General features: G+C 61.8%; 51 protein-coding genes (2 of these 51 running past the window's edge). 33 read left to right on the top strand and 18 right to left on the bottom strand.

The features are described 5' to 3' along the window. The 8 genes from E0473_RS09705 to E0473_RS09670 all read left to right on the top strand — a co-directional run. A protein-coding gene (locus E0473_RS09705; protein ID WP_137680649.1) for an LPS export ABC transporter periplasmic protein LptC crosses the window boundary here: on the top strand, positions 1-545 show its 3' portion. The gene continues 112 nt to the left of window position 1, outside the view; only the last 545 of its 657 coding nucleotides appear in the window; its start codon lies beyond the left edge, outside the window; its stop codon occupies positions 543-545. Between the two features lie 40 nt (positions 546-585). Then, entirely contained in the window at positions 586-1134 is a 549-nt protein-coding gene (locus E0473_RS09700) for an LptA/OstA family protein (protein ID WP_137680648.1), read from the top strand. Between the two features lie 164 nt (positions 1135-1298). Next, complete coding sequence (locus E0473_RS09695; protein ID WP_137680647.1) at positions 1299-2519, top strand: glycosyltransferase family 4 protein; 1221 nt, start codon at positions 1299-1301, stop codon at positions 2517-2519. A 154-nt stretch (positions 2520-2673) separates the two neighbouring features. Then, positions 2674-5772, top strand: coding sequence for an FkbM family methyltransferase (locus E0473_RS09690; protein WP_137680646.1), 3099 nt, complete (start codon positions 2674-2676; stop codon positions 5770-5772). Continuing rightward, the gene (locus E0473_RS09685) at positions 5769-6959 is read left to right on the top strand and encodes a glycosyltransferase family 4 protein (protein ID WP_137680645.1); all 1191 of its coding nucleotides are present in this window, start codon (positions 5769-5771) and stop codon (positions 6957-6959) included. The genes E0473_RS09690 and E0473_RS09685 overlap by 4 nt, the downstream gene beginning before the upstream one ends. 20 nt (positions 6960-6979) lie before the next feature. Then, positions 6980-8164 carry a glycosyltransferase gene (locus tag E0473_RS09680; protein ID WP_241657430.1) on the top strand — a complete coding sequence of 395 codons (1185 nt, stop codon included), beginning with the start codon at positions 6980-6982 and terminating at the stop codon, positions 8162-8164. Positions 8165-8356: 192 nt separating this feature from the next. Then, positions 8357-9391, top strand: coding sequence for a GDP-mannose 4,6-dehydratase (gmd, locus tag E0473_RS09675; protein WP_137680643.1), 1035 nt, complete (start codon positions 8357-8359; stop codon positions 9389-9391). A 20-nt stretch (positions 9392-9411) separates the two neighbouring features. Continuing rightward, complete coding sequence (locus E0473_RS09670) at positions 9412-10320, top strand: NAD-dependent epimerase/dehydratase family protein (protein WP_137680642.1); 909 nt, start codon at positions 9412-9414, stop codon at positions 10318-10320. 47 nt (positions 10321-10367) lie between these two features. Here E0473_RS09670 and E0473_RS09665 read toward each other — a convergent pair whose 3' ends face one another. Then, complete coding sequence (locus tag E0473_RS09665; RefSeq protein ID WP_241657429.1) at positions 10368-11624, bottom strand: polysaccharide biosynthesis/export family protein; 1257 nt, start codon at positions 11622-11624, stop codon at positions 10368-10370. Between the two features lie 215 nt (positions 11625-11839). Between E0473_RS09665 and E0473_RS09660 the strand changes: the two genes are divergently transcribed. From E0473_RS09660 to E0473_RS09645, 4 genes are read left to right on the top strand one after another with little or no spacing between them, the layout of a single operon-like run. Continuing rightward, positions 11840-13048 (top strand): KpsE/RkpR family capsule polysaccharide export protein, encoded by a 1209-nt coding sequence (locus E0473_RS09660; RefSeq protein WP_241657428.1) that lies wholly within the window; start codon positions 11840-11842, stop codon positions 13046-13048. 2 nt (positions 13049-13050) lie between these two features. Continuing rightward, positions 13051-13845 carry an ABC transporter permease gene (locus tag E0473_RS09655; RefSeq protein ID WP_137680641.1) on the top strand — a complete coding sequence of 265 codons (795 nt, stop codon included), beginning with the start codon at positions 13051-13053 and terminating at the stop codon, positions 13843-13845. Next, positions 13842-14498: an ABC transporter ATP-binding protein gene (locus E0473_RS09650; protein ID WP_137680640.1), complete on the top strand. Its 657-nt coding sequence runs from the start codon at positions 13842-13844 to the stop codon at positions 14496-14498. Before E0473_RS09655 ends, E0473_RS09650 begins: the two co-directional genes overlap by 4 nt. A gap of 52 nt (positions 14499-14550) precedes the next feature. Then, positions 14551-14862: a hypothetical protein gene (locus E0473_RS09645; protein WP_137680639.1), complete on the top strand. Its 312-nt coding sequence runs from the start codon at positions 14551-14553 to the stop codon at positions 14860-14862. Here E0473_RS09645 and E0473_RS09640 read toward each other — a convergent pair. After that, complete coding sequence (locus E0473_RS09640) at positions 14849-15880, bottom strand: phytanoyl-CoA dioxygenase family protein (RefSeq protein WP_137680638.1); 1032 nt, start codon at positions 15878-15880, stop codon at positions 14849-14851. The genes E0473_RS09645 and E0473_RS09640 overlap by 14 nt on opposite strands. Before the next feature lie 2 nt (positions 15881-15882). After that, the gene (gene kdsA, locus E0473_RS09635; protein WP_137680637.1) at positions 15883-16713 is read right to left on the bottom strand and encodes a 3-deoxy-8-phosphooctulonate synthase; all 831 of its coding nucleotides are present in this window, start codon (positions 16711-16713) and stop codon (positions 15883-15885) included. A 216-nt stretch (positions 16714-16929) separates the two neighbouring features. Here kdsA and E0473_RS09630 point away from each other — a divergent pair, with 216 nt between their 5' ends. From E0473_RS09630 to E0473_RS09610, 5 genes are all read left to right on the top strand, one after another. After that, a complete protein-coding gene (locus E0473_RS09630) occupies positions 16930-17916 on the top strand; it encodes a KpsF/GutQ family sugar-phosphate isomerase (protein ID WP_137680636.1) in 987 nt (328 codons plus the stop codon). 15 nt (positions 17917-17931) lie between these two features. Beyond that, entirely contained in the window at positions 17932-18741 is an 810-nt protein-coding gene (locus E0473_RS09625) for a 3-deoxy-manno-octulosonate cytidylyltransferase family protein (RefSeq protein WP_137680635.1), read from the top strand. A gap of 48 nt (positions 18742-18789) precedes the next feature. After that, positions 18790-19401, top strand: a complete 612-nt coding sequence (locus E0473_RS09620; protein ID WP_137680634.1) for a histidine phosphatase family protein — start codon at positions 18790-18792, stop codon at positions 19399-19401. 185 nt (positions 19402-19586) lie between these two features. Then, a complete protein-coding gene (locus E0473_RS09615) occupies positions 19587-21044 on the top strand; it encodes a capsular polysaccharide export protein, LipB/KpsS family (protein WP_338325094.1) in 1458 nt (485 codons plus the stop codon). Further along, positions 21041-22240 (top strand): glycosyltransferase family 4 protein, encoded by a 1200-nt coding sequence (locus tag E0473_RS09610; RefSeq protein ID WP_137680633.1) that lies wholly within the window; start codon positions 21041-21043, stop codon positions 22238-22240. The genes E0473_RS09615 and E0473_RS09610 overlap by 4 nt, the downstream gene beginning before the upstream one ends. A gap of 1 nt (position 22241) precedes the next feature. Here the strand turns inward: E0473_RS09610 and E0473_RS09605 are convergent, their stop codons facing one another. Beyond that, positions 22242-22904 carry a sterol desaturase family protein gene (locus tag E0473_RS09605; protein ID WP_137680632.1) on the bottom strand — a complete coding sequence of 221 codons (663 nt, stop codon included), beginning with the start codon at positions 22902-22904 and terminating at the stop codon, positions 22242-22244. Between the two features lie 73 nt (positions 22905-22977). Between E0473_RS09605 and E0473_RS09600 the strand changes: the two genes are divergently transcribed. Next, complete coding sequence (locus tag E0473_RS09600; protein WP_137680631.1) at positions 22978-23763, top strand: SDR family NAD(P)-dependent oxidoreductase; 786 nt, start codon at positions 22978-22980, stop codon at positions 23761-23763. Here the strand turns inward: E0473_RS09600 and E0473_RS09595 are convergent. Continuing rightward, positions 23753-25219 (bottom strand): LTA synthase family protein, encoded by a 1467-nt coding sequence (locus tag E0473_RS09595; RefSeq protein WP_137680630.1) that lies wholly within the window; start codon positions 25217-25219, stop codon positions 23753-23755. The genes E0473_RS09600 and E0473_RS09595 overlap by 11 nt on opposite strands. A 191-nt stretch (positions 25220-25410) precedes the next feature. Between E0473_RS09595 and E0473_RS09590 the strand changes: the two genes are divergently transcribed. Further along, on the top strand, positions 25411-26721 hold the full coding sequence (locus E0473_RS09590) for a capsule biosynthesis protein (protein ID WP_421721783.1): 1311 nt from the start codon (positions 25411-25413) through the stop codon (positions 26719-26721). Positions 26722-26731: 10 nt separating this feature from the next. On the opposite strand, the gene holA is transcribed toward E0473_RS09590, so the two are convergent. Genes holA through E0473_RS09570 form a run of 4 tightly spaced genes read right to left on the bottom strand, consistent with a single transcriptional unit; the run spans position 26732 to position 31254 of the window. Beyond that, positions 26732-27766 (bottom strand): DNA polymerase III subunit delta, encoded by a 1035-nt coding sequence (gene holA, locus E0473_RS09585; RefSeq protein ID WP_137680629.1) that lies wholly within the window; start codon positions 27764-27766, stop codon positions 26732-26734. Continuing rightward, positions 27763-28254, bottom strand: coding sequence for an LPS assembly lipoprotein LptE (lptE, locus tag E0473_RS09580; RefSeq protein ID WP_137680628.1), 492 nt, complete (start codon positions 28252-28254; stop codon positions 27763-27765). Before lptE ends, holA begins: the two co-directional genes overlap by 4 nt. Further along, a complete protein-coding gene (leuS, locus tag E0473_RS09575; RefSeq protein WP_137680627.1) occupies positions 28251-30779 on the bottom strand; it encodes a leucine--tRNA ligase in 2529 nt (842 codons plus the stop codon). Before leuS ends, lptE begins: the two co-directional genes overlap by 4 nt. Before the next feature lie 19 nt (positions 30780-30798). Further along, positions 30799-31254, bottom strand: a complete 456-nt coding sequence (locus E0473_RS09570) for a DUF3576 domain-containing protein (protein WP_137680626.1) — start codon at positions 31252-31254, stop codon at positions 30799-30801. 338 nt (positions 31255-31592) lie between these two features. Here E0473_RS09570 and E0473_RS09565 point away from each other — a divergent pair, with 338 nt between their 5' ends. Continuing rightward, on the top strand, positions 31593-32333 hold the full coding sequence (locus tag E0473_RS09565) for a hypothetical protein (RefSeq protein WP_137680625.1): 741 nt from the start codon (positions 31593-31595) through the stop codon (positions 32331-32333). Positions 32334-32417: 84 nt separating this feature from the next. Beyond that, the gene (gene phbB, locus E0473_RS09560; protein WP_137680624.1) at positions 32418-33140 is read left to right on the top strand and encodes an acetoacetyl-CoA reductase; all 723 of its coding nucleotides are present in this window, start codon (positions 32418-32420) and stop codon (positions 33138-33140) included. 39 nt (positions 33141-33179) lie between these two features. On the opposite strand, the gene E0473_RS09555 is transcribed toward phbB, so the two are convergent. Further along, positions 33180-33929 (bottom strand): helix-turn-helix domain-containing protein, encoded by a 750-nt coding sequence (locus tag E0473_RS09555; RefSeq protein WP_137680623.1) that lies wholly within the window; start codon positions 33927-33929, stop codon positions 33180-33182. Between the two features lie 111 nt (positions 33930-34040). On the opposite strand from E0473_RS09555, the gene E0473_RS09550 reads away from it, so the two are divergent. After that, positions 34041-34286, top strand: a complete 246-nt coding sequence (locus E0473_RS09550) for a ribbon-helix-helix domain-containing protein (RefSeq protein ID WP_137680622.1) — start codon at positions 34041-34043, stop codon at positions 34284-34286. On the opposite strand, the gene E0473_RS09545 is transcribed toward E0473_RS09550, so the two are convergent. Next, positions 34280-34522, bottom strand: a complete 243-nt coding sequence (locus E0473_RS09545) for a hypothetical protein (RefSeq protein ID WP_137680621.1) — start codon at positions 34520-34522, stop codon at positions 34280-34282. The genes E0473_RS09550 and E0473_RS09545 overlap by 7 nt on opposite strands. A 134-nt stretch (positions 34523-34656) precedes the next feature. On the opposite strand from E0473_RS09545, the gene galU reads away from it, so the two are divergent. Beyond that, positions 34657-35532 (top strand): UTP--glucose-1-phosphate uridylyltransferase GalU, encoded by an 876-nt coding sequence (gene galU, locus E0473_RS09540; protein WP_137680620.1) that lies wholly within the window; start codon positions 34657-34659, stop codon positions 35530-35532. Positions 35533-35621: 89 nt separating this feature from the next. Here galU and E0473_RS09535 read toward each other — a convergent pair whose 3' ends face one another. From E0473_RS09535 to E0473_RS09520, 4 genes are all read right to left on the bottom strand, one after another. Further along, a complete protein-coding gene (locus E0473_RS09535; protein WP_137680619.1) occupies positions 35622-36290 on the bottom strand; it encodes a M23 family metallopeptidase in 669 nt (222 codons plus the stop codon). A gap of 114 nt (positions 36291-36404) precedes the next feature. Then, the gene (locus E0473_RS09530; protein ID WP_137680618.1) at positions 36405-37202 is read right to left on the bottom strand and encodes a ferritin-like domain-containing protein; all 798 of its coding nucleotides are present in this window, start codon (positions 37200-37202) and stop codon (positions 36405-36407) included. Between the two features lie 2 nt (positions 37203-37204). Beyond that, positions 37205-37678, bottom strand: a complete 474-nt coding sequence (locus E0473_RS09525) for a peroxiredoxin (protein WP_137680617.1) — start codon at positions 37676-37678, stop codon at positions 37205-37207. Next, positions 37678-40338: a [protein-PII] uridylyltransferase family protein gene (locus tag E0473_RS09520; RefSeq protein ID WP_137680616.1), complete on the bottom strand. Its 2661-nt coding sequence runs from the start codon at positions 40336-40338 to the stop codon at positions 37678-37680. Before E0473_RS09520 ends, E0473_RS09525 begins: the two co-directional genes overlap by 1 nt. A gap of 82 nt (positions 40339-40420) precedes the next feature. Here E0473_RS09520 and E0473_RS09515 point away from each other — a divergent pair, with 82 nt between their 5' ends. From E0473_RS09515 to E0473_RS15735, 3 genes are read left to right on the top strand one after another with little or no spacing between them, the layout of a single operon-like run. Then, entirely contained in the window at positions 40421-42079 is a 1659-nt protein-coding gene (locus E0473_RS09515) for a M28 family metallopeptidase (protein WP_241657426.1), read from the top strand. Between the two features lie 4 nt (positions 42080-42083). Next, complete coding sequence (locus E0473_RS09510; RefSeq protein WP_241657425.1) at positions 42084-43061, top strand: agmatine deiminase family protein; 978 nt, start codon at positions 42084-42086, stop codon at positions 43059-43061. Between the two features lie 49 nt (positions 43062-43110). Further along, the gene (locus E0473_RS15735; protein ID WP_277751514.1) at positions 43111-43233 is read left to right on the top strand and encodes a hypothetical protein; all 123 of its coding nucleotides are present in this window, start codon (positions 43111-43113) and stop codon (positions 43231-43233) included. Between the two features lie 11 nt (positions 43234-43244). Here the strand turns inward: E0473_RS15735 and E0473_RS09505 are convergent, their stop codons facing one another. Both E0473_RS09505 and thrS read right to left on the bottom strand, forming a co-directional pair. Next, positions 43245-43994 carry a sulfite exporter TauE/SafE family protein gene (locus tag E0473_RS09505; protein ID WP_137680614.1) on the bottom strand — a complete coding sequence of 250 codons (750 nt, stop codon included), beginning with the start codon at positions 43992-43994 and terminating at the stop codon, positions 43245-43247. A gap of 42 nt (positions 43995-44036) precedes the next feature. Beyond that, positions 44037-46019 (bottom strand): threonine--tRNA ligase, encoded by a 1983-nt coding sequence (gene thrS, locus E0473_RS09500; RefSeq protein WP_137680613.1) that lies wholly within the window; start codon positions 46017-46019, stop codon positions 44037-44039. Between the two features lie 104 nt (positions 46020-46123). Between thrS and E0473_RS09495 the strand changes: the two genes are divergently transcribed. The 4 genes from E0473_RS09495 to E0473_RS09480 are packed head-to-tail and all read left to right on the top strand — an operon-like array spanning position 46124 to position 53892. Beyond that, positions 46124-46864, top strand: a complete 741-nt coding sequence (locus E0473_RS09495) for an alpha/beta fold hydrolase (protein WP_137680612.1) — start codon at positions 46124-46126, stop codon at positions 46862-46864. Beyond that, complete coding sequence (locus E0473_RS09490) at positions 46861-47844, top strand: LLM class flavin-dependent oxidoreductase (protein WP_137680611.1); 984 nt, start codon at positions 46861-46863, stop codon at positions 47842-47844. Before E0473_RS09495 ends, E0473_RS09490 begins: the two co-directional genes overlap by 4 nt. 46 nt (positions 47845-47890) lie before the next feature. Further along, on the top strand, positions 47891-52633 hold the full coding sequence (locus tag E0473_RS09485; RefSeq protein ID WP_137680610.1) for an NAD-glutamate dehydrogenase: 4743 nt from the start codon (positions 47891-47893) through the stop codon (positions 52631-52633). 32 nt (positions 52634-52665) lie between these two features. Then, a complete protein-coding gene (locus tag E0473_RS09480) occupies positions 52666-53892 on the top strand; it encodes an NAD(P)/FAD-dependent oxidoreductase (protein WP_137680609.1) in 1227 nt (408 codons plus the stop codon). On the opposite strand, the gene queG is transcribed toward E0473_RS09480, so the two are convergent. Next, positions 53876-54934 (bottom strand): tRNA epoxyqueuosine(34) reductase QueG, encoded by a 1059-nt coding sequence (gene queG / locus E0473_RS09475; RefSeq protein WP_137680608.1) that lies wholly within the window; start codon positions 54932-54934, stop codon positions 53876-53878. The two genes, E0473_RS09480 and queG, sit on opposite strands and share 17 nt — an antisense overlap. A gap of 44 nt (positions 54935-54978) precedes the next feature. Between queG and E0473_RS09470 the strand changes: the two genes are divergently transcribed. The 3 genes in view from E0473_RS09470 to msrB are tightly spaced (at most 9 nt apart) and all read left to right on the top strand, a layout consistent with a single transcriptional unit that may run on beyond the window. Further along, a complete protein-coding gene (locus E0473_RS09470) occupies positions 54979-55959 on the top strand; it encodes an ABC transporter ATP-binding protein (RefSeq protein ID WP_137680607.1) in 981 nt (326 codons plus the stop codon). Then, positions 55956-57233, top strand: coding sequence for an ABC transporter permease (locus E0473_RS09465; RefSeq protein WP_137680606.1), 1278 nt, complete (start codon positions 55956-55958; stop codon positions 57231-57233). The genes E0473_RS09470 and E0473_RS09465 overlap by 4 nt, the downstream gene beginning before the upstream one ends. A 9-nt stretch (positions 57234-57242) precedes the next feature. Beyond that, positions 57243-57269, top strand: the beginning of a protein-coding gene (gene msrB, locus E0473_RS09460; protein WP_137680605.1) for a peptide-methionine (R)-S-oxide reductase MsrB. Its footprint extends 477 nt past the window's final position; 27 of the gene's 504 nt are visible here — the first part of the coding sequence; it begins with the start codon at positions 57243-57245; the stop codon falls past the right edge of the window.

Genomic DNA, 57269 nt, shown 5'->3' with positions numbered 1-57269 from the left:
GCATGATCGCGGCGATGATGCTGATCACCCCGCTTTCCCCCCGCGGCGAGGTGAGCTTCCTGCTCGACCGCAACAAGGTGGCGGTGGCTGAAGACCGGCTGCGCGTGAACGATGCGATGTACCGCGGCGAAGACGATCAGGGCCGTCCGTTCTCGCTGATGGCGGGCAGCGCGGTGCAGCAAAGCAATTCGCTGCCGCTGGTGCAGTTGCAGGACCTGACCGCGCGGATCGTGCTGCCCGAAGGCCCTGCCGTGCTAAGCGCGCCGGGTGCCCGCTACGATATCGATGACGAGGTCGTGGCGGTTCCCGGCATCGTCCGCTTCACCGCCGCCGACGGCTATGAAATGAGCGCACGCAATGTCGCGATTGACCTGTCCGACCGGGTGATGACCGGCTCCGGCCGGGTGAGCGGCGTTGTCCCGGCGGGCAACTTCAGCGCCGATCGTATCCGGGCAGATCTTGCCGCGCGCACGCTGTTACTCTCGGGCAATGCGCGGATGCGCATGATACCGGGCCAGCTGCGCCTTCCCAATGCCGTACGATGAGGAGTTGCCAATGGTGCAGGATGGCTTATCGAGCTCGGCCATGACCAAAATGCGTCCATCCTTGCGCAAGCTCGCGCTTCAAGGCCTTGCCGCCGGCGCGATTGCTGGCGCGGCCGGGGCCCTGGCCTTTTCCTCGATTGCGGGGGCTCAGTCGCTCGGCTCGTTCGATTCGAACCAGCCGGTGAACTTCGGTGCCGACCGGATCGAACTGCAGGACCGGCAGAACCGCGTGGTTCTGTCGGGCTCGGTCGACATTCGCCAGGGCGACCTGCGGCTGACCGCGCAGCGCACCACCATTGCTTATAGCGATACGAATCAGCTCACGATCCAGCGGCTCGATGCAAGCGGCAACGTGGTGGTGACGCGCGGCAACGAACGCGCCCGCGGCGATGCCGGGGTCTACGATTTCAACCGCAAGACGATCGTGCTGTCGGGCAATGTGTCCCTCAACCGCAGCGCCGACCGGCTCAACGGCGGACGGCTGACGATCGATCTCAACTCGGGCCTATCGAGTGTGGACGGTAGCGGCGCGGCGACCAGCGATCGGCCCGGCGGGCGAGTATCGGGAACGTTTTCGGTTCCGGACTGAGCGTGTCGAAGTTCTTTGTGTTGGGCAGCGCGAATCCGTGAACCTTTTCTGAAGCATCGCTATGCCGGCAATTCTTGAGAACGCCCATGAAACATGGTCGGCCAAAAAGCTCGAACAGTCTACGGTTTCTCAAAGACTTAAGTGGATGAGAAGGCAGCCCGCTAATGAAGCCCATCAATCGCCTAAAATGGCAGACTATTGATTTTTTTGATAGACTACTTTCATTTAAAGAGGTGGCGCGCGTTCGCCGTCTGCGGACCAGCCGCCCCCCGCTTAGCGCCCGTGAACGAAATCATCTGCTGGTTGACGTTTCAGTTATATCGCGTTCTGATGCCGGAACAGGGATTCAGCGCGTCGTCCGCTCGATCCGTGATCAAATTCCTTATATTCTCCCTGCTGAAGTAAGCGCGGATTTTCTCACCGTAGCATCTCGAAAATCGGGCTACGTCACTAAGCTCGGCGAATGCCCCAGCGCGAGCGAAAATAATATTTTTGTCGGGTTGGATTTTGCAACTGATAGTATCCCTCTATTCCATTCTCAGCTCGCGCAATTGAGAATGGAAGGCACGGCGATGTGGTTCGTCGTGTATGATATTCTACCGTACAGCAACCCCGAGTGGTTTACGCCCCTATCCAGGCTGCGTTATAGAAAATGGTTGCATACTTGCATAGCTCTGGCCGACGGATTGATCTGCATATCCTCCGATACAGCAGAGAAAGTTGATGATATTATTACGTCACGCTTTCTTCTTGAAAATAAGCCTGAGATAGTAACCGTAGAATTGGGTTCCGACATCTGTCTTACAGAGTACAAGGATGAAAGCAGCGCGCTCGCGCAGTGGCCATCGCTCAATGCACAGACCCTTTCGCGAGCGGTCCTGATGGTTGGCACACTCGAGCCGCGCAAGGGCCACCTCCAAGCTCTGGATGCGTTCGAGGAAATTTGGGCAATGGGATGCGATATCCCCCTTGTCATTGTCGGTCGACGTGGTTGGAATACAGAGCAGCTGCAGAAGCGAATCCAAGACCACGCCCAATGGGGCAAGTTACTATTCTGGCACGACAATGCTACTGACGATACGCTCCATTTCGCCTATCAAACCTGTCGCTTGACGCTTGTAGCCTCGCTTGCCGAAGGTTACGGCCTACCACTCGACGAAGCTTTAGCGCTCGGGTCGCCAGTACTCGCCCGCGATATACCAGTGTTCCGACGACATGAGGGGCACCAGTTACAGTTCTTTCCCGAGGTGATCAGTTCGCATGATCTGGCCATTTCCATAGTGGCCGCTTATGAAAAAAGCCGCCGCAGCGCTTCAGAGATATCGCTAAGATCGTGGAGGGACTGCGCCCAAGAACTGGTTTCGGCTATCACGGATCTATCCTAACTTGTCGTCGGGACGGCTAACAGCATACTGGCTGAACGCAAGAATCCTTCTTGCGCATAAATAGCCGCAATACCTGCGCATGCTAAAAGTATTGTCCCAAAGCAATGCTTATGTTTAGGAACCTTAAGGCGGCAATGTTTAATAGGTTTCTGAGATGATCTCCTACGCACAGAACTTTGAAGACGTACTCTTGTGGCGCGCGTTAGGTGACGTGGAAAACGGCTGTTACCTCGATATTGGAGCGCAGCACCCAGTCGTCGATTCGGTGAGCAAGATCTTTTTCGACGCCGGATGGCGCGGTGTGCACGTCGAGCCTGTTTCACACTACGCCCAGTTGTTGCGCGAGCAGCGCCCAGGTGAGATCGTGATCGAAGCGGTGGTAAGCGACGGGGCCGATCCGGTCACTTTCTTCCAGTTTCCGGATACTGGACTTTCAACCGGCATCGCTGACATCGCCCAATCACATATCGAAAACGGCTTTCAGTGTGAAGAGCGCGAGGTGCCAACCGTCACGCTGGCTCTATTGCTGGCGAGCATGGGGCGGCAGGATGTGCATTGGCTCAAGGTTGATGTTGAAGGCATGGAAGACGCCGTCTTTCGCAGTTGGGGCGATTGCCCGATTACACCTTGGATCCTTGTCATCGAAAGCACGAAGCCCAACTCTCCGGAGCCCGTCCCTCTAAAGTCTCTCGCCGAGCTTCACGCGCGTGGCTATAGAGAAGTCTGCTTTGACGGTCTAAATCGTTATTTCGTTGCTGCCGAGCACGCGGAATTAGCCGCCGCCTTCGATACGCCCCCGAACATTTTCGACAAATTTTCTGTTTCTGAACATCACTTTTCGGTGCAGTCGTTGCGCACCGGGTACGTCAGTGACATTCAGCGACTCGAAGATTGCCTCGAACAGGCGCGAAAGACGGAGCATAGCCTACATCTAGACCTGTCCAACAAAAGTGCCGAGGCACGTGCTGCCGAGGCGGAGGTCCTGCGCGCAAGTCAAGCACACGAGAATGCACTCAGCGAACTTGCACGTTGCGAAGGTGATTATGAGGCACAACTTCAGCGAATCTCGGAATTGTCGCGCGAAACGCGAGATATCCTAGCAGCTCAAAACGCTTCGCTGCTCAGAGAAACCGGGCAAATCCTCCGTACTCAGTTAGGCGATCTTCAAACTCTGCGAGAGGAGATAGCGTCCACTTCCGACGCGCTCAGGATCGAGCAAGCACGTGCGCAAAAGTTGGGTGATCAGGTCCAGCAGCTCTCTACCGCGCAAGCCGTTGACAAGGCGCGGTTGAAACGTGCAGCGGCTTTGCTTTCACAATCCAGTGCTTCGCGATATGCTTCCCGCCGATTGTTTGGAATGTTAGCTAGCTTCATTAATAACAAACGTGCAAAGAGGGCTGCGACCCATGCTGCGGAGGTTGCGGAGTGGTTGGCTGATTACCCCCAGCAGCATCCGCGCGGCAATGACACTCGACCAACCGTTGAAGTTACGGAAACCTGTGATCACCATGAAAGATCTGAGCCAATGACTACGGCGCCGATAACCTCGGTGGAGCAATTGCTGAATTGGCATGACGAGCAGTTCGTCGACCTCGCTTTTCAAAGCGTCCTTGGGCGCGCGCCGGATCCAGAAGGCAGAGCATATTACGTCTCCCGCTTACGGAAGGGAGTACACAAGCTCCAAATCCTTAAGCAACTACGCCGATCAGATGAGGGTCGCAACTTCATTCCGGGCGTTGCAGGCCTAGATCGAGCTATTAAGCATCACCACTTGGCCAGTTTGCCAGTTATTGGACCAGTGCTTGCATCAGCTTTGAAGCTGGAGGGTGATCGGCCAATTGAGCGCCAAATACGAGCTCTGGCCAACGAAACCGCCAGACTTTCTCAGCAAATTGCGCATCAACCTATGCCTCATGAGAACCAGCATAGGGCAAATTCTGATAGTCAGCCGCTTGTCTTAGACCGTCTGGGCCGGGTTTCTACTGATATAGCGAAACTCGAATACGCCGTAAAAAACAGCTTCTCCTCACCTGAGAGAGAATTTTTGAACGAAGGCAAATGCCGCTATGTTTTCAATCTGACCACAAGCTACCGGTGGAGAAGTCACGCTGTCGGCATCGTGCGTGTGGAGCGAGAGCTTGCACGGTATTTATCGAATTTCGCAAATGTCGAATTTATTATTTGGCCCGCCCCCCCAGCTAACCCAAAAATACTAGCACGTTTCCAAGTAGAACAGATCTTGGCAGAGGAATGGTGTGAAGGCGGCAGCGGCGATCCTTATATTGACCTCAGGTCGCTCCCGGATGCCGAACTGAGCCGCAATGACACCTATATTTCCATAGGTCTAGATTGGGACCATTCCCCTCCCACACATGTTTTACCATTCATGAGATCGCGCGGCGTAGAAATTATTCTCGCGTGCTACGACTTAGTTCCAATAAACTTTCCCGAATTCTTAGTCCGCGAAGATTTGCGTGAGGATTTTGAATTACATATTCTTGAAATGGCACACGCCGCAGAAAAAGTGTTTACCATATCCGAACGATCAAAAATAGATCTGATGGAATATTGGCTTAAACAAGACATGTGCGTGGAATTTCCAAGTGTTGTTGTCAATCCATTGGCAAGTTATGTGGATTCAGCAACACTCCCTCCGCTTAACGATGCTGAACAAGAAATAATGCGTAGCGTCTTTCAGAAAGGTGGATACGTACTCTACGTCAGTTCATTTGAGCCTCGCAAAAATCACAAGTTAATGTTCGATATCTGGCGCGACCTTTGGAGTGAGAGAGGGCTAGATTGCCCGCAGTTTGTTTACGTTGGTATGCCTGGATGGGGCACGAATGATTTGCTCGATCAGATTCCTCGCATGGCTGCGTATCTAGGTGGGAAGATCAATTGGCTGCAACGCGTGAGCGATAACCTTCTCGCCCACTTGTATGCAAACTGTTCATTTGCTGTCTTCCCCAGTCTTTACGAGGGATGGGGGCTGGCCGCTACCGAAGCATTGTCGTTTGGTAAGGTCTGCATTGTGTCAAATAACAGCTCCTTATGCGAAGCTACACAAAATTTAATGCCCTCTTATCATCCTCTGGATTTCCTTGGATGGAAGACAGAAATTTTACGCCTGCTCAACGATGAGGAATATAAGGCATCGCTTGAAAACAAAATACGCGATAATTTCAAGAATCGCACTTGGACGCATTTTGGCGATGACTTTGTTGACGGCATTTTGTTGAGATCCGAAAAATGAAAAAGCGAATTGTTTTAAACGTCACTACTTCAGCCGACTGGCGCCGCAGGCCGGTTGGCATTGTGCGAGTTGAACGGGAAATAATCAAAGCGGTTCGCGCCCGGTTCGACAGCAGTGTTGTCCCAGTTTACTTTGATAGGTATGAAAGCCGATTCAAGAGCATAAAGAGCAAATTTTTTGCCGACATTGTTTCCGATGCGTGGGTGCTTAGCGACGACCCCGACAATGATGCGGGGAATGTGCGCGGACAGTTATGCAGGTTCAATGCTCAAGATAACGACACTTTCGTTACTGTCGGCAGCGATTGGTCCTTTCGCGTTCCTGATGCTGTCGAAAAACTCTATGGTCCAAAACGTGTGATGGTGTCGGCACTATACGACCTTATTCCGCTTATCTATCCGGAATTTACACCAACTAGAGAGTTTTACGATCAGTTCGATTATCATTACAGAAAGCTAGCTATTCAAGCGAAGTCGATTTTCGCAATTTCAGAAACATCAGCTGAAACTCTTCGCGAGTTTTGGCGCGAGCGGCAGCTTATCGATGTTCCGCAAATTAACGTGATACCTTTGGCCAGCTTTGTGCGAACCGATGCTGACGAGCCGTTGACGGAAAGCGACAAGAAAGATCTCGCTTCTATGCATAATGGTGAGCCTTATATCTTATATGTCAGCACAATTGAGCCACGCAAGAATCATCAAATACTAATCGACATCTGGCGCGACCTTCACGCAGAACGCGGCCCAAACTGCCCCAAGCTCATTATGGTCGGAATGAAAGGATGGGGAAGCGATGATCTCGTAAGGTCAGCGACACGGATGAACGCATTTGCAGCAGGAAAAATTATATTTAAAGAGGGCCTAAGTGATCGATTGTTAAAAGAGCTTTATCGACGCTGTTTTTTTTCGGTTTTCCCAAGCTATTTTGAGGGCTGGGGCCTGGCGGCTACGGAGGCCGCCTCTTTCGGCAAGGTGTGCGTCGTGGCCAACAATAGCGCTCTAAATGAAGCCACCAATGGCGTGATGCCCAGCTATCATCCGCTTGATTTCCCGGGGTGGAAGGTCGAAATAGACAGGTTGCTTGACGATAGAAGCTACAGAGAAACCCTGGAGACTAAAATAGCTAGCCAGAATTTCTCACGAAATTGGCGCGACTTCGGTCGGGACTTTTGCGAGACAATGCTGTGAAATCGATGAAAATACTGCAAATGTCTAACTATCCAACTTCTAATGCCGTTCATGGCGGGCAAATTAGGAGTGCGAGCATTGCCAACGAGCTTCGTCGTCACGGGCATGACGTGGCCACGATTGCAGTTTATGTACCCGATCATTATTCACCTGATTCACCGGATGACGTTTCTTTCGATAGAGATTCTATTTATTGGAGCGACGAACTTCTATATCTTTCTGACTATCTTGGCGGGCTCCATGCGAGACATAGTAAAGATGCTTTTCAATTACTGAATGACAAAGTCGTTAGGTTTGAGCCCGATGCAATCGTAGTTGAGCAACCTTGGTTGATGCCAGCCGCTAAGTTATTGAAGGACATGCATGGAATTTCTCTAGTATATTCTTCGCAAAACGTTGAATACCGCCTCAAAGAAGATGTCCTTCGCAGAGCGTCGGTCGATGCAGCAGAGAGTGAAGCCCTTATTCGCGATATTCGGGCTCTTGAGTATGCTGCTGTAGCAGACTCGGATCTCGTTATTGCATGTACACCGGCTGATGCGGCAACTTATAGACAGCTTGGTTTTGCGACTCCCATCGTCGTTGGGGGGAATGGGGTAGGTCCTTTCTCCTGCAGTTCTGCCCGCGTTGCACAATGGAAGGGCTATATGGGGCAGCCCTATCCGATCTTTGTCAGCAGTGCACATCTCCCTAATGCCCATGGATTCTGGGATATGATGTCACCCGGGTTGACTTTCCTTGGGCCCGAGGAGCACATTGTTATCGCTGGAAGTGTATGTGACATTATCCTGCGCATGGCCGCTGAAAATCCTCTCCAACGTTTTAATAGATCGAGAATCAAGCTCCTTGGAAGGATGGAGAAGGTCGAACTGCAGGCTGCAGTTCGAGCAAGTCGTGTTGTTCTCCTGCCTATCACCTCGGGCGAAGGATCTAATCTCAAGACTGCGGAAGCGCTTGAATCTGGATGTGAGATTGTGGGGACGAGTAAGGCGTTTCGCGGCTTTGAGGGAGCTATGGCATTAGATAATGTGCATATCGCGGATACATCAGGTGACTTCAGGCGAAAGGTTCGAAACATTCTCGATGCTCCTTGGAACGATGAGGGCACCCCCCTGTCTATAAGGTCGCAGTTCTATTGGCCGACTCTCTTGAAGGATGCTGTTGAAGCGATTAGCAACCTCAGTTGTTCTGGAGCTACGCATTGAACGTCAGCGACATCTAACCTCGCCCCCTTCTATTGACGTAGCTGTCGACGCTGCCACGGATGGATAGGGCCGTAATAAAACGTTGATATCATGTAGAAATATCGGCTTTTCCGAAAATTATTTTTCTCTTACGATTTTCTTGACATCTCTGAGTGTCCATCTCACCACTAATTTTGCGTTAATCGAGGTTCTATGAAAACAGCAATTGTTACCGGCGTTACCGGACAGGACGGCGCGTACCTCAGCGAGTTGCTGCTCGCAAAAGGCTATAAGGTCTATGGTACATATCGTCGGACCAGCTCGGTCAATTTCTGGCGGATGGAGGAGCTGGGCATTGCCAATCATGCCAATCTGCACCTCGTCGAATTTGACCTGACCGACCTATCCACGTCAATCCGCCTGCTGCAGGAAACAGGTGCTACCGAGGTATACAATCTGGCTGCCCAGAGCTTCGTAGGTGTCTCTTTTGAACAGCCAATTACGACGGCAGAAATCACCGGATTGGGTGCGGTCAATTTGCTAGAGGCGATCAGGATCGTAAATCCGAATGTGCGTTTCTATCAGGCCAGCACCTCTGAAATGTTCGGCAAGGTGCAAGCCGTTCCCCAGAACGAAAGCACGTTCTTTTGGCCCCGCAGCCCCTATGGCGTGGCAAAACTTTACGCCCACTGGATGACCGTGAACTATCGTGAAAGCTACGATATTTTCGCCAGCAGCGGCATTCTCTTCAATCACGAGAGCCCACTGCGTGGCCGAGAGTTCGTCACGCGTAAGATCACTGACAGCGTCGCGAAGATCAAGCTTGGTAAACTCGATTGCCTCAAGCTGGGCAATATCGACGCAAAGCGCGACTGGGGTTTCGCCAAGGAGTACGTCGAAGGCATGTGGCGCATGCTGCAGGCCGAGCACTCCGATACTTATGTGCTAGCGACCAATCGCACCGAAACCGTTCGGGATTTCGTAGCGCTGGCGTTCAAAGCCGCGGGGCTCACCCTGGAGTTCCACGGAAAAGAGGAAAACGAGACGGCCATCGATGTCGCATCTGGCAAAACCGTAATGTCGATTGACCCCCGCTTTTATCGACCCGCAGAAGTGGATCTTCTGATTGGCGACGCCACTAAGGCGAAGAACGAACTTGGCTGGGAACCGAAGACTTCGCTTGAGGAGCTTTGCGCCATGATGGTCGAAGCCGATCTTCGCCGCAACGAGAACGACAGGTCTTTCTAAAAGACGAGGGAGTGAAGCCGTTGGCACGCGTTTTGGTTACCGGGGCAACTGGTTTTACGGGGCGCTATCTAGGGCCGCGCCTGGCTCAGGATGGGCACGAAGTGATCGGCCTCTCGCATACCCGACCCGATACCGAAATTGCGGGATATGTCGCACTGGAGGAGTGTGATCTTACTTGTCCAGATGCGCTGAATGCAGTCATCCGTAAATGGCAACCGTCAAAGGTGGTGCATCTGGCGGCTGTCGCATTCGTAGCGCATAGCGATGTTGCCGAAATGTACCGGGCAAATGTGCTCGGTACACGCAACCTTCTCGGTGCGCTTGCACAGGTGGATCAGAAGCCTGACGCGGTATTGATTTCCAGCAGTGCAAATGTCTATGGCAATACCGCCTCCGGCGTTATATCGGAAAAGGCGCCTGTTTCTCCGGCGAATGACTACGGTGTGACAAAAGCTAGCGTCGAATTGATCTGCGATATTTTCCTCGACAAGTTGCCTATTATAGTAACAAGGCCGTTCAATTATACCGGAGTCGGGCAGTCAAAAAGTTTTCTTATTCCCAAAATTATCGACCATCTTGCGCGAAAAGCTCCGCTGATCGAATTGGGCAACATTGATGTTGCACGCGATTTTTCCGATGTAAGATACTTGGTCGATACCTATGCGAAGCTGCTGCTAGCCAAGAAAGCCGTCGGGAAGAAGGTGAACGTATGCTCAGGTCGAGCTGTGTCGCTTTCAGAAGTACTCGCATTAGCGAGTCGTATTGCGGAGCACTCCCTCGAAGTGCGCGTCAATCCAGCCTTCGTCCGCTCGGATGAGGTAAAGTCGCTTTGTGGAAGTCGCGATCTTCTGGAAACCCTGATTGGTAACACCGGGGGCCCTGCACTAGAAGATACGCTGCGTTGGATGCTTGAAGGGGCCGCAGCCTAGAAGACCGAGAACGTTAGCCACCCTCACATCATTTAATAATCGTGGTCCTATTTCACGATTGCGTATCCGCTGGCCACCGGCAGAATGGTCGAGGAAACCATGCCCACAAATCGTTGCAATTCGGCGAGCGGCGAATTGGTAACGTAAAGCAGGTCATCGTCGCGTACGGCAAAGCGTTGTAGAATGAAAAATGCTCTCGGATCCGACAGATCGAAACTGTAAACAACTGGCTGCCGCTCGGAGCCAGGCTGCTCAGGCTCTTCCCAGCGGAACACAAAGACGCCGCGCGGGTCTGCCCGGCCATCCTGCAACCCGCCCACACGGGCGAGAGCTTGGGCCATCGTAATGCCCATGGCCTCGAACCGAACTTCCTCGCTACGCCCTGCAGCACCGAGCACTGTAAAGCTGTAGGGCTGATAGAGCACAGTGACCACATCATCTTTTGCCAAGACAATATTGTTGTCAGGGCGCGCCAGGATGTCCGACAAGAGCATCCGATAAGCTTGCCCGTTGCGGGTGACCTGAACCGTGGCGAGGTCGACAGGGGGCTTCACACCACCCGATTCGGCTATAACATCGAGCACCCTTTCACCGCGTGGCGTTAACGGCAACCGACCAGCCTTGTTGACTTCACCAACCACCGTCACATTGGCGGCGGCGTTTTCCTGAAGGCGCACAAGAACTTGTGGAGCATTGGCTCGGCCAACCAATCGCGCCCTTATGTTATCCTCGATTGAGCGGAGAGTGCGGCCTGCGGCCACAATGCGCCCCGCGAAGGGAACGGTGATTTCCCCTTCGGGACCAACCAATGCTTCCGGCAAGACATTAGCTCGCGATGTGGCGATCTCAGCGCCGATACGCGTACCTGCCATCGGAGCTCCGCCAAACAGCGTCGCGGGAGGCGCCTCCCAGATCGAAATCTCCAGGGTATCGCCTACGCCAACTATTGTTCCCACGGGAGCGACGCCGGCCAAAGCTGTGCCGAAATTCGCCGGTGGGGCAACCGGCGTCATACGCGGGAGCGGATCCGTGCCGACATGCACGACCTGAATCGAGGATCGCAAGCTGTCGTTACCTGCCGATGGCTCGCCCAAGGCGACAATATCGGACCTGCTAGGGCCAAAAGGCTGGCAAGCACTTACCGCACAAGCCGCGATGACGAGAACAGAAGAACGCATAAGACGATAATCGAAGAAACGGAATAAGGGCATCTCAGAACCTGCACTCTTGCCGGATTGCAATGGGCCGCCACCGACCGCCCGCGCGTCTGCAAAACAGCAGATCAGCGAGGCTATTCGCATCATGGCAGCCCTATGTCAAAGCGTCCTTGCGAAACCATCATGCCGGTTCGTCCGGCTCGTGCAACAGCTTGGAATTTTGCTGCTTCAGAGCTAAGAACTTGGCCTGCCAAATGATGTAGGCTAGGAGGCGCGCTCTTTCCCGGAAATCGCGCTAGGTATTAACAATGCCAGCGGGATGCGCGTAGGCTTGGCCAGCATAGATTTGTCAGAACCAATACATGAATGATCAATCGACTCTCTCCCAGTCCGAACATGCTGAGCACCTTCAGCCAATGATGCTTGAAGACGCCAACGAGCGATCCGTGCGCAGCTTTGGGCCGTTGTCCAGTGCAGTGGCACGTGTGAGGCAGCTTGGCATACTCTTCTGGGTCTGCGTGGTCATACCCAGCTCGTTAGCAATCCTGTATTTTGGTTTTCTCGCTTCCGACATCTACATCTCGGAGAGCCGCTATGTGGTCCGGAGTCCTGAACGGACTACGACTACCGGCCTCGGCGGACTGCTTCAATCGACCGGCATAGGCGGCGGGGGTGAAGAGGTTCGTGCAGCTCAGGGCTATATCGAATCACGCGATGCTTTGCGTTCGCTTGAGACTTCCGGTCTGCCACGTAAAGCTTGGGCCAATGACAGCATCTTCATTTTGAACCGGTTTGATCCTTGGGGGGTCGCCGATTCCTTCGAAGATCTATTCCTTTATTACGAAGACATGGTTGGCGTAACCTACGATTCCGAAAGTGGGATATCGACACTGAGTGTCCGCGCTTTCAACCCAGCCGACGCGGAAGCGATGAATCGCGAGTTACTGAGAGACGCCGAGGAGCTGGTTAACAAGCTAAATGAGCGCGGACAGGAAGACCTCGTTCGATACGCTCAAGTGGAAGTTGATGAAGCGAAAAAAGAGGCACGCGATGCGGCGCTGGCGCTAGCGGGCTATCGCAATTCCGCTGGGGTCGTGGACCCGGAGCGACAGGCTTCAGTTCAACTCCAGATGGTGTCGAAGTTGCAGGACGAACTTATTGGTGCGCGCCTGCAACTGCGGCAATTGCAAGCACTAGCGCCCCAGAACCCACAGATCCCGGTCCTCCGCAACAGGATTGATGGACTGCAAAGTGCGATCGCGCGGGAAATGGAGACAATTGCCGGCAGCGGGCGCTCTCTGTCTGCTGCGGCCGCAGAGTTTCAGAGGCTCGAACTTGAGCGAGAGTATGCAGACAAACAGCTGGCTGCCTCACTTGCCGCCCTGCAGGAAGCACGTAACGAGGCTCGCAGGCAAAGCGCCTATGTCGAGCGTGTGTCGCAGCCGAGCATGCCCGATGCGGCGATGGAGCCACGACGTTTCCGCGGTATCCTGACTACCGTGTTGTTGGGTCTGATAGCTTGGGGTGTTTTGACAATGCTCCTAGCGGGAGTGCGCGAGCATAGGGACTGATTGTGCTCGATAGCTCATCATCACTCATTCGCGCGTCGAAAGTTCAGCTTCGTGTCGTTCGCGCTCTATTCCTGCGCGAAGTTCTAACCCGGTATGGCCGCCATAACATCGGATTTCTTTGGCTTTTTGTCGAGCCGATGATGTTCACGTTGGGGGTGTCCGTACTTTGGACGGTGGCCGGATTACATCAGATTTCTGATTTGCCGATCGTCGCCTTCGCGTTGACGGGGTACTCCACGGTTCTTCTTTGGCGTAACATGCCCTCGCGATGCATCGGCGCGGTCACTCCAAATTCGTCGCTGATGTATCATCGCAACGTCCGGGTGATTGACATCTACCTATCGCGTCTCGCGCTGGAAACGATTGGGGCGACGATGTCCTTGGTAATATTGAGCGTGGCATTTGTTGGTTTCGAATTGATCCGACCGCCCGAAAATGTGCTTTTAGTCGCTTGGGGCTGGTTTTTGACGGCATGGTTCGGTTCCGCCCTTGCGATCTTATTTGGGGCATGGTCGGAAAACACTGAGGTAATCGAAAAGGTTTGGCACCCGATGTCCTATTTCTTATTCCCCCTCAGCGGAGCAGCTTTTCTTGTCGATGCTTTGCCGCCACAGTTCAGGGATGCGATGTTGTGGCTGCCAATGGTCCACTGCACTGAGATTATCCGCGATGGTTTTTTCGGCAGTAAGTTCACCGCCCATTACGACAGCGGATACCTTATTATGGTCAACCTTGCGCTGCTCGCCCTTGCACTCTCTCTGGAGCGCAAGGTGAGCCGCGAATTGGTGCTTGAATGATCAGACTTACCGACGTTCACAAATTTTATCCGATACGAACGGGTAAGGTGGAAGTCCTTAAGGGAATTAACCTTACGGTGAATCGTGGGGAAAAGGTCGGGATCCTTGGCGGCAACGGCGCTGGCAAGTCGACGATGATCCGGGTTATCAGCGGGATTGAACGTCCTTCTTCCGGAACCGTCGAAGAGTCGATGCGCATTTCTTGGCCGCTTGCGTTTGGCGGAGCCTTTCAAGGGTCATTGACGGGCTTAGACAATGTTCGCTTTATCAGCCGAATTTATGGCGTAGACTATAAAGACGTCATCGATTTTGTGGAAGATTTTTCACAACTAGGACGCTACCTCCGAGAGCCGGTAAAAGTCTATTCCTCGGGCATGAAGGCGCGGCTCGCCTTCGCTGTGTCGATGATGATCGAATTCGACTGCTATCTAATCGATGAGATCGTTGCTGTTGGCGATGCTCGCTTCCAGGAACGGTGCGAGGAAGAGTTATTCGGAAAGCGAGCGGACCGTGCAATCGTGATCGTTTCTCATCAGCCGACTTATCTGCGATCACATTGCGAACGCGCAAGCGTGCTCGAACAAGGCCGGCTTACTCACTTCGACGATATCGATGACGCGCTTGCGCACCATCATCACGCAATGAGCGTCTGAGACGGGCCTCTTGCGGGTTACTTGTTTAACCGTAGGCCGCTTGAGTGAACAAATGGAACTGACCGAGCACACAATAATTGCTCTGATAATTCAGATCTCAATCGGTCTCCTAACGCGCAACTGGTGGGCCGGGGCACTGCTTGCCTGCGGCTACTTCATCGGGCGCGAGCTTGCTCAGGCCGAGTATCGCTGGATCGAGCAGTTCGGCGCCGGATTGCGCGCCAATGCGCCATGGTGGGCCGCGTTCGATCCCAAAGTGTGGACCAAAGCCGACCAGGTTGCCGATGTGGTCGGGCCCATTCTTGCGACAGGCCTGCTCGCGCGCATCATGCGGGGCAGGGCCGCCAAGCTTAATCGTCGGTAGGCCGCCGTTTTCCAACCTTCGGCCACGACGGCCCAAGGTACTTTTCGAAGCGGTCGCGAAAGGCCCACAGCCATGCGACTCGTCGCTCGGCCAGACCTGGCAGGCTCAGCAAGTCACCACCCAGCCACGGCAAGAACGGGTTACGCCGGGAATAGGACCACAGCTCCACCCGCTCGCCCGGTCTTGATGCCGCGCCGCGGGCGTGGAAGCCCCCAGTGTCGGCCACCACCAGTGTGTTCTCCGGCAAGGCCAGTCCTTCTGGCTCAGGCAATTCCATTTGCGCAAGGTCATCCGCAGTCGCGCGTGGCGATCCACGTGCAGAAAGCCGGTCGATGCTGTGCGGATCGGCCAGACTGCGGCGCTGCTCCCAGTCGAGCCGCTCCGGCGTGAACCTGTGCGAGCCGCGCACATAGGTGAACGGCCCATCCTCCTGCGCCACCGGCCTCAGGAACAGCCAGGCCTTCATCGAAGCGTGGAAGCTGTCGGCGTGGATCTGCTGCTGGGGATCCGCGCCGCCTTCGCCGCACTTGCTGACAATGGTCTGAATATAGTGCAGCGGTGTGGTGCGGAAGCTCGCCACATAGTGGAACAGCGCGTTCAGATCGGCCCGGTCAAGCAAACGGAGCAGCGCGGGGACCGCGGCAAGCATTTCGGGGTCGACCGCAATCCGCCGGGTGATGGCATCGCCCTGCTGCATCTCGCGCGCGGGCCATTCATGCTCGAGGATCGCCTGGCGCATGGCGGCAAACTCATCGGCAGGCAGCAGGTTTTCGATAACGACGAAACCATCACGGTCGAAAGCTTCGCGCCACTCGGGCCGCACATGGCGCGCCAGGCGGCGGCGGCGCCATCGACACATCTTGTCAGCAATTCGCACCCGTGCGCGGTGAAGACCCATGCGGTTAAGCCGCTGCGACCCGATCAGCGGGTGGTCGAGAAAGCTCTTCGCCGATGTCGCCAGCTGCAAGGCATGAATCGGCGCGAGCGCAATCGCCTTGGCCCGGCTCACGAAAGTCATGTTCAGTTACTCTTCACCAGCTCGTCAATTGCCTTGAGCTGCGCCACCAGCCCGTCGAACCGGTCAAGCGGCAGGGCATTGGGCCCATCCGACAGCGCATTGGCCGGATCGGGGTGCGTTTCCATGAACACGCCGGAGACGCCGGCCGCCACCGCCGCGCGTGCCAGCAACGGCACATATTCGCTTTGCCCGCCCGACTTCGTGCCGAGGCCGCCGGGCTGTTGCACCGAATGAGTCGCATCGAACACCACCGGACAGCCAGTCTCGGCCATGATGGCAAGACCGCGCATGTCCGAAACCAGCGTGTTGTAGCCAAACGATGTGCCCCGCTCGCAAAGCAGGAAGTTGTCGGGCTCGTGCCCCGCCGCGCTTGCCGCGTCACGCGCCTTGGCAACGACATTGGCCATATCGGCAGGCGCCATGAACTGGGCTTTCTTGATGTTGACCGGCTTGCCGGTGGCGGCAACGGCGGCGATGAAATCGGTCTGGCGGGCGAGAAAGGCGGGTGTCTGCAACACATCTACCACCTGCGCCACCGGCTCGGCCTGAGCGGGTTCGTGTACGTCGGTGAGCACCGGAAGGCCGGTCTCCGTCCGAACCTTTTCGAGGATACGCAGACCTTCTTCCATGCCGGGGCCGCGATAGGAAGTGCCGGAGCTGCGATTGGCCTTGTCGAACGAGCTTTTGAAGATCAGCAGCACATTTTGCCGCCGCGCAATATCGGCCAAACGTTCCGCCACAGCCAGGCAGTGGGCCTCGCTCTCGATCACACAGGGGCCTGCGATCAGGAACAGCGGAGAGGCCGGTTCGAGCAGGTGGCCGCACAGTCGCATAAAATAAGAGCCAATCCCAAAAAGTTGTGAGTTTTATACAGTTTGCAAATGGTTGTTGGCCATCGCGCAATCAGAAACAAAGTGCCTTCGCATATGCACAGTGGGCTTGACATACTGCCCCATCACGCCCGATCAAGAGCAGATGTGCTGATGCTGGGGAGATCGGCGCATCCCCTTATGCAGGGGTAATACATAAGCTGTGTGGTGAATAAACTTATGCATACCGAACTCTCCCGTCCGCAGGAAATCAGAGCCGCGCTCAAAACTCTGGATGTTGAGATCGGTGGCCTTCACGAGTTGAAAGCTGCCCTGACGGGTTCCGATCTGGGCGACAACTTCGTCAAGACCGTCAAGCTGTTTGCCGCGAACAAGGGCCGCGTAATCGTCACCGGTATGGGCAAGAGCGGCCACATTGCGCGCAAGATTGCCGCCACCTTCAGCTCGACTGGTACCGCCGCCTTCTATCTTCATCCGGGCGAGGCCAGCCATGGCGATCTCGGTGCCATCTCGTCCGACGATGTCGTTTTCGCCATAACCTGGTCTGGCAAAACGCCGGAACTGAGCGACATTGTCACCTTTTGCGGCCTCAATAGAGTTCCGCTCGTAGTCGCCACCTCCAATCGGGATGCGATGGCGGGCGATGCCGCCGATATCTGCCTGTGCCTCCCGCAGGTTCGCGAGGCCTGCCCGAACGAACTGGCCCCCACCACTTCTACCACCGTGCAGATGGCGCTTGGCGATGCGCTCGCCGTGGCTCTGATCGAAACGCGCGGATTTTCTCCGAGCAATTTTCGGCTGTTCCACCCTGGTGGCCGCCTGGGTGCACAGCTGGCGACGCTGGAAGAGATCATGGGCACCGGCCTGGCCCTGCCTTGTGTGCCGGTTCATGCGACCTTGCGCGAGGCGACCATCGAGATGAGCCGCAAGCGTTATGGCTGCACCGCCGTGGTCGATCGCGACAACAAGCTTGTCGGGGCCTTCACCGATGGCGATCTGCGGCGCGCTATCACGATGTCCGACCTCGACGATCCGATTGACCAGCACATGTCGCCAAGGCCCGTCGCGGCAGAACCGACCATGCTGGCCACCGAAGCGCTGGCGTTAATGAACGACAATGCCGTTTCGGTGCTGTTTGTGACCGAAGGCAACAAGCTGCTCGGCATTGTCCATATGCACGATGTTGTGCGGCTGGGCACGCAGTAGCGCAACCTGGCCCCGATGGCCCCCGATCTCATCGTTATACCCGCCCGCTATGCGTCGACCCGGCTTCCCGGTAAACCGCTTCACCAGATCGCCGGGCGCACCATGCTTGAGCGGGTTCTCGCCAACGGCAACCATGCAGCGCAACTCGCGGGCAACTGCGACCTGGTCGTAGCCACCGACGACGAGCGCATCGCCAACCATGCCCGAACTTTGGGTGCCAAGGTCGCGATGACCGACGCATCGCTCGATTCGGGCAGCGCCAGAGCTCATGCCGCCGCCTGCCAGCAAGAGCACAAGCCTGAGCGGGTGATCTGCCTGCAAGGCGATGCGCCCTTTATCGCGGGCGAGATCGTGGCCGGCCTGCTGGTGCGTCTGCGCGAGGGAATGGCGCAGGTCGCAACGCCGGTTTACCAGCTCGACTGGGATCGGCTCGATCGCCTGCGCGAACACAAGCGCACCGCCCCCTTCAGCGGCACGACCTGCCTGCGCGGCGGCGAAGGCAAGGCGCTGTGGTTTTCGAAGACCATCCTGCCCGCGCTGCGCGATGAGCAGGCGCTGCGCAAACAGCCCTTGTCGCCCGTGTGGCAACACCTCGGGCTCTATGCCTATACGATGGGGGCGCTTGAGTGGTTCGTAAACGCGCCCAAAGGCACCTATGAAACACTGGAAAGCCTTGAGCAGCTGCGCTTCATGGAAAGCGACTGGACCATCGCCACCGTACCGGTGCCCACCCCCGAGCATGCTCTGTCAGGCATAGACACACCCGAGGATCTTGCGCTGGCCGAGCAAGCCATTGCGCGCCTCGGCGATCCATTTCCCGCATAGCAAGCCTGGCCATTGCCGCGCGAAACTCTGGGCCGTAAAGCCGAGCCGATGTTCATCATTGTCCGCCATGGCAACACCTTCGAAGCCGACGAACAACCGCGACGGATCGGCGCCCGCACCGACCTGCCGCTGACGGCGAAGGGCAAGGATCAGGCGCGCGCGCTTGGCGCCTGTTTCGCAGAGCGCGATTGGCTATTCGGGCGTGTGCTCGTGTCGCCCTTGCTGCGCACCCGGCAGACCGCCGAGGAAATTTTGGCGCAGATGCCCTGTGCGCCGCAGGTTGAGCCAGCCGATTTCCTGCGCGAGGTCGATCACGGCCCCGATGAGAATCTGCCCGATGACGAGGTTATCGCCCGGATCGGACAGCAGGCGCTTGATGCGTGGGAGCGCGATGCAAAAGCTCCTTCGGAATGGCACGTGGAGCCCGAAGCCCGCATTGCCGCATGGCACAATCTGTTTGCCGCCCAGCCTGCGGGCGACGCTCCGACGTTGCTTGTAACCAGCAATGGCGCGGCCCGCTTCGCTTTGCTGGCCGATCCGAGCCTGCGCGAAGCCGCGAAGGCGCTGCCATCGCTCAAGCTGCCGACCGGCGGGTTCGGGATAGTCTCGCGCATGGAGCAGCAAGGATTGGTTCTCGAAGCCTGGGGCGAGCGGCCTTGAGCGCACCTCCCTCACTTTTGCGCGCTCCGCCGTTCCCATGGACCAAAGCCGCGTGCGAGCCCACAAGCCCTGCACCCGACCTTGGCGTTAGTGAGAGCAACGACCTTCTCGAAACCTTGCGTGCCGCACGAGTAGGCGGGACCTTCTGGGCAGCGCCGTGCGCTCCCGAACGGCTGACAGAAACCGTGCTCCGTCCTCGTAGCAAGGCAGACCTCCTGGGCCTGCAAGCGACCTATGGGTCGACTGACGTTCTCGACTGTTCGCACGAGGGCGATCCCTGGTCGGCCTTGTCGCAAGCCAAACAGCTCGTGGCGCACGGCGACGACGAATGGATCGCCATCGCTGCTATCCTGGGCATTGCGGTCAATATTCTTTCGCCCGGCGCCTTCGGTACGCCGTCCGATGATGAGGAGGCGCTGAAAGCCAAGGCGCAAGCGGCGCTTGCCCAGCCCATGCCCGATCCCTTTTCCGATGGCTGGCTCACCCCAAGCGAGGCCATTGCGCTGCTGGCAGAGTGGCGCCGCGTAATCGACGGCAATCGCGGCACGAAGGGGAAAACCATCGTTGCCGCTTGCGGCATGAGCTGGTGGAAACGCGCGGAGATACGCCGGTTCCTCTGGGTTCCGAGCAAGTCCCTGCGCATCACCTATAGCGGCCGGGCCGCTCTCGCTCATGCGCGGCGCCACGGCGGCGCTGTGGCAGTCTGGCCTTCGCGAATTTCGCCAAGCCTGATCGCGCGCGCGCAGAAGCTGGGCGTGGACCTCGTGCGGGTGGAAGACGGCTTCGTCCGCTCCGCCGGGCTTGGCAGCAATCTGGTGCCGCCCGCCTCGGTGGTGGTAGACCGGCAGGGCATCCATTTCGATCCCGCCGCGCCGAGCGATCTCGAAACGATCCTTGCCACCACTGAGTTTACTCCGGCGCTTCTCGAACGCGCCCGCCTGCTCCGCGAAAGCATCGTTGTCGCAGGCATCAGCAAATATGCGCGCGGCCATGCCGCGCGCATCAAGCCGAGCGAAAGCCCGAAGCGGGCGCGGCGGGTGGTGCTCGTGCCCGGTCAGGTCGAAGACGATATGTCGGTCTTGGCAGGCGGCGGCGGGATGACCTCGAACCTCGAACTGCTCAAGAGCACCCGCGCGCTGGAGCCCGAGGCCGAAATCTGGTGGCGGCCGCATCCCGATGTCGACGCCGGTCACCGCAACGGCATGGTCGCCGACGCGGACGCGCTGCACTATGCCGACCGCATCGTGCGCGAGGGAAGCATGGCCGACCTGCTCGATCAGGTCGATGCGCTGCATGTGCTCACATCGCTTTCGGGCTTCGAGGCGCTGTTGCGGGGGCGCGAAGTGACCTGCCACGGCACGCCCTTCTTCGCCGGCTGGGGGCTGACCCGCGACCTTGGCACGGTGCCCGACCGGCGCGCACGTCAGCTCACGCTCGACGAACTGGTAGCCGGCGTACTCCTGCTGTACCCGCGCTATCTCGACCCTGTAACCGGGCTGCCCTGCCCGCCAGAAGTACTGATCAGGCGCATGGCCGAAGGTACTATGCCAAACCGCCAGGGCTGGGTCGAACCGATACGGCGGCTGCAAGGTCGGATCGTCTCGCGTTTCCTGTCGTACAGGTCTAAGGCCTCGCGCCCATGACCAATGTTTTGCTCGATATCTCGCGCCTGATCTCGCGCGTTCGCCATTTTACACCCTCGGGTGTGGACCGGGTGGAGATGGCCTATGCCCGAGGCCTTCTCGAAGCCTATGGCGATAATCTGGAGTTCTGCGCGGTGCATCCCTCCGGCATCTATGGCCGGATTAAGCGCCAGACGGCGCTTGCCTACCTCGACGAGTTGGACCGGCGCTGGACAAACACCGGGCGTGATACTGGAAAGCGTTCGCTCGCTGACGCCGCCCCATGGATAACGCGATTGATGCCTCGTCAGGAAGGGATCGGATCGGCTGACGTGCTGGTCCAAGCCTCTCCGCACCATTTGCATCACCCCAACAAGGTCCGTCGAAAGTTGGCTCGCGAACAGGCCCGCTTTGTGTGCATGGTGTACGACCTTATTCCGATCGAGTTTCCCGAGTATGCCCGCCCCGGGGGCGCTGTTTTACACGAGCGACGTATGGCGAGCGTAGCCGAACTCGCAGACACGGTAATCGCCATTTCATCCGCGACCGGTGCGTCACTGACACGGTGGATCGAAGGTCGCGGGTTAGTGCCTCCGCCGATCAAGGTTGCCTTGCTGGGCTCGCGCCCCGTTGCCGATGTGCCTGCGCGCCGTTACGAAGATGCTAAACCTTATCTGCTGTGCCTCGGCACCATTGAGCCGCGCAAGAACCATATGCTGTTGCTTCACCTATGGCGAAGCATAGCCGAGCAACTGCCCACTGCCGAGATTCCACGCCTCGTAGTAATTGGCCGACGAGGTTGGGAAAACGAACAGATCATCGACCTCCTTGATCGCTGCCCGGGGCTAAGGCCTTTTGTGGAGGAGGTAAACACCTGCGGCGATAGCGATCTTGCCGGATGGCTGCGCGGGGCTAGCGCCGTGGTGATGCCGTCCTTTACCGAAGGTTTTGGCCTACCCATTGCCGAGGCTCTATCAGTTGGCACGCCAGTCATAGCAAGTGACATTGCAGCCCATCGCGAGGTTGGAGGTGATGTCGCCGACTATCTCGATCCGCTCGATGGTCCAGGTTGGCAGGCTGCTGTGCTCGATCACGCGCGGCGCGGCCCCATGCACCAAGCACAGCTAGCACGAATCTCGGATTGGCGGGCGCCCGACTGGCCAGAACATATGCAGGTTGCCGTGCAGGTCATAGAGAAGTGCGCTCGCCAAACTTAGTTTAGTCGCCCGCTTCCAGCGCACTTACATGATCGCCCTTGGCGATCTTGGGGCGGCGCACACGGTCTACGCGCGTACCGAAAACGCGGTCCCAGAACAGGGCGGTGATGGCGAAGTTACCACCCTCGTCATTGAAGTGGTGCCGCATGTGGTGGCGCTTCAGCATTCGGCCCAAGCCGCTGCGCATCGGCCATTGATGGCAGGCATAATGGGTAATGTCGTAAAGGACGTAGCCGGTCATGAAACCCAGCAACATCCAGGTTCCGGCATGGCCCGCCAGCGCATACAGCAACGCCCATATCGCCAGCCCTACCGGCACGCTGATGATCGGCGGCATGAGATTGCGCAGCACGTCGCGTGGCTGCTCGTGGTGGTTGCCGTGAATCACGAAAACCAAATCCCGGGCAAACCGCCAGGAAGTCTCCCAGTGGAACAGGTAGCGGTGAGCAAAATATTCGAACAGCGTCCAGAGCAGCAAGCCGGCGCCCACCAGCGCCAGCCCTTCGAACACAGACACAGCTCCCCATCCGGCCAGCGCAATAAGCGGCAGGAGCAGGGACCAAACAAGGGCGAACCACCGAACCGAGATAACCGTCAGCTTTTCAAGCGCTTGGTTTTCAAAGAGAACGAGCCGGTTGGAATTGTCGTCAGGCGTCGGCATCATTGTCTCTTCTGGACAGAAAAGGTTAGGGACTGTCAAGGAACTTGCGCCGAAAACCCTTTATCTTGGTTAACAGATGGACCACTTGCTGCCCCCGTGTAACTCCTCAACCACACCCGAGTTTGGCAAACGTCTTCTGATAACGGGCGCATCAGGCGCACTTGGCCGAGCGCTGGCGCTTCACCATGCGCGCTCGGGCTCGTCTCTCAGCCTGTGGGGCCGCAACCCGGAGCGGCTTGCAAGCACGGCAGAAGCCGTCCGTGCGGCCGGAGCCGAGGCTACCGAAAGGCGGCTCGACCTGACCGACTGTGAAGCTGCGATCGCCGCGCTGGCGGAGGAAGATGCCAAGTCGCCCTTCGATCTCGTATATCTCGTGGCGGGGATCGGCGATGTCTGCCCGCCGGGCGCGATGGTTGAGCCGCCCGCGCAAATCGCGCGCGTCGTGGAAACCAACTTCACCGCCCCCGCTGCCATGGCAGCGGCCATGGCGGAGCGGATGGCGCGGCGCGGGCATGGTCGGATCGTGATCGTGGGGTCAGCGGCAGGTCACCACGCGCTACCATCGGCGGCGAGCTATGCCGCCTCCAAGGCCGGGCTGGCGCGCTTTGCAGACGCGCTGCGAATCGCGATGAAGCCGCGCGGTGTTTCGGTGGTTCTGGTCGCCCCCGGTTTTATCGCTAGCGGCCCCGAGGAGCGACCTATGGCCATACCGGTGCGCATCGCCGCCCGCAGGATTGCGCAGGCGGCAGAACGCGGCAAACGGCACTATGTCACGCCATGGCCCTTCACCGCGCTCAGGCTGCTCGACAAGGCACTTCCCACCGCTTTGCGCGACCGGCTGCTGGCAGCGATCAAACCGTAACCGTCTCACCTAAGGTCATCCGCACAATAGCCCGATGCAATTGCGCCGGCGTAATGTCTTCGCGCACGTTGGCGCCGGTTTGTACCATCCCGTCACTGTCGAATTTCAGGATCACATAAGGCGTATGGCGTGGCCCTCCAGGCTCGCTGAGGCCGGGGATGCTGGGGCGGTGGTCGCCGAAGAAGGCCAGCAGCGCGGGGCGACGAAGCGCCGCCAGCCCATCGAGCAACTGGCTCAGCATCGCGTCGCTGGCCTGAACGCGCCGCAGATACTGATTTAACAAGCTGTCGCCTTCCACAGCGCCATCGACCGACCACGGGCCATGGTTCTCGATGGTGACGGCATAGATGAAGCGGCGTTCATCATCGGTTTGCGCTAGTTGCAGAATCTTCTCGGCCACGGCCTTGTCGCTGACATAGCGACCTTCGGACGGAAGCGCCGGGGCGAACGCTTCTTCGCTCACCAGTCCAGCAAAACCTGCCGCAGGCATGATCGTGTGGCGATTGTAGAAGCGCATATCGTGCGGATGGACGAACAGGCTGCGCCATGCCTTGGTGCCAAACCTGTGCGGCAGCGCAATGTCTGCCTCGCGCGCGGCGGTGAGGAAGGGATCGTAACGGCAGAAACCCAGCTCCTCCTCGTCGCGCCCGAACAGCACGCCGTACTCGGTACGCATGGTGTAGGCACCGAAACCGCTGACCAGCAAGTTACCCCATTGCGCCGCCTTGCCACGCGCGCGCTCCAGACCGGGGAGCGCATGGTTTCTGTCGCCAAACAGTTCGACCGGATCGCCAAAACTCTCGCACTGGATCGCGATGACGATTTCGACGTCGCCTGCAGCCTCACCAGCAAGCGGTTGCGCAGGGCGGGGCAGGTCGTTCGGCGTTTGGCGCCACCGCAGCCAATACAGCAGCAAGGTCGGCACCAGGCCAAGCTGGGCAACGTCGCTGTCTGCATCGGGCCTCACAGCGAGCGCGCGGAACACTGGCAAACGCAGGGAAAGCGCAATCGCCAGCACGGCCACAGCGCCTATTGCCGCGCCGACGAGGTGCGTGGCGGGGGACGTATTAAAGCGCCAGACAAAGGTCGCGACAAGTGCGGCTATCGCTGCCAGTCCGCCCGCCTTTTGCGCGGCGGACAGGGCAGAGAAATAGAATTGCGGGTGCCGAAACACAGCCGAAAACAACGCCAAGTCGGAAAAATGCAGCGGTTCGCCCAGGATGCGCAGCTTGGCGTTGGATGAGGCAACCAGCAGCACCTGCAACGCCAGCACGGTCAGTGCCGCCAAAAGCGAATCTCCGCTAACGGCCAGCATCAGGCCGAACGCCGCCATGCTCAAAAGCACGATCAACCACAGGCCTGCCCACCGCCGCGCGCTTGGCGCACGTGGACGGGCAAAGCCATCGACCAGCAGGGAGCCAATAGCGGCAAGTGACGAGGCGAGAAGAAAGTCCATGAAATCCGCGGCAGGCGTTAATCGCACAGTTGTTCCAAGGCTAGCCCACACGGCAGCGCCGACGCCGCATTTCCCTATGCGGTTGGGGATTTCTTTAGAATTGGATTCTTTTTCCTTACGCTTTTGCTCTAGGCCAATTTATGTGCTCGGCTTCGAGGTTATGGTTTGTGGGTGGTAAGAGTTTTCCCGATTTGAAGTCCGTCCGCGGCAAGCAGGCCAATCGTATGTTCCAGGATGAGCTTCCGGTCATTTCCGCGCATGCGCCCGGCGCAGCTGCAGGCGAACCTCGCCCGCGCAACGTGCTCTTGCTGCAAGGCCTGATGGGCCGGCTGTTCCGCCGCCTTGGGCAGGGGCTTATTCAGGCCGGCCACAATGTCTTCAAGGTCAACTTCAACGGGGGTGACCGGCTGTTCTGGCGCTTGCCGGGCGGCATCGACTATCGCGGCACCTTGAAGGAATGGCCGGAAGCATTCCGCGAGATTCTTCACGACAATGCCATCACCGACGTGGTGCTGTTCGGCGATTGCCGCGCGCATCATGTCCCTGCCGTCGCAATTTGCCGCGAACTGGGGGTGCCGGTCCACGTGTTCGAGGAAGGGTACATCCGGCCTGACTGGGTTACTCTCGAACTGGGCGGGGTGAACGGCCATTCCGAACTGCCCAGCGATCCGGAATGGTATCGCAAGCTCGCTGCCACCCTGCCTCCGATCCCCCAGCACAAGCAGGTTCCGTCCTCCTTCACGCGGCGCGCGCTCGAAGGGCTGGTTTACAACTGCGGCGATGTCTTCACGCGCTGGTACTATCCGCACTGGGAAAACCACCGCCCCTGGCATCCGCTGATCGAGGCCGTAGGCTGGGCCCGCAAGCTGTGGCGAGGCCGCGAGCGGCGGGAGAAAGCTGCGGAGCTGGTAAATCGGCTGATGGCGTCAGACGAGCCTTACTATCTTTTCCCCCTGCAACTGGCATCGGACGCGCAGATCCGCCTGCACTCGCCCTTTGCGACGATGAACGACGCGATCATGATGGTCCTGCGCTCGTTCGCCAAGAACGCGCCCGAAGGCACGCGGCTGGTCGTGAAGGAACACCCGCTCGATAATGGCGTGGTCGACTGGCGCGAGGAAGTGCGCTCGATGGCCGAGACACTGGGTATCGAAGATCGGGTCGACTACCTCGGCTTTGGCGACATCGTACCGGTCGCCAAGCGCGCCAAGGGCATGGTGACGATCAACAGCACCAGCGGAACTTTCGCGCTGGCGATGAACGTACCGGTGATTGCGCTGGGCCAGGCGATTTACGATATGGCCGACCTCACTTTCCAGCATGGCATCGACCGTTTCTGGACCGAAAGCACGCCGCCCGATCCGGAAACCTTCGCCGCGTTCCGCCGCGTGCTGGTTGAAAAATGCCTGATCCCCGGCGGGTTCTTCTCCGAAGAGGCGCTCGACAAGGTGGTGCGGCACTCGGTCGCACGACTCGAGGGCCGGGCACTAACGCCGGAATAATCGGAAGGCTTTAGCGCCGCGCCGCCGCGACGCGGGCGATGCTCGCCAGCTCCTGCGCCAAGAGCAGTTCGGCCACCTGGCTGTTCGACAGCAGCAAGCGGTGCAGCTGGGTGAGGCGCGGTACAAGCCGTTCGAGCTTGCCGCCGCTCCACTGCTGCAACTGCTGGCCGATCTCGCGCCGTTCCTTGAAGAAGACCCGCTCATTTTCGAGAAAGCGCGCGATGTCCTCGCCCGGGCGCAGCTTCGCACTTAACGAGGCAAGCTGCGCCGCCCGCCGCTCCAGCGCCAGCGCCACACCCACCGGATTGATCGACAGATCGCGCATCCGCCGCACTTCGCCCGGCAGCTTGCGCAGATCACCAGAGAGCGCGACATTGACCAGGGCGGCAAAGCCGTCCTCCTCAGTGCTCGCGCAGATCGCCTCGTAGCTCGCCACATCTGCGCTCTTGGGCGAGGTGTGCGAGGCATCGAGATAAAGCGCCAGCTTCTCGACCTCCGCACCGGCCAGCCGGATATCGAGATTGACCGAGCGCGCGATGCGTTCCGCCAGATCCCCGCCAAGGCGCACCCCTGCGGCATCGGCCAGCGCACGTACGTCGATGATCATGTCCTTGAGGTCGCGCGGATAGAACACGCCGACCATGGCATCGTCACGCTTGAGCAGCAGCTTGGCCGAACGCGACTTGTCGGTGGCCCCGCTCGCGACAATGAACACCGGCCAGGCCTGATCGGCCTCGCCCCGGTCCTTCAGATCAAGGAAGGTTTTCAGCGCATCGTGCGCATCCTCGCCATTCACGCGAACATAGAGGTGCCGCCTGTCACCGAACAGCGAGGTGGAACGTGCCTCGTCGACCAGACGAACCGGATCTGTGCGCAGCTCCGGCCCGCTCAGTTCATAACGTTCTCCCGGATCGGGCAGAGCGGCGATGAGCTTGGCGGCGGCTGCCGTAGCCCCGGCCTCGTCCGGCCCGCACAGAAAATAGAGACGGCAGCAATCGCCGGCCCGCTGGGCGGCCCGAAAAATGTCGCGCTGGGTCGCCTTCACCGCTGCTCGCGCAGGGTGCGCGCCAGCCTGACCTGAATTTGCCCGGCGACATCCTGCGCCAGGTTTTCCATCGCGGTCTGCTCGGCGGCGATGGTGGCGAATTCTGAGGAAACCACATCGATGCCCGCATCGGACCCGGCCGTCGCATCGACGATAATCGCGCCCGTAGCCAGTTCCACCAGCTGATAGCGGGCCCGTAGCGACAGCCGTTCGCGCCCGATGGTGTCGTCGGTCAGCAGGCCAAGGCCCTCCAACTCCTGATCGAGCACGACATCGAGCCGATAGCGCGGTGCGCCCTCCACGCCTGCTTCGCCGAACCGGTCGTTCAGCGCATTGCGCACCAGCCAGCCCTCGCGCCCCGGAATGGGCGCCACCTCGATAGCGCCCAGCCCCTGCGCCACCGCGCCAGAAGCGCCGCCCGAATAGAGCGGCTGCAACCCGCAGGCGGAAAGGCTCGCCAGCAGCAACAGAGGAGCGATCATTCTCATGCGACGATGTTCACCAGTCGGTCGGGCACCACGATCACCTTGCGAATTTCCGCGCCATCGATGGCACGTTGCACCTTTTCGCTGGCGAGCGCCATGGCTTCCAGCGTCTCTTTCGAGGCGCCCTTGGGCGCGGTGAGCGTATCGCGCAGCTTGCCCTTCACCTGCACCGCGATGGTGACCTCGTCCTCCACCAGCAGCGCCGGATCGACCTCGGGCCAGGCGGCCTCGGCAATCAGACCCTTCTGGCCGAGCGCTTCCCAGCCCTCTTCGGCAAGGTGCGGCATCATCGGCGAAACCAGCGCCAACAGCGCGTGAATAGCCGCGTTGCGGTCAGCGGACGGAGCGGCTTTCTCGGTCGCGCCGGTCAGCTCGTAAATGCGGGCGACGGCCTTGTTGAAGGCCAGTGCCTCGATGTCCTCGGCCACGGCCGCAACGGTCTGGTGCGTGCGGCGGGCCAGCGCCCTATCCACGCCCTCAGCGCTCTCGTCGAGTTGGCCGAACAGGCGCCACAGGCGCTGCACGAAGCGGCCGCAGCCCTCGATCCCGGCTTCGGACCACGGCAGATCGCGCTCGGGCGGGCTGTCCGACAGCATGAACCAGCGCACCGCGTCGGCGCCGTACTGGGCGATGATGTCCTCGGGGTCGACGACGTTCTTCTTCGACTTGGACATCTTGATGACCTTGCCGATCTCGACCGGCTGGCCATCGGCCTTGAGCGAGGCCCCCTCGCCGCTGCGGTCGATCTCCGCCGGGCTGAAGAACACATCGCGCGGGCCTTCCTTGCGCGAGTAGGTCTCGTGCGTGACCATCCCTTGCGTGAACAGCGAAGCGAACGGCTCCTTCACGTCAAGCAGCCCGACATGGGCCAGCGCGCGAGTCCAGAAGCGAGCGTAGAGCAGGTGCAAAATTGCGTGCTCGATACCGCCGATATATTGCTGCACCGGCATCCACTGCGCGACTTCGGCCTTGTCGAAGGCCTTATCGGCAGGCTGGCTGGCGAAGCGCAGGAAATACCACGAGGAGTTGACGAAGGTGTCGAGCGTATCGGTCTCGCGCCGGGCCGCTGCGCCGCACTTGGGGCAGTCGACATGCTTCCACGTGGGGTGGCGTTCGAGCGGGTTGCCGGGAATCGAGAAATCGACATCCTCGGGCAGCGTTACTGGAAGCTGATCCTGCGGAACCGGCACCACACCGCAGGCTTCGCAGTGGATGAACGGGATCGGCGTGCCCCAATAGCGCTGGCGCGACACGCCCCAGTCGCGCAGGCGCCACACCGTCTTGCCCTCGCCCCAGCCGCCGTCTTCGGCGCGAGCGATGATCGCGGCCTTGGCCTCTTCCACGCTCATGCCGTCAAGGAAATCGGAGTGGACAAGCACACCGTCGCCCGTTTCCGCCTCGCGCAGCGGCACCTCCGCATCGCCCGGATTGGCGGCGATCACGCGGATGATCGGCAAGCCGTACTTGGTCGCAAACTCGAAGTCGCGCTGGTCGTGACCCGGCACCGCCATCACCGCACCGGTGCCGTAGTCCATCAGCACGAAGTTGGCGATGAAGACCGGCAGATCGGCCCCGGTGAACGGGTGCTTTGCCGTGATGCCGGTGTCGAAGCCCAGCTTTTCCGCCGTCTCCAGTTCAGCGGCGGTCGTGCCGCCCTCCCGGCACTTCTCGATAAAGGCCTGCGCTTCCGGATTGCCCTCGGCCACGCCTTGCGCGATCGGGTGATCGGCGGCGACCGCGACAAAACTTGCGCCAAAGATGGTGTCAGGCCGGGTCGAATAGACCTCCACCGTGCCGCCATCGGAAAGATCGAATCGGAACTGCAGGCCCTGGCTCTTGCCGATCCAGTTTTCCTGCATCGTGCGGACCTTCTGCGGCCAGCCATCGAGCGTATCGAGGCCTTCGAGCAGATCGTCGGCGAACTGGGTGATCTTGAGGAACCACTGGTTAAGCTTGCGCTTCTCCACCAGCGCACCCGAGCGCCAGCCGCGCCCGTCCACCACCTGTTCGTTGGCAAGCACGGTCATATCGACCGGGTCCCAGTTCACCGCCGATTCGCGGCGATAGACCAGGCCCGCCTCGTACAGCGCGAGGAACAGCGCCTGTTCGTGGCCGTAATAAGTCGGATCGCAGGTGGCGATCTCGCGGCTCCAGTCGAGCGCGAAGCCGAGCTGCTTGAGCTGCCGCTTCATCGTTTCGATGTTGTCGTAGGTCCAGCCTGCCGGATGGACACCCTTTTCCATTGCCGCGTTCTCGGCCGGCATCCCGAAGGCGTCCCAGCCCATCGGATGCAGCACCTCGCGCCCGCGCATCTTGTGATAGCGCGCCAGCACGTCGCCCATCGTATAGTTGCGCACGTGGCCGATGTGGATGCGCCCCGAGGGATAGGGGAACATCTCGAGGATGAAGCTCTTCGGCTTGGCGCTGGTGCTGTCGGCTTCGAAGCAGCGCGCTTCGGCCCACGCCTGCTGCCAGCGCGAATCGGCTTGGCCAGGATTGAACCTGGTTGCGAATCGGGAATCAGTCATACCGGCCCCCTAGGCCAGATCAGCCGATGGCGGAACGCCGGAGATCGCGCGCCTTGGTGAGGATGATGTCCTCGAGCTGCTGCACGGTGGCAGCCTGCACCGGCGCTTCGATCCACGTGCTATCGCGCAGCACCTGGCGGCTGGCGGCGACACGCAGGGCATCGGCGCGCAGATCCTGATCGAGGATCGTCACCGAAAGCTTCATCCGCTCCTGAGGATTGTCGGGATTGGCATACCAGTCGGTCACGATCACGCCGCCGGCGCTGTCGGCCTGGGTCAGCGGCATGAACGACAGCGTTTCAAGGCTGGCGCGCCAGAGGTAGGAGTTGACGCCGATCGAAGTGACCTGCGAGGCGGCGAGGTCTGCCCGCAAACGCTCGTCGTTGCCGCCGCCGCAAGCGGCCAGTGCGGCAACCCCTGCGCCCAGCAGCAGCACACGAGCAAATCGGCCAGCACAGTCAGTCGAAAAAGCCATTGGCGTTCCTGTCAGCAAATCCATGTTTCGCCCCGCTATAACGGGATCCTTCGCGCGGCAAGGCCGGTGCGAAGCGCGGCGCACTTGCGGCGACTAGCCGTGAACCACGGCTGAATCAAACCGGCGATTGTGGATCGCGTGCAACACCTTATCCACAACCCGACATGAAAGGAGCTTATTCGTGGCCATATCGCCGTCATCTGCGTATCACATATAAGCAATAGGCGAAGACTCGTGAGTTCCCGCATGTCGGGCTTAAGAGACTAGCCATTTCGGCCCGATAAGTTAGGTTGGGCCTAGTGAATTGAGGAAGCATGATGTCCAGGGGGTTTTCCAGATTGGCACCGAAACTGGCGCTCGGCGTCGGCGCCGTGCTGCTGGCTGCTGCCCTGCCCAGCTCGGTGGTCGCCATCGGCCTTATCGGCAACGATTCGACCTATTCGGAAGCGGGCCCCTCTGTTTCGTTCACCCCGGCCTCTGCCGATCCGCGCATCGCCCGCATCGTGGCCGAACGCGCTGGTGGCAAGGCGCCGCTCATGCGCTTCACACCTGCCAATTCGGCCAGTGACGGTTCGGGCCGCGCGGTCACCGTGGCGGTGCGGGTGGATCAACGCGTTGCGCAGATTCTCTCCGGGCGCACTTCGGTCGATAGCGGCCGCGATGGTGGGGCCGATGGCAACCTGCGTCTGGCTTCCTCGCGCTACAATCTGGGCCTTTCGCGTGGCTACAGCAGCTTCGCCCAAGCGCCTGCGCAGGTGAGCAATCTCGCCGCCAATCTTTCCTCGGCCGAAGTGCCCGATCTCGCCGAGTTCGAGCCGAGCGCCGGTGCTGCCGAGAAGCCAAGCCGGTTTGCCGCCCGAATCGAGCTTGAAGAAGAAGCGCCCGCAGGCCGTCCCGCCAATGCTGCCGATCAGCTTGGCGACCGGATGCTCGACGTTGGCGGCAGCTACAGCCTGACCCGCAACCTCAACGTCACCGCCGGCGTGCGCTATCAGCAGGAACGCGATCTGCGTCCGCTGCCCGATGTGCGGCAGCAGGATAGCCAGGCCGTTTACATCGGCACCCAGTTCCGGTTCTGATCAAACCCGCGCAAAAGCACGGGTTTTCCTTTACCTAAGCGCGTCGCTTTGCCATGATTCTCCTTGTCTTTTGTGGAGAGAATCATGGCTCGTGTTGCAATAGTTACTGGCGGAACCCGCGGCATTGGCCGCGCCATTTGCGAAGCCCTTAAAGACGATGGCTTTACCGTGGCTGCGAACTACGCAGGGAACGACGAGAAGGCCAAGGCCTTCTCCGAAGAAACCGGCATTCCCGTGTTCAAATTCGACGTTGGCGACCATGCCGCGGCGCTCGCCGGGTGCGAACAGATCGCCAGCGAAGTCGGCCCGATCGATGTCGTGGTCAACAATGCCGGCATCACGCGCGATGGCACGCTGATGAAGATGAGCTTCGAGGACTGGAACGATGTGATGCGCATCAACCTCGGTGGCTGCTTCAACATGGCTAAGGCCACCTTTTCCGGGATGAAGGACCGCGGTTGGGGCCGAGTGGTCAACATCGGCTCGATCAACGGGCAGGCCGGGCAATATGGCCAGGTCAACTATGCCGCCGCCAAGAGCGGCATTCACGGTTTCACCAAGGCGTTGGCACAAGAAGGCGCGCGCTTCGGGATTACCGTCAACGCCATCGCGCCCGGCTATATCGATACCGACATGGTCGCTGCCGTGCCGGAGAACGTGCTGGAAAAGATCGTCGCCCGGATTCCGGTCGGCCGTCTTGGCCATGCCGAGGAAATCGCGCGCGGCGTGAGCTTCCTGGCTTCGGAAGATGGCGCTTTCGTCACTGGGTCGACGCTGTCGATCAACGGTGGGCAGCACATGTACTAACACGGCGCCGCCCATCCGTGCTGAGCGGGTGGGCGCGCTTCATTCCATGACGATGCCGACCACGTGCCATGCATCGTCCTCGCGAACCAGCGTCATGGTCTCGACCAGGCCGGCGCGATTGGCAAAGTCTGTGCGGAACTTCACGCTGGCATAGCGTTCGGGCGTGGGCGGGAAATCGACCGAAATCAACTCACGCGAAAGCACCCTGCCAAGCGGCGGGCGCACCGCGCTCGCCGTATCGGTCCAGTGCTGCAAGGTGTTAAGGTGACGGAATGAGGTTGAAGTGGCTGCATAGGCCGTGGCCCAGTCGCCCGCGTCCGAAAGCTCAAGCCAACGGCGTGCTGAACTCGCGACCTCGCGTTCGCTTTGGGATGCTGCAACAGACCCTTCGGTCGTATCCGTAACACCCGTCGGCTGCAGGGCGGCGAAAAGCGTGGCAAGCAAGAGAGACATGGCAACAATTCCTCCGATCACACGGGGGCGGACCATCCGCACCCCGGAGCCGAACATCGGCTGCTGCCCGGTCTGGTCGCGATCCTTAGAATCTGCTGCCCTGATTCTCTTGTGACCAAGAAATTCGTGGTTACCGCCTTCGGCTGCGAACACCAGCCGCGCCGCTTCCTTGCTGCTCGTAACCGCCAGTTTGCGACGGGCATTGCGCAGGCGCTCATTAACGGTGTGAACCGATAGCTCTAACGAAACCGCCATCGACTTGGCATCATGCCCCTGCAGAATCAGGCGCAGAACCTCTTTTTCCTTGTGCGTGAGTTTCTCGTAGCCAGAGGGCATTTATCACCAAGCTCTGCGGATCGATGCCCTCGCTCTAAGTCGCCTGCCAAACGCCAGCCACCCCAAAAAAATCGTAGGGATAGAAAGGCAAGTCGCTTACTCTGCCGGCTTATGGATGCGCCCTATCACCCCCCTATCAAGCGTTCGGTCGAGATCGCAGGGCACAAGACGTCGATCAGCCTCGAACCCCTGTTCTGGGAATTGCTGCAAAAGGCCGCGGAGCGCGAGCGTCTACCGCTCAACGCATTAGTGGCACGAATTGATGCCGAGCGAATCGACGCCGATCATGCACCAGGGTTGGCCACAGCACTGCGACTGTGGCTTGTCGCCGACCTCGCGACGCGTTTGGATCAGTAATTCGCGGGCGGGTCGCTTGCCGGAAAGCTCTGGTCGCTTTCCTCGTCCACTTCGCTCCATTTCCGGTTGGGCTTGTCCGCCATCGAGGACGGCCCCGAATCGCGCACTTGGGCGAAGTTATCGCCACCCGCTTGCCCAGGAGCAAAGGCCGCATGTTCCTTCGCGCGCATCTTCTCGAAAAAGCGGTATCCGATTGCGCCTGCGGCGGCCAGAGCCGCCAACCTTATCAATGCCATGAGACTTTCCTCCAATTACCCAACCAATGCACGGGAGCGAGAAAAGTTCACCACTGACTGCTAATCTGTCCAAGTGTTGCACTGCGATGACGAACGGCCTTGACCACCCTGCCTGGGCCATTCATCACTTGGGCATGAGCAAACCCAAAGCGATCCGCAAAGCTGTGTTCCCGGTTGCCGGGCTCGGCACTCGTTTCCTTCCCGCCACCAAGGCGATTCCGAAGGAATTGCTGCCCATCGTTGACCGGCCGCTGATCCAGTACGCCGTCGACGAGGCTCGCGAGGCGGGGATCGAGCAGATGATCTTCGTCACCGGTCGCGGCAAGACCGCCATCGTCGAGCATTTCGACAAGGCGTTCGAGCTGGAAACCACCATGCAGGAGCGCGGCAAGGATATGTCGGTGCTCGACCCGACCCGCGCAACGCCGGGCGATATCATCACCGTGCGCCAGCAGGTACCGATGGGCCTGGGCCATGCCATCTGGTGCGCCCGCGCCATCGTGGGTGACGAGCCCTTCGCCATCCTGCTGCCCGACGAGATGATGGTCGGCCAGCCGGGCTGCATGGCGCAGATGGTCGAGGCCTATAACGAAGTGGGCGGAAACCTTATTTCGGTGCTCGAAGTGCCGCATGAAGATGTCTCTTCCTACGGCGTGATCGATCCGGGCGCGAGCAGCGGCGCGCTGACCGAGGTGAAGGGTCTTGTCGAGAAGCCACCGGTGGCCGATGCGCCCTCGAACAAGATCATTTCCGGCCGCTATATCCTCCAGCCGGAGGTGATGCGCACGCTCGAAACGCAGGGCAAGGGGGCGGGCGGCGAGATTCAGCTGACCGACGCGATGGCACGCATGATTGGAACCCAGCCATTCCACGCCGTTACCTTCGCCGGCCGCCGGTTCGACTGCGGCAGCAAGCTCGGCTTCGTCGAGGCAACGCTGGCGCTGGCGCTGGAACGCGAAGACATGGGCGATGAGGTTCGCGCCATGGCGGAGCGTCTGTTGGCCGAGTAGGCCTCCTTCGCGGCATAAGCCCAAAGCAAAAGGGCGGCAATCTCGCGATTGCCGCCCTTTTGCTTGGCGTTGCGTTTAAGCGCTGCGGATCATTCCGGGCCGCCGCGCGCAGCCAGCGGGCTATCGTCGATCGCGAGTTCCGCGGTCATATAGGGGACCGGGTTGACCGCTTCACCGCTCACGCGGACTTCATAGTGCAGGTGCGGGCCAGTCGAACGGCCGGTCGAACCGACATAGCCGATCAGGTCGCCTTTTTGGACGTTGTCGCCCGGGTTGACCACATAGCTCGAAAGGTGCGCATAGCGGGTCTGCATGGCGCCGCCGTGCTCGATCTGGACGTAATTGCCATAGGAACTGAACGGCTGGGCCATGCCCACGAGGCCATCGGCAGTAGCATAGACCGGGGTGCCGGTCGGCGCGGCGAGGTCAACGCCTTTGTGGCCGCGGCGCTGGCGCAGGATCGGGTGATTGCGCATGCCATAACCGCTGGTCAGCACGGCATTTTCGAGCGGCATCCGCGAAGGAACCGAGATGGCAATGTTGGGGCCGGCCATTACGTCACCCGACTGGGTAACCCGGCCGCCCGTCTCGAGCGTCTGCCAGTTGGCGAACAATTCGCTGAATTCGGTATCGACACCGCCCGAAGCGGTGGAAGCGCTGGCCGAAGCCGCAACGCCGACGGCGGTTTCATTGGCAAGGGCCGGAGCTGAGGACAGGCCAGACAGCGCCGCGAGTGCGATTGCAAATTTCGAGAGCATACGATCCCTTCTGCTCTTTATTGGGGCCAGCCTTCCGACCGTTCCCGCAATTCCCAAAGCGACGATGTGTTCGCGCTTTTTCCGTCGGGAACCAATAGAGCGGTCAAAGGTTAATCAGGCAATCGCAGTATAATATTCTCGCGGCAGACCGGCAGCTTGACGCGCTGAGTCGTTAAATGGCGGCTTTAAGCGCGCGCCAAATCGTTCCCGAACCAGCTTTTGCCAATGATTCTCCGGCACAAAACCGGCGTTTTCGCATAGCCGCTCGAAATGGCTTGCGCCCGCTGCGACATGGCGGATCTCGTCGTCAAGCACCCGCGCAAGGATCTTCGTGCCGCGCTCGTCGCCCTGCGCTTTCACGCGTTCCAGCGTCGCCGGAGTAACGTCGAGCGCGCGCGCCTCAAGCACCATCGGCACAATAGCGAGCCGCGCCAGCACATCGTCAGCCGTATCAGTGGCCGCCTGCCACAAACCGCCGTGGACCGGCAGGTCGCCGTAACGCGCGCCCATTTGCGCCAGGTGCCGCTCGATGATGGCAAAGTGCATCGCCTCGTCCGCTGCCACGCGCAGAAAATCGGCGACAAAACGCTCATCCTGCTGCGCTCCGAATCGGCCCACCATGTCGAGTGCTAGGTCGATGGCGACGAATTCGATATGTGCGAGCGAATGCCAAAGGGCGATCCGGTTGCGCTCCGAACCGCCGCGCCCGCGTTTGGGCATTTGCGAGGGCGGCAACACCTCCAAACCTTCGGGCCATTCGGGGTGATCGGGCATGGCGACCGAAAAGCGGGTCGGCAGGCGCCCCAATCGCCAGTCGCGCACCAGCTTGCGCGTCGCCATGACTTTCGCGCGCGCGTCACCGGTTAGCAGCGCGGCGCGGATCGCCTGCGACAGATCGACCTCGGCGGTAATGGTTACAGCTCCTGCGCGGCGGCCAGCACTTCGGCGGCGTGGCCCTTCACCTTCACCTTGCGCCAGACGCGGGCGATCTTACCCTCGGCGTCGACCAGATAAGTGGTCCGCTCCATGCCCATATACTGCCGGCCATACATGCTTTTCTCGACCCAGATACCGAGCGCGTCGGCAAGGCCATCGCGTTCGGGATCGGTGGCGAGCGGGGCCTTCAGATCGTGCTTGGCGATGAAGTTCTGGTGCTTCCTGGCCGAATCCTTGCTTATGCCGAGCAGCCTGGTGCCTGCCGCCGCGAAGTCCTCTGCCAGCGCGGAGAAGTCGATGTTCTCGGTGGTGCAACCGGGCGTGTTGTCCTTGGGATAGAAGAACAGCACCAGTTTCTCGCCCTTGAAGTCCGACACCTTTACAGAACCGCCCTCGGGCGTTTCCAGCGCAATGTCGGGGACACTATCGCCGATATCGGGTCTGTCGCTCATCATTCGATCTCCAGTTTCTCGTCAAACACTTCGGCCCATTGCGCGGCGATGGCCTGCCGCGAGGCGATGATTGCGCGGCGCAGCGCGGGCAAGTCATCCGCCCCGCACGCCCGCGCCAGCACAGCGCTGGCTGGCGGCGTAGACTCGTTGCTGCCCGGCGCGAGCAACCTTGCGGCGACCAACACACGCGTCAGCGCGAGGTGATGCTCGGCATAATCGGGCGGCAGGTGGTCTGCTGCCACCAGTTCGCCAATCGCGCTTTCCAGCGCAGGCACGAAGCCCAGCCCGTGGCGCAATTGCAGGTAGTGAATCAGGAACTCGCTATCCATCAGCCCGCCGCGCATCAACTTCACATCGAGATCGCCGCGCGGCGGCTTGTGGGTGGCGACATCGCCGCGCATTTTCAGCACGTCGGCGCGCAGCGTCTCCGGGTCGCGCGGGGCGAGCAACACTTCGCGGATCGCCTGCTGCAGGTGCTCCTTCCCCTCGGCGCTGCCAAAGATCGGCCGCGCGCGGGCGAGCGCCATGTGCTCCCAGGTCCAGGCCTCGCTCGCCTGATAGCGCGCGAAGCTCTCGACACTCACAGCCAGCGGCCCATTGCGGCCCTGCGGACGCAGCCGCGTGTCGATTTCGTAAAGCGCGCCCTCGGCGGTCGGCACCGACAGCGCGGCGGTGACGCGGGTCGCCAGCCGGTTGAAATAGAGCGAAGTCGAGAGCGGACGGCGCCCGTCCGATTCCTCGCCGATGTCGCCCGTAAACAGGTACACCACGTCAAGGTCGGACGCATGGGTGAGAGCCCCGCCGCCCAGTCGCCCGAGGCCGAGAATGATCAGCTCGCTGTCCGCGATCTTCCCGTGGACCTGCTCGAACTCTTCGATGGCAGCCTCGGCCCCGGTGCGCACCGCTCCTTCGGCCACGCGGCACAGCCCCTCGGCAATGGCGAGCGGATCGTGGCGGCAGTCGATTAGTTGCACCCCGAGCGCGAACCGCTCTTCTCCCACCACCTGACGAATCCGGCCGAGCCGCGTTTCGTAATCAGGCTCCTCGCACTGGCGCATGGCCTCGGCGAGATCATCGACGCTGCCGGGCAAGTCGAGCGCGCTGGCATCGATCAAGGCGTCAAGCAATTCGGGCCGCCGCGCCAGTTCGTCGGCGAGCGGCTGAGTAAGCGTCAGCACGCGCAGCACGGTGTCGAGCAAGCCGGGGCGCTGTTCGAACAGGCGGAACAGGTTGATCGCGGTGGGCAAGCGTTCGAGCAAGGTCTCCCACCGTGCCATGGCACGCGCCGGGTCGGGCGCTTCGGCCAGTGCTTCGAGCAGACGCGGGCGAATCACCGCGAAGGCTTGTTGCGCCCCGGCGCTGCGCATCACCCGCAGGCTGCCCGTCCAGTGTGCGACACGTGCATCGAAATCGGCGCGGAACTGCGCCGGCACGGCGACGCCCCCGGAGGAACCGTCGTCGCCCTCGCTGAGCAGTCCGTCGTAATGCTCACCCACCCGCGCACAGATCGCGCGCAACTCCTCAAGCAACGCCGCGCCATCCTCCAGGCCATCGAGCCGCGCGACATTGTCGAGCGCCTCGCCACCGCCGGGCAGTTCGTGGGTCTGCCGGTCCTCGACCATTTGCAGCCGGTGCTCGACCACGCGCAGCCGATCATAGGCCTCGCCCAGTTCCTGCGCCGTCTGCGCCGTGATGATCCCCTCGCCCGCCAGTGCATCGAGCGCCGCGCGCGTGCCGCGCAGCCGCAGCGAGGGCAGGCGCCCGCCATAGATAAGCTGGTGGGTCTGGGCGAAAAACTCGACCTCGCGAATGCCGCCGCGCCCGCGCTTCACGTCGAACCCGGCTCCGGGCTCGCGCGGGCCGGGATAGGCCTCGCGGATGCGCGCGGTGAGGCGGCGGATTTCCTCGATCGCGGTAAAGTCGAGACTGCGCCGCCAGACGAACGGGCGCACCTCCTCCAGAAAGTGCTCGCCCGCCGCGATGTCTCCGGCAGCCGCGCGGGCGCGGATATAGGCCGCGCGCTCCCACGCCAGCGCCGAGCTTTCGTAATGCGAAAGCGCGGTGGGAAAGGAGATCGCCAGCGGGCTGACCTCGGCGGCCGGGCGCAGCCGCAGATCGACCCGCATCACGTAGCCCTCGCCGGTGTGCGACGAAAGCAACTCGACCAGCTGGCGCGAATAGCGCTGCGCCGCCTCGCCCGGATCGTCGCGCTCGCGACGCGGCAGGGTTGCGGGATCGTAAAGCAGGATCGGGTCGATGTCGGAGCTGTAGTTCAGCTCGCCCGCGCCCTGTTTGCCCAGCGCCAGCGCGGTGAATCCTGCGAACTCCGCATCGGGGCAACGCCGCGCCACCACCGCGCGCATGGCCCGGTCAAGCGCGCTATCGGCAAAGCCGGTCAGTTCGCTCAGCACCTGATCAAGCGGGAAAGCTCCTGCCAGATCGCCAATCGCCAGCACCAGCGCATGGGATAGCCGCTCGATCCGCAGCGCTTCGCCGATATCCTCAACTCGCTCGCCCGAGCGGCGCGCTGCCGCTAGCGCCTCTTCGCCGCGCCCCTCGGCCAGCAGTTCGGCCAGTTCGGGCCGACGGCGCAGCGCTAGCGCGAGAAATGGAGCATGCGCCTGTGCGCGGGCGAGTGCGGATTGCCAGTCGGCGGTCATGCCTGCCTCCTGCCTTGTGCCGCACGCGTGGGCAAGTGTTGCAAGCTTGCGATAGGGCTGCGGCGGTGCCAATGCTCGCGCGATGAAAAATTTCGGACGAAACCATATGCTCACCCGCACGCTCGCTCCGCTTTGCGCTTTGGCGCTGTCCACCCTGGCCTCGGCGCAGGAGACCCCGCCGGTCCCGGTCGACACACTCAAGGAGGTCACGCGCGTTCTCGCGTCCGACGAATTCGAGGGCCGCGCCCCCGGCACGCCGGGTGAGGAAAAGACCATCGCCTATCTGGAGGAGCAGTTCGCCGCCGCCGGGCTTGAGCCGGGCAACAACGGCAGCTGGGTGCAGGAAGTGCCGCTGGTGGAAATCACCGCGCAGAACATCAACCCGCTCATCATCGCGGGCACCAAATATGCCTTCGGCGACCATTGGGTCGGCGTGACCTACCGCGAGCAGGACCACGTGGCGCTCGACGATAGCGAGATCGTATTCGTCGGTTTCGGCATTAACGCGCCCGAGCGCGGCTGGAACGATTATGCCGGCATCGACATGCACGGCAAGACCGCGCTGATCCTCGTGAACGACGCGGACTATGCCGCCGAGACCATGGAAGGCCCCTTCAACGGCCGGGCGATGACTTACTATGGCCGCTGGACCTACAAGTTCGAGGAAGCCGCGCGGCAGGGCGCGGCGGGCGCGATCATCGTCCATGCCGACTTCCCCGCCGCCTATGGCTGGAACGTGGTCGAATCGAGCTGGTCCGGCCCGCAGGTCTATGCCGCCCGCAACGACGGCGGGATGAGCCAGACGCTGGTCAACGGCTGGGTCACGCACGAGGTGGCCGAGCAGATCGCCAGCGCGGCGGGCATGGACCTTGCGCAGATGGAGCAGGCCGCCACACAGCCCGGCTTCACGGCGGTTCCGCTCGGCATCACCGCCAGCACCAAGTTCGACAACGACATTCGCCGGTTCGCCTCGGCCAATGTGGTGGGCGTGCTTCCTGGCTCCGAAGGGCCCGATGAATATGTGCTCCACACCGCGCACTGGGATCACCTCGGTCGCTGCACCCCCGCGCCCGATGGCGATGACATCTGCAACGGTGCGGTCGACAACGCCACCGGCACCGCCGCGCTGGTCGCCCTTGCGAAGATGCACCACGAGGCCGGGGCGCCCGCACGCTCGCTCGCCTTCGTGGCGGTGACCGCCGAGGAATCGGGCCTGCTCGGCTCGGAATACTATGGCGCCAACCCGGTGTTCCCGCTCAGCCAGACGGTGGGCGGGGTGAATATGGACGCTCTCTATGTGCTCGGCCCGGCGCGCGATGTGGTCGCCATCGGCGGCGGCAAGAGCGAACTCGATGCGACGCTCGAACGCGCGGTGGAGGCGCAGGGCCGCACGATCACCGCCGATCCCAACCCGCAGGCCGGATACTACTACCGCTCGGATCACTTCAGCCTCGCCAAGCGCGGCGTGCCGATGCTTTATGTGAAGAGCGGCGAAGACCTGTTCGACGGCGGCTTCGAAGCGGGCGAGGCAGGCCATGCCGACTACACCGCCAACCACTATCACGGCCCCAAGGACGAGTACGATCCCAACTGGGACTGGAGCGGCGTGGCGCAGGATGTCGGGCTTTACTACGCAATTGGCCGCGAGATGGCCGAGAGCGCGGACTGGCCGAACTGGGTCGAGGGCGACGAATTCCGCGCCACGCGCGATGCCAGCTGCGCAGCCGGCGAGGGGTGCTGAAACAGTGAGCCAGACGATGCCGCCCGAATGGGCCGAGCAGGAGTGGATCTGGATCGGCTTTCCCGCCGCCGCCGACCTGTGGGAGGATGACCTCGCCCCCGCGCAGGCGCAGGTTGCCGCCTTCGCCAATGCCATTGCGGAAAGCGGCCAGCAGGTTCGCCTGGTGGTGCGAGACGACGAAAGCGAAGCCGCCGCGCGCGCGCTGGCCCATGCTTCGGTGGTCTTCGAGCGTCACCCCTATGGCGACATCTGGATTCGCGACACCGGCCCGCTGATCGTCCGCACCGATGCGGGCGAGCGGCTGGCACAGGGCTTCGGCTTTAACGGATGGGGCGAGAAATATCTGCTCGAGGGCGATCAGGAGACAGGCGCCTCGCTCGCCAAGGCGGGCGGTTTTGCCTATCGTAAGGCGGGCTGGGTGCTGGAGGGTGGCTCGGTCGATCCTGATGGCACCGGCCTTGTGGTGACGACCGAACAGTGCCTGCTCAACCCGAACCGCAACCCCGACCTGTCGCGCGAGGAGATCGCCAAGCATCTCGCGGCAGAATTGGGCTTCGAGCGCATCCTGTGGCTCGGTGACGGACTGCTGGGCGACCACACCGATGGCCATGTCGACAACCTCGCGCGCTTCGTCGCGCCGGGGGAGATCGCCATTCCCGTCGCCACCAGCGACGATGATCCGAATGCCGCCGTCTATGACGATGCGGCGCGCAGGGCCGCCGACTTCGGCCTCACCGTCCACCGCATTCCCTCTGCCGGGCTTTACGGCGAGGAGGATGCCGAACCGGCGAGCTACATGAACTTCGTCATCGCCAACAACTTGGTGGTCGTGCCGGTCTACGGCTGCGCCAACGATGCGGCGGCGGTTGAGGCGATTGGAAAGCTGTTTCCCGGGCGCAAGGCGGTGGGCCTGAGGGCCGACGCGGTGCTGACCGGTGGCGGCTCGTTCCACTGTTGCAGCCAGCACGTGCCTGTCGGCTAGGCAGGCGCTTTAACACTTTGTTTACCGGACAGCGCGCATACTCGCGAGTATGAGTGCTTCTGTCACCCGTGCCCGCGAGATCGTCGCTAACCCTGCCGAAGTGCTGCGCTTTGCCGTCGTGACAGCCTGCGCGCTGGCGCTGATTGCCGCCGGGCAGGCCCTGCCCTTCTAACGCGTGCTTTTCTAAAGCAGCTTGAGAAGTGCAGCTACGGCGGCCGCTGCCAGCACCACGCCCACGACAATCCGCCATAGCTTGTCGCTGACCTTGCCGAAGGCGAGACTGCCCAGCCAGTTGCCGAACACGACGAGCGGGAACAGCGCCAGGCCCAGCAGCACGATCCGCCATTCGAGCACTCCCAGCGTTGCGCCCGAAGCAACACCCGTCATGGCGGCAACGCCGAACACGCCCACCATCGATGCCTTGGCCGTGCGGCGCGGTATATCGCGACCGACGTAATAGGGCACCACCGGCGGCCCCGGCATGGCTGCAAAACCTGTCAGGATGCCCGCCGCCACGCCGGTAAGGCCCGTGGCAAGGTGCCCCGGCTGATCGGCTCCCCGGCGCGGCAGCAGCACGGCGAAGAAGGCCGACAGCGCCACCAACGCAATCAGCAGCCGGGCGAGCGCAGGCGGCAGTGCACCGAGCAGAGCCAGCCCGGGCAAGGTCGTCAGCAGCACCAGCACGCTGATCGTAAGTGCCGACCGTTCCGCTTCGCGCAGGACAAACCGGATCTCGCTCAAGGCGAGCAGTCCGGCCATGATGTTCAGCGCCAGCACCGCCTCTACCGGCGTGAGCGCAAGCGCGAGGATCGGCACCAGCAGAATGCCGAAGCCAAAGCCCGTCAGCCCGCGGATGAAAGCCGCCCCCAGCGTCGCCGCCACCGCCACGGCGATCTGCAGCGCGCTGAAACCGGCGATCAGATCGGTGCCCATGCTAGCCCGCAAGCCCAGCGCGCGCGGCGCTCGCGCTACCGATCAAGTCAGGTCCGGCGGGCTGGCCGCACCCGCAATCAGCGCCACAGCCTCGTCGAGCGAAAGCACCTGCTGGTCCTTCTCGCCGAGGATGCGCAGCGCCACCTTGCCCTCCTCCGCTTCGCGCATGCCGAGCACGAGCAGATAGGGCACCTTGGCGAGGCTGTGCTCGCGCACCTTGTAGTTGATCTTCTCGTTGCGATAGTCGCTCTCGCAGCGGATGCCCGCCGCCTTGAGCTTAGCCATCACCTCTTCGCCATAAGGATCGGCGTCGGAAACAATCGTTGCCACCACCGCCTGCACCGGCGCGAGCCATGCCGGCAGGCGACCCGCAAAGTGCTCGATCAGGATGCCGATAAAGCGCTCATAGCTGCCGAAGATGGCGCGGTGGAGCATGACCGGGCGATGCCGCCCGCCGTCCTCGCCGATATAGCTTGCATCCAGCCGCTCGGGCAGGACGCGGTCGGACTGGATCGTGCCGACCTGCCAAGTGCGGCCGATCGCATCGGTCAGGTGCCATTCGAGCTTGGGCGCATAGAACGCGCCCTCGCCGGGCAGTTCTTCCCATTCAAGGCCATTGGCGCTCAGCGCGTCGCGCAGTTCCTGCTCGGCCTTGTCCCAGTCGGCATCAGAGCCGAACCGCTGCTCGGGCCGCAGCGCCAGCTTGATGTCATAGGTGAAGCCGAAATCGCGATAGACCTCATCGGCCAGCGCGATGAAGGCCTGCACTTCTTCCACCACCTGGCTTTCGGTGCAGAAGATGTGCGCGTCGTCCTGCGTGAACTGGCGCACGCGCATCAGTCCGTGAAGCGCGCCGTGCGGCTCGTTGCGATGGCAGCAGCCCATTTCGCCCAGCCGGATCGGCAGGTCGCGGTAGGAGGTGATGCCCTGTTTGAACACCAGCACATGCGCCGGGCAGTTCATCGGCTTGAGCGCCATCCAGTCGGCTTCGCCCGAGATGACGGGGCCGTCTTCTTCGGTGTTGGGCACCTCGTCGGGGATCACGAACATGTTTTCGCGATACTTGCCCCAGTGGCCCGATTGCTCCCACTGGCGGGCGTCCATCACCTGCGGGGTCTTGATCTCGCGATAGCCCGCGCCGTCCATCTTGCGGCGCATATAGCTCTCCAGCTCGCGCCAGATGCGATAGCCCTTGGGGTGCCAAAACACCGAGCCGTGCGCCTCTTCCTGCAGGTGGAACAGGTCCATCTCACGGCCCAGCTTGCGGTGGTCGCGCTTGGCGGCCTCTTCCAGCCGCGTGAGGTGGGCGTTCAATTGCTTCTTGGTCAGCCAGCCGGTGCCATAAATGCGCGTGAGCTGCGCGTTCTTCTGGTCGCCGCGCCAGTAGGCACCCGCAACGCGCATCAGTTTGAAGGCGTCGGGGTCGAGCTTGCCCGTCGACGGCAGATGGGGCCCACGGCACATGTCGAGCCAGTCCTCGCCACTCTTGTAGACGGTCAGCTCCTCGCCCTCGGGCAGTTCGTTCGCCCATTCGGCCTTGAAGGTCTCGCCATCGGCCTGCCACTTGTCGATCAGCTGCTGGCGGCTCCAGACCTCGCGCGTAAGCGGCTTGTTGGCACGGATGATCTCGCGCATCTTTTCCTCGATGGCCGGAAGGTCGTCCATCGAGAACGGGGCGCGGCTGTCGGGCGCCTTCACGTCGTAATAAAAGCCGTCGTCGGTGGCGGGGCCGAAGGTGATCTGAGTGCCCGGCCACAGCGCCTGCACCGCCTCTGCCAGCACGTGGGCGTAGTCATGCCGCGCCAGCTCAAGCGCCTCTTCCTCGTCGCGGCTGGTGACCAGCGCCAGCTCGGCGTCGCCTTCGAAAGGGCGGGTGAGGTCGCGCAGCTCGCCATTCACGCGCGCGGCCAGCGCCGCCTTGGCCAGGCCCGGCCCGATGTCCGCCGCCACATCGGCCGGAGTCGAGCCCGGCGCCATCTCGCGAACGGAACCATCGGGAAGGGAAATCTTGAAGTGATTGCTCATGATACCAGATATCTGTCGATTGCCTGCGCGCGCCATGGCACAAGGCGCGGCGCGCTGAAAGGTTTTAGCGCGTAGCTAGCGGCGCCAATGGAGAGGATTGCCGAATGGAACTGGCCGAACAACGCTGCGACTTTCACCTAGTCGACGGGCGCAAGATCGCTTTTCGCCATGTAGCGGGGACCGGCCCGACCACCGTTTTCCTGCCCGGCTACATGTCCGATATGGACGGCTCCAAGGCCACCGCCATCTTTGACTGGGCCGCCAGTGAAGGCCGCGCCTGCCTCTTGCTCGACTATTCGGGCTGCGGACGCAGCGAGGGCACCTTCGGCGAAGGCACGCTGACACGCTGGAAAGACGAGGTGCTCGCACTCATCGATGCACGCGTGGAAGGTCCGGTGCTGCTCGTCGGCTCGTCGATGGGCGGCTGGCTGATGCTGCTGGTCGGCATGGCGCTGGGAGATCGCCTGCATGCGATGATCGGCATCGCACCCGCGCCCGACTTCACCTCCTGGGGCTATGATCGGGAACAGAAGGCCGCTCTGGCCGCTGGTCAGACGGTGTTCGAAGATAATCCCTACGGCCCCGTGCCCACCCCCACCCATCCCGGCTTCTGGCAGGATGCGCAGCTGCAGCGGATGCTGATCCGCGAGGTTCCGCTCACCTGCCCGGTGCGTCTGCTCCACGGGCAGGAGGATGACGAGGTGCCGTCCGACATTTCCGTGCTGCTGATGCGCGCGCTCGCTTCAGACGATGTGCAAGGCGTGCTGGTGAAAGGCGGCGATCATCGCCTGTCGCGCCCGCAGGACATAACCTTGCTGCAACGCACGCTGGAGAGCCTGCTATGACCGCTTTTTCCGTTCTCGATCTTGTTACTGTGCGCGAGGGCAGCGATGTTTCGCAAGCACTCGCCGATGCCGCCGAACTGGCGCAGACCGCCGAGGCGAACGGCTACAAGCGTTTCTGGGTGGCCGAGCACCATGGCTCGCCCGGTATCGCCGGGGGTGCCACTTCGGTAGTGCTCTCGCATATCGGCCATGCGACAAGTACGATTCGCATCGGCTCTGGCGGGGTGATGCTGCCCAACCACAACCCTTTCGTGATCGCCGAGCAGTTCGGCACGCTCGACGCGCTGTTTCCGGGGCGGATCGACCTCGGTCTGGGCCGTGCGCCCGGTGCGGGGCAAGTGCTCGGCCAGGCGCTGCGCAAGGATCTGCACCGCGCGGCGGAATATTTCCCGCAGGATGTGGTGGAACTGCGCGCGCTGCTTACCGGCGATGTCGACCTGCCGATCAAGGCCACCCCCGGCCTCGGCGCGAAGGTGGAGATGTGGATGCTGGGCTCGAGCCTGTTCGGCGCGCAGCTCGCCGCGCAATTGGGTATGCCCTATGCCTTCGCCAGCCATTTTGCGCCCGCGCACCTCGATGCCGCGCTGGAGGCTTACCGCAGCCAGTTCCGCCCCTCGGAGTATCTCGACAAGCCGCATGTCATGGCTGCCATGACGATGATCGCGGCCGAGACCGATCACGAGGCTGAAACGCTGGCGAGTAGCCACGAACAGGCCTTCGTGCGCCTGCGCAGCGGCGATCCGGGCCGCCTGCCGCCGCCGATCCCGGAATATCGCGCAACTCTGCCGATGCAGGCTCAGGCGATGCTCGAAAGCCTCTCGACCGCCGCCGCCGTGGGCTCCCCACGCACCGTGGCCGATAAGATCGAGCGCTTCATCGACCGCACCAAGGCCGACGAGATCGTCTTCTCCGGCGCGACTTACGACCCGGCGGCCCGCCGCCACTCGCTCGAACTGGTGATGGAACGCATCGCCGCCTGACCTCAAGGCACCAATGCTGCGCTCCGGCGCAAGGAGACTACCCCCAATGGCCACCACCAAGCCTTCCCGCACAAGCTCCGCCGCCAGCGACCTGACCGAGCAGGAACGCGCCTTTGCCGAAGTGCTCAAGCGCCGCATTACCGGCAGCTTCCTTCCCGGTGAGGCTGGCCTGGAAGGCGAAGCGCTCGACGAGGCCGCAGCCTTCGTGCTCACCACGGCCCGCCAGCGCGAGGACGGCAAGCCCGCCATCCGCATGAGCAGCGAGGCCGGGGAGCGCCGCTTCCTGCGCATCGCGGTGGTCAACAAGGACGTGCCCTTCCTCGTCGATTCGATTGCTGCCGCCATGTCGGCGCGCAACATGCCGATCGACCTGCTGATCCACCCGATCCTGCCCGTGCGCCGCGAGAGCGGATCGCTGGTCGACGTGCCCGAGGGCGCGGGCACCGGCGAGAAACGCGAATCGTGGATCTATATCGAAACCGCGCGGGTCGATGCGCGCGAACGCAAGGCGCTGGAAGAGGCGCTCGAAACCGCGATCCTCGACGTGCGCGCTGCCGTGGCCGACTGGCCCGCGATGCAGGCGCGCATCCAGCAGGATGCCGACCTCGTGCCCGATGGCGAAGGCGCGGCCTTGCTGCGCTGGCTGGGCGACGGGATGATGACCCAGCTTGGCCACCTGGTGCGCCAGCGCGATGGCGGGATCGACAACCCGCTCGGCATTTTCCGCCGCCCCGGCGACCCGGTTGTGGCGGACGGCACCTTCTCGCGCGCCTTTGCCTGGTTCGATGGCGAAAATGGCGCCCCGGGCCGCGCCCCGCTGGTGATCAAGGCCAACCGCCTTTCGCGCGTGCATCGCACTGTGCCGCTCGACCTGTTTATCGTGCCGCTTTACGAGGATGGCCGGGTGGCCGCGCTGTCGGTTCATGCAGGCCTGTGGACCAGCGCCGCGTTGTCCTCCCCGCCCGAAAAGGTGCCCGTCCTGCGCCGCCAGTTCGCGACGTTGATGGAGCGGCTCGATTTCTCCCCGCAGAGCCACGATTACAAGGGGCTCGTCCACGCGCTGACCGTGCTGCCGCACGACCTCGTCATCAGCTTTTCGGATGACGATCTCGTCCGCGTGGTCGCCGCGATGATTGCGCTGGGCGAACGGCCGCGCCCGCGCGCTACGCTGGTCACCGCGCCGCTGGGTCGCCACCTGTTCGCCTTCGTGTGGCTGCCGCGCGATCTGCTTTCGACCTCGGTGCGAAAAGAGATTCAGAGCCTGGTCGAAAGCGAGACCGGCGCCCGCACGCTCGACTGGAGCCTGATGGTCGAAGGCGGCAACCTCGCCTTGCTGCGCTATGTGCTCGATTTCCGCGGGCAGGAGCAGAAGCCCGACGCCGAAGCGCTCGACCGCGCGGTGCAGACCTTGCTGCGCGGCTGGCTCGACGCGGTGGAAGATGCGCTGAGCGATACCGATCAACAAACTCATGCTGCCTCGCTCGCCATGCGCTATGCCAATGCCCTGCCGACCGGCTATCGCACACGCTATGGCCCCGCCGAGGCGGCGCAGGACATCATTCGGCTGCGCGCGCTTGACGACGAGAACGCGCCCGAGCGCGGGGTCCGTCTCTATTGCGCCACGGAGGACTGTGCCGGGCCGCTGCGGCTCAAGATCTACCAGCATTCCGGCTCGATGCCGCTGTCGGACGCGGTCCCGGCGCTGGAGAACTTCGGCTTCCGCGTACTGTCCGAAGTGCCGACCGAACTGGCCGTCGAGGATGGCGGCACGATCCACGATTTCGGCCTCGCGGTGGAGCCGGGCGTCGATCCCTCCAGCCTGCTCAAGCGTGCGGCCATTATCGAGGAAGCGATCGGCCACGTCATCAACGGCGCGGCAGAGAACGACGTGTTCAACCGGCTCGTCATCAGCGCAGGGCTCGACGCGCAAGACACCGAATGGCTGCGCGCGTTCTACCGCTATCTGCGGCAAGCCAATATCGCCTTCACGATCCACACAGTGGTCGAGGCGCTGGCTGGCGCACCCGCCGTCACGCGCGGGCTGATCGACCTGTTTACCGCCTCCCACGACCCAGCCTGCAACAGCAGCCGGACCGAGGCCAGGGACAAGGCCGAGGATGCGATCCGCGCCGGCCTTGCCGAAGTCTCGGCGATCAACGACGACCGTGTGCTGCGGCTGTACTGGAACACGATCAAGGCGATCCTGCGCACCAACGTTTTCGCTCCGGCGGGGCGCGAGGCACTGGCGTTCAAGTTCGATTCCTCGCTCGTTCCGGGCCTGCCCAAGCCCGTGCCGTGGCGCGAGATTTTCGTCTATTCGCGCCGGGTGGAGGGCATTCACCTGCGCGCTGGCCCGGTGGCGCGCGGCGGCCTCAGGTGGTCCGACCGGCGCGACGACTTCCGCACCGAGGTGCTCGGCCTGATGAAGGCGCAGAAGACCAAGAACGCGGTGATCGTGCCGACCGGGGCCAAGGGCGGCTTCTATCCAAAACAGCTCCCCAACCCCGCGCTCGACCGCGATGCGTGGTTCGCCGAGGGCAAGGAAAGCTATAAGCTGTTCATCCGCACGCTGCTCTCGCTCACCGACAATCTGGTCGAGGGCAAGGTGGTCCACCCGGCAGGGGTGGTGATTCACGACGGCGAAGATCCCTATTTCGTGGTCGCCGCCGACAAGGGCACCGCGACCTTCTCCGACACCGCCAATGCCATCGCCATCGAGCACGACTTCTGGCTCGGCGACGCTTTCGCCAGCGGCGGCTCGAACGGTTATGACCACAAGGCCATGGGCATCACCGCACGCGGGGCATGGGTTTCCGTCCAGCGGCACTTCCGCGAAATGGGTGTGGATGTGCAGGAAGAACCGGTGCGCGTGGTCGGCGTGGGCGACATGTCGGGCGACGTGTTCGGCAACGGGATGCTGCTGTCGAAGGCAATCAAGCTGGTGGCCGCCTTCGACCACCGCCACATCTTCATCGACCCCGATCCCGATCCGGCCCAAAGCTGGGCGGAGCGCAAGCGCCTGTTCGAGCTGCCCCGTTCGAGCTGGGAGGACTACGCCAGCGACCTCATCAGCAAGGGCGGCGGCGTGTTCCCGCGCACTCTGAAACGCATCGAGTTAACGCCCGAGGCGCGCGCCGCGCTGGGCATTTCCGATGAGGAACTCGATCCCGAAAGCCTGATGAGCGCGATCCTCAAGTCGCCCAACGACCTGCTGTGGTTCGGAGGCATCGGCACCTATGTGAAGGCGGCCGAGGAGAGCAACGCCGAGGTCGGCGATCCGGCCAACGACGGTCTGCGCATCGATGCTGAGAACCTGCGCGTGAAGGTGATCGGCGAAGGTGCCAATCTCGGCATCACTCAGGCAGGGCGCATCGCCTTCGGACTGAATGACGGGCGCATCAACACCGACTTCATCGACAATTCGGCAGGCGTCGATTGTTCGGACAACGAGGTCAACATCAAGATCGCGCTCAGCGCCGCGCGCAAGGCGGGCGACCTCACAGAGGAAAACCGCAACGCGCTGCTCAAAGAGATGACCGAGGAGGTCGCCGAACTGGTGCTGGAGGATAATCGGCTGCAAGCCCTCGCCCTGTCTATTGCCGAAAGCGGCGGCGCGCGTTCGATGGCCGCGCACGTGCGGCTGATCGAGATACTCGAAGACATTGGCGTACTCGACCGCGAGACCGAAGGGCTCGCGAGCGACGAGGAACTGGCCCGGCGTGGCAGCGATGGGCACGGCCTTACCCGGCCAGAACTCGCCGTGCTGCTGTCGAGCACGAAGATGGCGCTTCAGGATGCCGTCGAACAATCGCCGCTGGCGCAGGACGACGATGCCGATGCCCTCGTGCTGGCCGATTTCCCTAAGCTCTTGCAGGAGAAATTCCCGCAGCAACTGCTCGATCACCAGCTGCGGCGCGAAATCGTCGGTACGGTGGTGGCTAACCGGATGGTCAACCGCATGGGCCTGATCCATCCGTTCGAATTGTCCGAAGAGGAAGGCGTCGGCCTGTCGATCGTCGGCAGTGCCTTCGTGGCGGCCGCAGCGATGTTCGACATGGAAGCGCTGTGGGAAGAAATTGACGCCACGGCCATGCCCGAAGCCGCGCGGCTCGGCCTGTTCGAACAGGCCGCGAGCGCTCTGCGCGCGCATATCGCCGATGTGATCAGAGCGGCCAACGGGGCGCCCAACCCCGCCGATTTGCGCGCCCGCCTCGGCGATCTGGTGAGCCAGCTGGCCGAACACGCCGATACCCTGATCGGCGAGGAAGCTTCGGGCCATGTCAACGCGATTGCCGACGATCTCGAGGCGCTCGACGCTCCGCCCGCGTTGGCGCGCAAGGTCGCACGGCTGTTCGCGCTCGACGGGGCCATTGGCATTGCCAGCCTTGCCAATTCGTCGGGCATCGATCCGCTTGGTCTTGTTCGTGCCTTCACGCTCACGGGCTCATCGCTCGGGATCGACTGGGCGCAGGGCGAAGCCTCGGTGATGAACCCTGCCGATCCGTGGGAACGGCTGCTGGTGGCCGGCCTCGCGCGCGACTTCCAGCAGATCCGCCGCGACTTCCTCGGCCGGCTGTCGACGATCACACCGGGCTTTGCCGAAGATCCGGAAGGCGCAGTGCGACATTGGGCCGAACAGAACGAGGACCAGATCGGCCAGTTCCGCCAGACCATCGCGCGCGCGCAAGCGGTTCAGCCGGTCCGTCCGGCGGTCCTGGCGCAGGTGGCGGGCCAGGCGCGCAATCTGCTGCTCGATCAGGATCGGTCCCCGCCCGCCGCAAAGTCTTGACGCTGAGCGTGTAATCCGGGCAACACGCCGCCATGACAAGCTACGACGTGATCATCGTGGGGGCCGGCCATGGCGGCGCTCAGGCCGCCATCGCCTTGCGGCAACAGGGCTTTACCGGCTCGATCGGCATGGTCGGGCGCGATCCGCTTCCTCCCTACGAGCGTCCACCGCTGTCGAAGGAATATCTTGCGGGCGACAAACCGTTCGAGCGTCTGCTTATCCGGCCCGAGGCCTTCTGGGCCGAAAAGGCGGTGACACTGCACCTCGGCAAGGCGGTGACACGGATCGATCCCGAGGCGCATCAGATCACGCTCTCCGGCGGCGATAAGATGGGCTATGGCCACCTGATCTGGGCGGCGGGCGGCAATGCGCGCAGGCTATCGTGCAGCGGCGGCAATCTCGAAGGTGTCCACGCGGTGCGCGACAAGGCCGATGTCGACACGCTGATGGCCGAGCTGGCGGCAGGCAGGCGCCGGATCGTCGTGATCGGCGGCGGCTATATCGGGCTCGAGGCGGCTGCCGTGCTGCGCAAACTGGGCTGCGAGGTGGTGCTGATCGAGGCGCTTGACCGGGTGCTGTCACGCGTGGCGGGCGAGGAACTTTCCCGCTTTTACGAGGACGAACACCGCGCGCAGGGTGTGGACCTGCGGCTGGGCGTCGGGGTCGAATGCCTCCAGGGCGACGGCACCCGCGTGACCGGGGTGGAGCTGATCGACGGCGAAGTGATTGCCTGCGATGCGGTGGTGGTCGGGATCGGGATCGTTCCTGCCGTCGGCCCGCTGATCGATGCCGGGGCTGCCGGAGCGAACGGCGTGGATGTCGACGAATTCTGCCACACCAGCCTGCCCGACATCTATGCCGTCGGCGACTGTGCAGCCCATGCCAATGCCTATGCCGGCGGCGCGGTGATCCGGCTCGAAAGCGTGCAGAACGCCAACGACATGGCGACGACCGCCGCCCGCTCGATCTGCGGCGCGCCGGTGCCCTACGAGGCGTTCCCGTGGTTCTGGTCGAACCAGTACGACCTGAGGTTGCAAACCGCCGGTATCAGCCAGGGGCACGACGCCACGGTGCTGCGGGGTGACCCGGCGGAGCGGAGCTTTTCCGTGGTTTATCTGAAGGATGGCCGCGTCATCGCGATCGACGCCGTCAACCGCACGAAGGACTATGTGCAGGGCCGCAAGCTGATCGAGGCGCGCACGCAGGTCGACGCTGCCGAAGTGGCAGACGTCGAGAGGCCGCTCAAGGAATTGCGGTAAGCCTGCCCAGCGCCCAGCGCGCGGCTTCCGCGACGACGGGGTCCGCATCGTCGGTCAAGGTTCGCACCGGTTCGATCAACTCGGCGTTGCCGCTGTTCCCGGCGGCGATGAGGCAGTTGCGTACGAAGCGGTTGCGCCCGATCCGCTTGATCGGCGAGCCGGAGAATTTTGCGCGAAAAGCGGCATCGTCGAGGGCCAATAACTCGGCCACAATTGGTTCAATCAGCTCCTCGCGCGCGGCGAAGGCCTTGTGCCGCGCAGCCGTCTCGGCAAACTTGTTCCATGGGCACACGGCAAGGCAATCGTCGCAGCCATAAATGCGGTTGCCGATGGCTTCGCGAAACTCTTCGGGAATCGGCCCGGCATATTCGATCGTCAGATAGGAAATGCAGCGGCGCGCATCGAGCTTGTAGGGTGACGGGAAGGCATCGGTCGGGCAGGCATCCTGGCACGCGCGGCACGATCCGCAGTGATCGGTCTGCGGCTTATCGGGCACAAATTCCGCCGTGGTGTAGATCGCGCCGAGAAACAGCCACGAGCCATGTTCGCGGCTCACGAGGTTGGTGTGCTTGCCCTGCCAGCCCAGCCCCGCCACTTGCCCGAGTGGCTTTTCCATCACCGGCGCCGTATCGACGAAGACCTTGAGTTCGGTCTCGGGTTCCTGTTCCACCAGCCAGCGCGCCAGCGCCTTCAGCGCCTTTTTCACCACATCATGATAGTCCCGGCCATGGGCATAGACCGAGATGCGCGCCTTTTCGGGATCGCCCTCCAGCGCCAGCGGATCGACTTCCGGCGCATAGCTCATCCCCAGCGCGATCACGCTTTTGGCCAGCGGCCACATCGACTGCGGACCCTGCCGCACGTCGGCGCGATCGGCCATCCACTGCATATCGCCGTGGTACCCAGCCTCGATCCACTCGTGCAGCCGCGCCGCGCGCACCGGGTCATCTTCCGCCGGCGCAAAGCCGATGGCGGCAAAACCCAGTTCGCGCGCCTTTTCGCGCAGGCGCTCCTGCAACGTGGTCTCGGCGAGATTAACCATGGTAGGGGTGTGCAAGGTTCATTCCTCCCTCCTAAAGTGACAGCATGACCATGGCGACAGGCGATTTCTCCGCAGGCACCGACACCCCGCTCCCGCTCGCCATTTCGGCACGCGGGCTGGTAAAGCGGTTCGACGGCACCACGGCGGTCGACGGGGTGGACCTCGCCATTCCCACCGGCGCGATCTACGGCATTCTCGGCCCCAACGGCGCGGGCAAGACCACCACTTTGCGGATGCTGCTTGGCATTATCGATCCCGACGCGGGCGAGCGCATGGTGCTGGGCGCGAGCAACCCGCAGGATGTGGCGCGCTTCATCGGCTATCTGCCCGAAGAACGCGGGCTGTATCCAGCGATGAAAGCCTACGAGGCCATCGCCTTCATGGGCGCGCTGCGCGGCCTGCCGCTGAAACAGGGCCGCGAGAAGGCGCGCGAACTGCTCGAAAGCCATGGCCTCGGCCATGCGGTCGAGCGGCAGATCCGCCAGCTTTCCAAGGGCATGGCGCAAACCGTGCAACTGCTCGGCACGCTGGTTCACGAGCCCAGGCTGGTGGTGCTCGACGAGCCGTTTTCCGGCCTCGATGCAATCAACCAGGGCAAACTGGAGGTGCTGATCCGCGGGCTGGCCGACAAGGGCACCACGGTGATCTTTTCCACCCACGTCATCGCTCATGCCGAGCGGCTGTGCGAAGGCATCGCCATCATCGCGGGCGGCAAGGTGCCGTTCGCGGGCAGGGTCGACGAAGCGCGCGACCGTATCCCCGCGCAAGTGCGCCTCGAAACGCGCCGCCGCGAGGGCGGCTGGCTGGCCGCCCTGCCGAAAGACGCGCGCCAAGTGGGCGACTTCTGGACCTTCGCGCTGCCCGAAAGCGGTGTGGAGCCACTGCTCAAGGCGCTGATCGAGGGTGAGGCGGGCATCCTCTCGCTCTCGATCGAACGTGCCGGACTGCACGATGCCTTCGTCGCCATCGCGGGCGAGGCAGCGGCGAAAGACATGGTCGCGAACCAACCGGGAGCCCCCGCATGAGCACTGAACGTCAGCCCGGAGGGCGCCTGCCGCTGCTCAAGGCCGCCTATGTAGTTGCGCGGCGCGACTTTACCGCGATCCTGTTCAGCCGCGCGTTCATCTTCTTCCTGCTCGGGCCGCTGTTTCCGGTGGTGGTGATGGCGCTGGCAGGCGGCGTCGGCGCGCAGGTGCAACAGAACGCGGGCGTTGCGAGCATCGGCTTCGCCATGAGCGCCGACGACAACCAGGCCATGCTTGCCGCAGGCAATGCGCTTGCCGAACGCCTCGGCGAAGCGGTGCCCCCGATGAGCGAGCTGCGCGCTGTTGCGCCAGGAGAGCCGTTCGACGCCGAGGTCGCCTTGCAGGAAAGCGAAGGACAACTCGCCGCCGTGGTCACCGGCACGCCTGCCGCGCCGCATCTCACCGCCACCGAAGGCAGCATCGAACGCTGGCAAGGCATCGTGAGCATGATCGCCGCGCAGGCCGAAGGGCAGTCGCTCGCCTATCCCGAGGTTGCCACCAGCGAAGTCGCCTCGAGCGCCGCCGCGCGCAATTCGGCCCGCATCAACACCGCGCAGGGCGGGCAGGTGCTGCTGTTCCTGCTCATAATGCTGCTCGCCTCCATGGTTCTGTCGAACCTCGTCGAGGAAAAAGGCAACAAGATCATCGAGGTGCTCGCTGCGGCGATCCCGATGGACGCGCTGTTCCTCGGCAAGTTGTTTGCGATGCTGGCGGTGTCGGTGGTGGGTATTGCCGTCTGGGGCACCACGGCCGGGATTGTGCTGACTGCGGGCGGGGTCTCGCTGTCGGACTACGCGATGCCGGGCGTCGGCTGGCCGATCTTTATGGCTTTGTTCGCGCTCTATTTCGCCATGGGCTACCTGCTGCTCGGCGCAATTTTCCTCACCATCGGCTCGCAGGCGAAAACGGTGCGCGAGGTGCAGACGCTGTCGATGCCCGCCACCATGTTGCAGGTTCTGGTGTTCTTCCTCTCCAGCCTCACGATCACCAACGCCGGCGGCTGGATCGACTGGCTCGGCATGGCCTTTCCCTTAAGCTCGCCCTTCGTGATGGTGGCGCACGCGGCAATGGACGAGCGCCTGTGGCCACACGCGCTGGCGCTTGGCTGGCAGGCGCTGTGCGTCGCCGTGTTCGTGCGGGTGGGCGCAAGCATGTTCCGCAAGCGAGTGATGAAATCCGGGCCGCAAGCCCCTATAAAGACTAAGGAGAGACGGCGCGGACCGCTCGGGTTCGTGCGCGGCCTGTTCAGCAAGGGTTCCGCCGCGGCCCGCTAAAGGTGCCCCATGACTCACGATCCTAAGCTTTCCCGT

This window comes from Aurantiacibacter suaedae (genome assembly GCF_005434915.1).
GTDB lineage: Bacteria > Pseudomonadota > Alphaproteobacteria > Sphingomonadales > Sphingomonadaceae > Alteraurantiacibacter > Alteraurantiacibacter suaedae.
This window is presented reverse-complemented; position numbering and strand designations above follow the sequence as displayed.

Coding starts and splice junctions, on each gene's coding strand:
- E0473_RS09700 (WP_137680648.1), top strand. CDS start 586: ATGACCAAAATGCGTCCATCCTTGCGCAAGCTCGCGCTTCAAGGCCTT.
- E0473_RS09695 (WP_137680647.1), top strand. CDS start 1,299: ATGAAGCCCATCAATCGCCTAAAATGGCAGACTATTGATTTTTTTGAT.
- E0473_RS09690 (WP_137680646.1), top strand. CDS start 2,674: ATGATCTCCTACGCACAGAACTTTGAAGACGTACTCTTGTGGCGCGCG.
- E0473_RS09685 (WP_137680645.1), top strand. CDS start 5,769: ATGAAAAAGCGAATTGTTTTAAACGTCACTACTTCAGCCGACTGGCGC.
- E0473_RS09680 (WP_241657430.1), top strand. CDS start 6,980: ATGTCTAACTATCCAACTTCTAATGCCGTTCATGGCGGGCAAATTAGG.
- gmd (WP_137680643.1), top strand. CDS start 8,357: ATGAAAACAGCAATTGTTACCGGCGTTACCGGACAGGACGGCGCGTAC.
- E0473_RS09665 (WP_241657429.1), bottom strand. CDS start 11,624: ATGATGCGAATAGCCTCGCTGATCTGCTGTTTTGCAGACGCGCGGGCG.
- E0473_RS09660 (WP_241657428.1), top strand. CDS start 11,840: ATGAATGATCAATCGACTCTCTCCCAGTCCGAACATGCTGAGCACCTT.
- E0473_RS09650 (WP_137680640.1), top strand. CDS start 13,842: ATGATCAGACTTACCGACGTTCACAAATTTTATCCGATACGAACGGGT.
- E0473_RS09645 (WP_137680639.1), top strand. CDS start 14,551: ATGGAACTGACCGAGCACACAATAATTGCTCTGATAATTCAGATCTCA.
- E0473_RS09640 (WP_137680638.1), bottom strand. CDS start 15,880: ATGACTTTCGTGAGCCGGGCCAAGGCGATTGCGCTCGCGCCGATTCAT.
- kdsA (WP_137680637.1), bottom strand. CDS start 16,713: ATGCGACTGTGCGGCCACCTGCTCGAACCGGCCTCTCCGCTGTTCCTG.
- E0473_RS09630 (WP_137680636.1), top strand. CDS start 16,930: ATGCATACCGAACTCTCCCGTCCGCAGGAAATCAGAGCCGCGCTCAAA.
- E0473_RS09625 (WP_137680635.1), top strand. CDS start 17,932: ATGGCCCCCGATCTCATCGTTATACCCGCCCGCTATGCGTCGACCCGG.
- E0473_RS09620 (WP_137680634.1), top strand. CDS start 18,790: ATGTTCATCATTGTCCGCCATGGCAACACCTTCGAAGCCGACGAACAA.
- E0473_RS09610 (WP_137680633.1), top strand. CDS start 21,041: ATGACCAATGTTTTGCTCGATATCTCGCGCCTGATCTCGCGCGTTCGC.
- E0473_RS09605 (WP_137680632.1), bottom strand. CDS start 22,904: ATGATGCCGACGCCTGACGACAATTCCAACCGGCTCGTTCTCTTTGAA.
- E0473_RS09600 (WP_137680631.1), top strand. CDS start 22,978: ATGGACCACTTGCTGCCCCCGTGTAACTCCTCAACCACACCCGAGTTT.
- E0473_RS09595 (WP_137680630.1), bottom strand. CDS start 25,219: ATGGACTTTCTTCTCGCCTCGTCACTTGCCGCTATTGGCTCCCTGCTG.
- lptE (WP_137680628.1), bottom strand. CDS start 28,254: ATGAGAATGATCGCTCCTCTGTTGCTGCTGGCGAGCCTTTCCGCCTGC.
- leuS (WP_137680627.1), bottom strand. CDS start 30,779: ATGACTGATTCCCGATTCGCAACCAGGTTCAATCCTGGCCAAGCCGAT.
- E0473_RS09570 (WP_137680626.1), bottom strand. CDS start 31,254: ATGGCTTTTTCGACTGACTGTGCTGGCCGATTTGCTCGTGTGCTGCTG.
- phbB (WP_137680624.1), top strand. CDS start 32,418: ATGGCTCGTGTTGCAATAGTTACTGGCGGAACCCGCGGCATTGGCCGC.
- E0473_RS09555 (WP_137680623.1), bottom strand. CDS start 33,929: ATGCCCTCTGGCTACGAGAAACTCACGCACAAGGAAAAAGAGGTTCTG.
- E0473_RS09550 (WP_137680622.1), top strand. CDS start 34,041: ATGGATGCGCCCTATCACCCCCCTATCAAGCGTTCGGTCGAGATCGCA.
- E0473_RS09545 (WP_137680621.1), bottom strand. CDS start 34,522: ATGGCATTGATAAGGTTGGCGGCTCTGGCCGCCGCAGGCGCAATCGGA.
- galU (WP_137680620.1), top strand. CDS start 34,657: ATGAGCAAACCCAAAGCGATCCGCAAAGCTGTGTTCCCGGTTGCCGGG.
- E0473_RS09535 (WP_137680619.1), bottom strand. CDS start 36,290: ATGCTCTCGAAATTTGCAATCGCACTCGCGGCGCTGTCTGGCCTGTCC.
- E0473_RS09525 (WP_137680617.1), bottom strand. CDS start 37,678: ATGAGCGACAGACCCGATATCGGCGATAGTGTCCCCGACATTGCGCTG.
- E0473_RS09520 (WP_137680616.1), bottom strand. CDS start 40,338: ATGACCGCCGACTGGCAATCCGCACTCGCCCGCGCACAGGCGCATGCT.
- E0473_RS09515 (WP_241657426.1), top strand. CDS start 40,421: ATGAAAAATTTCGGACGAAACCATATGCTCACCCGCACGCTCGCTCCG.
- E0473_RS15735 (WP_277751514.1), top strand. CDS start 43,111: ATGAGTGCTTCTGTCACCCGTGCCCGCGAGATCGTCGCTAACCCTGCC.
- E0473_RS09505 (WP_137680614.1), bottom strand. CDS start 43,994: ATGGGCACCGATCTGATCGCCGGTTTCAGCGCGCTGCAGATCGCCGTG.
- thrS (WP_137680613.1), bottom strand. CDS start 46,019: ATGAGCAATCACTTCAAGATTTCCCTTCCCGATGGTTCCGTTCGCGAG.
- E0473_RS09495 (WP_137680612.1), top strand. CDS start 46,124: ATGGAACTGGCCGAACAACGCTGCGACTTTCACCTAGTCGACGGGCGC.
- E0473_RS09490 (WP_137680611.1), top strand. CDS start 46,861: ATGACCGCTTTTTCCGTTCTCGATCTTGTTACTGTGCGCGAGGGCAGC.
- E0473_RS09485 (WP_137680610.1), top strand. CDS start 47,891: ATGGCCACCACCAAGCCTTCCCGCACAAGCTCCGCCGCCAGCGACCTG.
- E0473_RS09480 (WP_137680609.1), top strand. CDS start 52,666: ATGACAAGCTACGACGTGATCATCGTGGGGGCCGGCCATGGCGGCGCT.
- queG (WP_137680608.1), bottom strand. CDS start 54,934: ATGGTTAATCTCGCCGAGACCACGTTGCAGGAGCGCCTGCGCGAAAAG.
- E0473_RS09470 (WP_137680607.1), top strand. CDS start 54,979: ATGACCATGGCGACAGGCGATTTCTCCGCAGGCACCGACACCCCGCTC.
- E0473_RS09465 (WP_137680606.1), top strand. CDS start 55,956: ATGAGCACTGAACGTCAGCCCGGAGGGCGCCTGCCGCTGCTCAAGGCC.